The sequence below is a fragment of the Marisediminicola sp. UYEF4 genome, from assembly GCF_040546025.1.
GTDB lineage: Bacteria > Actinomycetota > Actinomycetes > Actinomycetales > Microbacteriaceae > Marisediminicola.
This window is the reverse complement of the sequence record NZ_JBEPNA010000003.1, coordinates 1-54,464: the sequence shown is the minus strand read 5'-3', so window position 1 is coordinate 54,464 and position 54,464 is coordinate 1. Positions and strand designations below refer to the sequence as shown.

Sequence of the window (54,464 nt, the reverse complement as noted above, 5' to 3'; positions counted from 1 at the left end):
AAGGCTTCGGCTTCATCTCCCCCGACGACGGAAGCGCCGACGTGTTCGCGCACTTCTCCGCCATCGCGGGCAACGGCTACAAGTCGCTCGACGAGAACCAGAAGGTCGAGTTCGATGTCGCCCAGGGCCCCAAGGGTCTTCAGGCTGAGAACATCCGCGCTCTCTAAATCTCACACTCGCAGCCCGGCTGCGATGTAACGCGAAAGACCCGCTCCCTCGTTGAGCGGGTCTTTTGCCGTTAACGAGCGGCTGTCGTCGCCCCGCCGTTCAGGCGCGGTTGCCGGCGAGGATGTCGGCGATGGTCGGGGAGCCGGCACGGAGGTCGGTCGTGATCGAATCACCGGCGCAGACTGTTCCGGTGGAAATGACGCGGAGGTAGGCCCCCGGACGGCCTGCGACGGTGAATCGCTTGACCCAGCCTCGGGCATCCCGGCCGCCGACCCAGCGGGCGAACGTCTGGCACGGCTGCCGGGGCATCGTCACCTCGACAACGACCGGATTCGCGCGCTCACCGATCGTCCAACGATCGCCGACACGGGCGCCCGAGACGTCGATGCCCTCGGTGCGGAAATTCTCGCCGAACCAGCCGGGCGGCAGTGAGCGACCCAGCTCGCCCTCCCAGTAGTCCGCATCCTCCCGGGCGTAGGCATAGACGGCCTTGTCTAGGCCACCGTGGTGTGCGCGGTTCGCCTGCACATCGGCGAAAAGACCGAGCTTTCGCACCCCGACAGCGCCCGTGGCCGCTCGCTTGTCGATCGCCGTGATCCCCACTGACCCGTCGTCGTCGCGCAACGCGTGCACGACACACGCCGCTAGAAGCGACGCCACGGATCAGCCGTCGACGCGCTTGAGCAGGTGGTAGGGAACGGCAACGCCGAGCGAGATGGCCCCCAGACCACCGGAGAACATGATCCAGTTGAAGGTCGTGCCGTCCCAGGCGTAGCCCATCAGCACGATGCCGCCGACGAAAAGGGTGAATCCGATCACGAAGGCGACGATGTTCATTGGAGTCCTCTGTTGTTCGACTGGCGGTCGGTGCCGATGGCCAGTTTAGCCGCTGGACCGCGGTGCCGTGTCGCGTTGCGGTCGCCCCGTCACTGGGCAACGCAATCGGTGGCGCGTACGGTGGATACATGACAAGAACTGACGGCACGAGCGACGCGGATGCCGAGCTGCGCGACGTGATTCGGTCCATCGACGCGATCGGCGAGGGCGCCTCCGGGCATGAGGATCCGACGGGGGCGGCCGAGCGGAAGCGCGCCGAGCAGGCTGGCGAGGACTGACGCCGACGCCTCTGCCGCGCCGTTCACCGCGCGGCGCTGACGCGGCTAGGGTGCGAGGACCCCTGTCGCGACGAGCTCCCGGATGCGCGGGTCGAGTTCGGCGCGCAGCGCGCTCTCGTCGGTGTGGAGCAGGTCGGCGAGCGCCGCGACGATCGCGGCGACGCTGAGGTCTCCGTCGCATGCGCCGACGAACGCGGCGAGAGCCGTGCCGAGCGGCGCCGAGCGACCGAACCCGCCGCCCTGGCGCAGGGTCATCACCGTGGGGTCCTCCGCTCCCGGCCAGTAGTGCCTCTCCTCGGTGACGTCGCCGGCGACGATGAGCCGGGCGCGGCCGAGGTCGTCGACAGTGCGGGCCGACTGCCAGTCGTGCGCCGCGAGGCTGTCGGCGAGGTGCGCGCCGATACCCGTCGGGTTGTGCCCGAGCGGGCCGGAGAGCCGTTCGAGCCGGCGGAGGGTTGGAGCCGATGCCGGGCGGCGCAGCGTCACGTAGCCGAAGCCCACCGAGCGCACATCGCGGGTGGCGAAGTCGTCGAGCCAGGCGCCCAGGAGATCGTCGAACTGGTGGCCGGGCGTCGTTCCCCCGTCGCGGATCCACGTTTCCGCGTACAGCGCAGCATCCTGCACCTCCCGCTCGACGATCCAGGCGTCGAGCGGTTCGGCGCCACGCGGCGCCTCGAGCCACCCCGCAATGCGCTCGAACGCGTCAGCGTCGCCCCGATATTCCCAGTTGCCGAGGAACTGGGCGACTCCGCCGACCGTGAGGTGCCCTGCCGCACCGCGGATGACCGCCTCGACGAGCTCGTCGCCGACCATTCCGCCGTCGCGATAGTCGTAGGCGGGCACGTCGCCCGAGCGGGGGGTGATCACGAACGGAGGGTTTGACACGATGTGGTCAAACCGCTCGCCCGCGACAGGCTCGAAGAGGCTGCCGAGCCGGAACTCGATGTTGGTAACGCCGTTGAGCGCGGCGTTGAGGCGCGCGAGGTCGAGTGCGCGCTCGGAGATGTCGGTCGCGACAACCCGGCGGGCATGCCTGGATGCGTGCAGGGCCTGGATGCCACAGCCCGTGCCGAGGTCAAGCGCGGTGTCGACCGGGAGCTGGATCATCAGGGCGCTGAGCGTCGAGGAAGCGCCGCCCACCCCGAGCACGTGATCCTCGCGCAGCGGACCGCCGGTCGCGGTCTCGCCGAGGTCGGAGAGGATCCACCAGGCGCCGACGCCGTGGCTGTCGACGAAGCTGTGCTGGCGCAGCTCGAGCAGGGGTGCGACCAGGTGCGCCCCCGCCGCCGCCAGTCCGAGCGCGATCGCCCCTTCGGCGCCGAGTGACGGGAGCGCGGCGGCGAGATCCTGCCGCGGCACCGCATAGCCGAGCACGAGGAATCGGGCGAGGACGCTCAGCGGGTCGGCGGTGCGGAGGGCGCGAAGTGCTGGAACGCGCTGCCCGCGGCGGAGCGCCGCGGCGGCATCCGTTCCCCACAGGTCCGCGAGGGCCTCGTCGCCGAACCGGGCGGCCGTGAGGTCGGCACGCAGCCGGTCGATGAGCGCGGCGTCGATCGCTGCCCCGGTCACACGCTGTGCACGGCGATGACGTTGCCTGCCGGGTCGGTGAACCACGCGATGTCGGGACCGTGGCCGCGCATGATGCCTCTGGCGTCGGTGCGGATCTCCTCGTCGGGGTAGATCTTGGTCGCGACGCCGAGCGCGGCGAGCTCGTCGACCGCTGCGTCGACGTCGGCGACCGGGAAGTTCAGAATCGTGAACGATGCGGGGATGTGGCTCGCCTTCGCGTAGGCGAAGACTGCCGCACCGCCGGGCAGGCGGATCTCGAGGAACCCGGTCGAGCCGTCGGACACGTCGAGCCCGAGCGTCTCGCCGTAGAAGCGCCGCGCCGTCGCGAGGTCGTCGACGGAGAACGAGCTGTAGGCGGTGGTGGTGTCGAACATGGTGTGCTCCCGATTCGTTGCCGAGACTCCAGAATCTCATGCCGCGGCGGTTAGGCTTTAACCGGTCAGTCCGTCGAGGGGAGTGCAGTGAAGCCGCTCAGCGCGGATGATATCCGCCAGTGCATCGTGAATGCATCCCGCGGCGAAGCCCTGCGGATGCCGCTTCCGGGCCTGCACGAGGTGATCTGGGAGCAGCGGGAGTATCTCGGCTGGCGCGACCCGCGGGCCCCGCTCCGCGGCTATCTCGTGCACTGGGTCGGAGACCGGCCGGTCGGGATCGTGCTGCGCGCGTCGAGCGGGCGGATGTCGCCGGGCATCGCAGCAATGTGCTCGCTGTGCCGCACCACGCAGCCGTCCGACCAGGTTCGGCTGTACACGGCACCTCTCGCCGGCCAGGCTGGCCGGGACGGCAGCACGATCGGCGCCTACATCTGTGCCGACCTCGCCTGCTCGCTCATGATCCGGATCATGCCGCCGCCATCGGCGGTGCAGCCCGACCCCGCGGCCGTGGTCACCGCGCGGGCCGAGGGGTTGCTTGAGCGGGTGCGCTCGTTCACGGCCGACGTCGCGAAGACCGCAGGCTGACGGCTCCGCGCCAGCCGAGCAGGAATGCCGCGAGAACCACGGTCGTGACGGCGACGAAGCCCGGCTGAATCCCGTCGCCCGCCATCGCTCGCAGCAGCAGGCCGACGACGACCGTCGAGGCCCACACGGTCAGGCCGGGCACGAGCGCGAAGGGTCGGCGCCACGCGCGGGCGAGCGCCCACCCGGCGGCGAGGCCGGCGAGGAAGGGCCAGGCGGTGCCGAGCACGCCGGCCACCGTGATGCCTTCAGCGTGGCTACTCCGCCCGACCAGCACGAAGACGAGCACCGCAACGACATCGATCGCGGCCGCCAGAGCAACCCGCCTCGAATGAGAAATCGTCGACGGAACGACGCGGTCGCGAGAAGTGATGGGCATGGCTCCACGCTAGCCCCGCGAAGCGAGCCACAGCGATGAGCGGACCGCGCCCCGCTGAGGGATTTCTCGCGAACGCCAGATACGCTTCATTTCGGATGAACGTCTTTTTCGATTGCAGATACGTACGCTGGACGACCCACGATGGCGTGAGCCGCTACTCGGTGGGGGTCGTCAGTGCGCTCGCAAAGCTGACCGCCGTGACGATGCTGATCAACGACGAGAGGCAGCTCGCCCAGCTGCCGGATGTGCCGTGGGTGAAGGTTCCGGCGGCGGCCGACGTGCGCGAAATCGCGATGGCTAGGTACCTCAATCGTCTGCATCCCGACGTCGTCGTCTCGCCGATGCAGACCATGAGCTCGATCGGGCGCAACTTCCCGCTGGTGCTGACCGTGCACGACCTCATCTACTACCGCCACCGCACTCCCCCGCCCGAGCTGCCGCTCTGGCTTCGGCTCGTCTGGCGCGCCTACCACCTGATGTGGTGGCCGCAGAAGGTGCTCCTCAACCGCGCGGATGCCGTCGCCGTCGTCTCCGAGACGACCCGCGACCTCGTGCTGACGCACGCCCTGACCCGCCGACCCCTCATCCTGGCCCCCAACGCCAGCTCGCTGGTTCCCGAACCCGGCTTCGACCCGATCCCGCACGCCGAGCGCACCCCCGACCTCGTCTACATGGGCTCGTTCATGCCGTACAAGAATGTCGAGCTGCTCGTGCGGGCGATGGACGAGCTGCCCGGCTACCGGCTGCACCTGCTGAGCCCGATCGCCCCGGACGTGCGCGACCGGCTCGAGGACCTCGGCGTCAGCCGCACCGCCCTGATCTTCCACCAGGGAGTGTCTGACGACGAGTACGTCTCCCTGCTCACCAACGCGACCGCGCTCGTCACGGCATCCTTCGACGAGGGGTTCGGAATTCCGCTCGTCGAGGCGATGGCGCTCGGAACCCCGGTCATCGCGAGCGACATCGACATCTTCCGCGAGGTGGCAGGAAAGGCCGGGACCTATTTCGACCCGCACGACCTGGACGCCTTTGTGACGGCCGTTCGCACCCTTGAAAGCGAGAAGCGGTGGTCCGAACTCTCGGCCGAGAGCGTCGACCAGGCGGCACGCTGGAACTGGACGCGATCGGCGCGACAACTCTTCGACGGGCTGACCGAGCTGCTCGAGAAGCCGTAGCGCCGGCTAGGTGCGCTCCTCGGCGACGCTGTTGCCGCCGTCGACGACGATGACCTGCCCGGTCACGTACGAGGCGCCCGGAGTCACGAGCCACGCGATCGTCGACGCCACCTCCTCGGCGGTGCCACTGCGCCCGATCGGCACGCGCAGTCCCTCCGCCGCCTCGCTCGCCAGCTGCGAGCCCGTGGCGATCCAGCCCGGCGCGACCGCGTTCGAGGTGATCCCCGCCGCCGCCTCGTCGACCGCGAGCGCGCGGGTGAGGCCGATCATGCCGGCCTTCGCAGCCGCATAGGCGACGTCCGCCCGGGCGGCCATGACGGCGCCGGTGACGCTCGAGACGTTGACGACGCGCCCCCAGCCCGCCAAACGCATCCCCACGATGAGCTCGCGGGTCAGGAGGAACGCGCTCGTGAGGTTGACGGCGATGCCACGGTCCCAGCCGGCGACGGGCATCGTGGCGTCCCCCGACGGCATCCCCGCATCGCCGACACTCACCATGCCGGCATTGTTCACCAGGATCTCCGGGGCGATGGATGCCGCGGCGAGCCGCTCGGCGAGCGCGGCGGTGTGGGTGTCCGAGTCGAGCTGCACGACGAACCCGGTCGCATCGATCCCGAGGCTCCGAAGCTCCTCGACCCGGTCGTGCACGCGACCCGTCGTCGCGGTGATCACGACACGGGCGCCGAGCGAGCCGATCGCGCGGGCGGAGGCGAACCCGATACCGCTGGGGCTGCCCGCTCCGCTCACGAGCGCGGTTCGTCCCGCGAGGTTCCAGGCTGCCGGCAGTGTCATGGCCCCAGCGTAGCGATGAGGCTACTTCTTGATGACCTTGAGGATGCGCGCGAAGGCGTGACTGCCGACCCAGAGCACCGGGATCAGCACGGCCAGCAGGCTGATGATGTTCGGTCGGAAGGTCGGGCCGTTCTCCCCCGTCACGTAGACGCCGAGCGGGATGCTCATGCCGCCTCCGCCGCCGCCCGCGTTGTCCTTGTCGTCGCTGCCGCCGCCGAAGCCGAACTGCACCCAGGCCACCGGAACGACTTCGACACCGCCCATCATCACCGGATCGCCGTAGCTCGCCTTAACACCGAGCGAGCTCATCTTCTCGGCCAGATTTTCCACTAGATTCGCCATGCCGCCGACCCTACCTCTCCCCGCTGCGGGGCGGTCAACGGCTTGCGCAGGCGAATCCAGCACACACTCACGGCCAACAGGGCGTAAGGTTTCGGTACCGAAGCCGTCCGTGCTTCCGAGGGAGGGATGCCCTATGGCAGACAAATCACCGAAGAAGAGCAGCGGCAAGACCGTTGCTGCGAAATCCCTCAAGGAGAAGCGCGCCGACAAGAAGTCGAAGTCCAACTCCAAGAGCAACGCGGCTTAATCGGTCTTAGTCGTACAGGAGGGGCCGGGCACATGTGCCCGGCCCCTTTCTCGTGCCCACCGGCACCGAGGAAATAATCCGCGGCCCCTGCCGTGTTCCATCTGACATGCCACTTTCCGGAGTCTACGAACCGAGCACGTCCGATTGGGCCCGCAACCAGGCCGAGCTGTACGAGCGCTCGGGCGGCACCGAGGGCACGACAATGCGTGGCATGCCCGTCATCATCCTCACCACGGTCGGCGCGAAGTCGGGCAAGCTGCGCAAGACCGCGCTGATGCAGGTTGAGCACAAGGGCGAGTACGCGGTCGTCGCCTCTCTCGGCGGGGCTCCGAAGCATCCGGTCTGGTACTTCAATATCGTCGCCCACCCTCACGTCGAGCTGCAGGACGGCCCGGTCAAGCGGGACTACCTCGCGCGGAAGGTCTCCGGCGAGGAGAAGGCCCTCTGGTGGGAACGAGCCGTCGCCGCCTACCCCGACTACGCGGACTACCAGGCCGGCACGGACCGGAAGATCCCCGTCTTCGTGCTGACACCGGTCGCCGGGTAGCCCGACCCTCCCAACTCCTTTCACTATTCAGGAGCCAGTCCGGTGACCGTCAGCGTGCCGCCCGAGGAACTCCTTTCATTATTCAGGAGCTCAGCGGCGGCATTCCGCGGCTGCGCGCATCAGGACTGCGTTGGGCGCTGGAATCGTGCGGCGGATGCGGTCTGACGCGGCATCCGCAGCATCCGTCCGCCCGGCATCACGACCACTCCACCACAACTCCTGAATAATGACAGCCCCCAGCTGGCCTGCGACCAGCACGGACGAAGGACCGTCACCGGCTGCCCCACCACCACTCCTGAATAGTGACAGCGATCAGTCGAGGGGCAGCGTCGGCACGTCTGCCGGCTCGAACCGCATGACCTGGCCGTAGAACGAGAGCTCGGCCTCGGTTGCACTGACGATCGTCGAGGCGCGGCGGAAGCCGTGCGACTCCCCCTCGAAGGCGAGATAGGCGTGCGGGATGCCCTTCGCCACGAGGGCGCCGCGGAACAGCTCCGCTTGCGACGGCGGCACGATCGGGTCATCGAGGCCCTGCAGCAGCAGCACCGGGGTCGAGAGCCGGTGCACGTTGTTGAGCGGCGCCCGGGTTTCGTACAACTCGGCCGCGTCAGGGAGGGCGCCGATCAGCCCGTCGAGGTAGCGCGACTCGAAGTCGTGGGTGTCGAGCGCGAACTGGGACAGCTCAGCGACCCCGAAGTACGACGCGCCCGCCGCGAAGACCTCCGACCCGGTGAGCGCGGAGAGCACGGTCCAGCCCCCGGCCGAGCCCCCGCGGATCGCAAGCCGGGCGCGGTCGGCGAGTCCCGCATCCGCGAGGCCGAGCACCGCCGCGATGGTGTCCTCGACGTCGACGACCCCCCATTGGCTGCGGAGCCGTTCGCGGTATTCCCGCCCGTATCCGGTCGATCCGCCGTAGTTCACGTCGACGACGCCGATGCCGCGGCTCGTGAAGTAGGCGATCGTCAGCGAGACCGCCGCCGAGACGCGCGAGGTCGGGCCACCGTGCACGAAGGCGATGTAGGGCGGCAGCTCCCCCTCCGGCGCCTCGAAGTCGGGATTGCGGGGCGGGTACACGAAGGTGTGCACGTCGCGGGCGGCCGTGAAGGTGCGGCTCTCGGCGAGAGGCAGGTAGGCGGCATCCGGCAAGGCGTCGACCCCGAGCCGCACGTCCTCGAGCGCGCCGGTGCCGAGGTCGAGGACGCGGAGGCCGGTGGGGAGCACGGAGCTGCCTCCCGTGAGCAGTACGCGATCGCCGTTGCGAGCGCCGAGCGAGATTGTCGTGAGCCCGGTGTCGAGCCACTCGATCGTGCCCGAGGCGGGGTCGACCAGCACGAGGCTGTCGTCGCCGTGGGTGCGCACGGCGAGGATGCGCCCGCCCTGCAGATCGAACCAGCGCAGGCCGAGCACCCAGAGTGCGCCGGCGTATTCGGCCTGCTCGGTGAGCACGTCCGTGCGGGTGCCGTCGAGGGCGAAAGCCGCGAGGTTCCACCAGCCGTCGCGGTCGCTCACCGCGAGGAGGGACTCGTCGTCCATCCACTCCGGCTGGAGAACCGACTCGGTCGCCGACCCGGCGATCGTGCGCACGTTGCGCGCGGTGCCGTCGTCGGCAAGGTCGGCGAGGCGCAGCTCGGTGCCGTCCCACGGCATCTGCGGGTGGTCCCAGGCGACGAAGGCGAGGCGGCGCCCGTCGGGCGAGAAGCGCGGATAGGCGAGGAAGTGGGCGCCCGAGACGATGGAGCGGATGCCCCGGGCCCCCTCCGCGGCCGAGCCGTCGAGGGGAACAGCGACGATGTCCCGGGCGAGGGACTCTGCGTGGGTCTCCCTCACCGCGATGATCTCATCACCTCGGATCGCGAGCTCGCCGAAGCGGAAGCCACCCTCCGCCGGCGTCAGCGGCACCGGCACCTCACTGCCCGCGTCGAGGCGGTAGAGGCGCTGGTCGGTGAACTCGGCGAAGACGAGCGCACGGTCGGCGGTCACCGTCCAGGCGCCGCCGCCGTACTCGTGCACCCGCGTGCGCGCATTCCACGGCGCCGGCAGCACGTCGACGGGTGCGCCGTCGTCGCCCGCGGTGCGCACGGCGAGCCGTCCACCCTCGCTCGGCCGCAGTTCGAGCCACCAGACGTCGTCGCCGACCCATGCCCCTCCGCTGACCGGATGCCCGCTCGCGGCGAGGTCCTGAGCGGAGATCGGCGAGCGCCAGGACCCGTACGGAGATATCGTCATGGACCCATTCTGCCGCGCCTCGTTTCGCCGGCGCGGCAGATCGGTTCGTAAGCTGGGCGAATGCGATTCGGACTCTTCATTCCTCAGGGCTGGCGGCACGACCTCGTCGGCATCGATCCGGCCGAGCAGTGGACGGTGATGAACTCCCTCGCCCAGCACGCCGATGCCGGCTCCTGGGAGTCGATCTGGGTGTACGACCACTTCCACACCGTGCCAGTGCCCTCGGAGGAGGCCACCCACGAGGCGTGGACGCTCATGGCCGCATTCGCCGCAACCACCTCGCGAGTGCGGATCGGCCAGATGTGCACCTGCATGAGCTATCGCAACCCTGCCTATCTGGCCAAGGTCGCCGCGACCGTCGACATCGTCTCGGGCGGGCGAACCGAGATGGGCATCGGCGGCGGCTGGTACGAGCACGAGTGGAAGGCCTACGGCTACGGCTTCCCGAGCGCGGGAACCCGGCTCGGCCGCCTCCGCGAGGGCGTCGACATCATGCGCCAGGCCTGGACCACCGGATCGGCGACGCTCGACGGCACGCACTACAAGGTCGACGGCGCCATCGTCCGTCCGCTGCCGCTGCAGCCCGGCGGCATCCCGCTCTGGATCGCGGGCGGCGGCGAGAAGGTCACCCTCAAGATCGCCGCGGAGTACGCGCAGTACACGAACTTCGCCGGCACGCCGGCCGAGTTCGAGCACAAGAGCGAAATTCTGCGCCAGCACTGCGCCGACGTGGGCACCGACTTCGACGCGATCGTGCGCTCCGCCAATTACAACGTGATCATCGCCGACACCGAAGCAGAGGTCGCCGACCGCATCGCCGCGGTGCGCGCGCGGGTGCTCCCCCACCTCGGTGAGGAGCGGGCGGATGCCTTCGTGGGCGAATACGCGGCGGGCGCGATCGCCGTCGGCACGCCGGATCAGGTCGTCGAGCGCCTGCGCGACATGCAGGGGCGTGGCCTCGGCTATGGAATCTTCTACTTCCCCGAGGCCGCCTACGACCGCTCCGGCATCGAGCTGTTCGAGCGTGCCGTCATGCCGGCGCTCGCCTAGCCCCGATGTCGGCGTCCCCGCTCCCCCGCAGCACCCCCGAGGCGCAGGGTGTCCCCTCGCGCGCCGTCCGCGAGTTCCTCTCCGCCGTCGCCGACGGCAGGCAGGAGCTGCACAGCATCATGCTGCTCCGGCACGGTCATGTCATTGCCGAGGGCTGGTGGACACCCTTCGCTGCCACCCTCCGGCACGAGGTGTTCTCGGTCAGCAAGAGCTTCACCGCCACCGCGGTCGGTATCGCGATCCACGAGGGCCTGCTCGGCCTCGACGACCGCGTCGTCGACCTGCTGCCCGACGACGTCCCGGCCGCGGTGGGTGAGAACCTCCAGGCGATGCGGGTGCGGCACCTGCTCGCGATGAACGCCGGGCACGCCGAGGACACCCTCAGCGCGCTGCACTCGCCCGAGCGCAACTGGGCCCGCGCCATCCTCCGCCGGCCGGTCGAGAACCCGCCCGGTGGAGCCTTCGTCTACAACACCGGTGCAACCTACCTGCTGTCGGCGATCCTGCAGCGCCTCACCGGGCAGCGACTTCTCGACTACTTGACCCCGCGCCTGCTTCAGCCGCTCGGCATCGAGGGCGCCAGCTGGGAGGCCTGCCCGAGAGGAATCGACGTGGGCGGCTGGGGCCTCGCGATCACCACGGAGGACCTCGCGAAATTCGGCCAGCTCTACCTGCAGCGCGGTCGGTGGGGCGGCGCTCAGCTGGTGCCGGCGGAATGGGTGGATGCCGTGCACGAGCGCCAGGTGTCGAACGGCGATCCAGGCGAGGCCGACGATTGGACGCAGGGCTACGGCTACCAGTTCTGGCTCTGCCGGCACGGGGCATACCGGGCGGACGGCGCGTTCGGTCAGCTGGCGATCGTCATGCCGGAACAGGATGCCGTGCTCGCGCTGACGAGCGCGCTGAGCGACACCGCGGCCGTCGTCACCGCGGCCTGGGACCACCTGCTCGCGGGTCTCTCGACGACGGGGCCGCTTCCGGAGGACCCCGCCGGGCACGCGGAACTTAATGCGGCGCTGGCGGCACTGGCGATCGCGCATCCTGCCGGGTCCGCGGTGTCGCCGATGGCGGCATCCGTGTCCGGGCGCGACTACGACCTCGCCCCCAACGTCGCCCACCTCGAGGGTGTCCGCGTCGTGTTCGCCGCCGACCGCGCCGAGCTGACCCTGCGCGACGAAGCGGGTGAGCACCGCATCGACTGCGGCCGTGGTGCGTGGATCACGGGCACCGCTCGCGTTCCCGAGGCGGGCAGCTTCCGCCGCACACGGCGGGCCGCGGTCGCCGCGTCCGGCGCCTGGGCCGACGAGTCGACCTTCGTCGCGCGCCTGCAGGTCTACGAAACGCCCATCGCGCTGCTGGTCGAGTTGACCTTCGACGGCGACGAGGTCACGGTGCGGCTCGCCCAGAACGTCTCATTCGGGCCGACCGAGCTCGCCCGCAGCGTGGGGGTCGCGCGCGACTCGCGCCACCTGGCCGCCACCGAGGCTCGTCGAGCGGAATAGATCAATTAACTTGACCGAAGCTCTTTCGACCACCACCGCGGCCCCGTCCGGCGCGGAGGCCGTCACACGCCGCAACAACCTCGTCATCCGCCTCCTTCTCGTCTCGGCCTTCGTCGTGATCCTGAACGAGACGATCATGGGCGTCGCGCTGCCGCAGCTCATGAAAGACCTCGACATCACGGCGAACGCCGCCCAGTGGCTCACGACGGCGTTCATGCTGACCATGGCCGTGGTGATCCCTATCACCGGGTTCCTGCTCCAACGATTCGACACCCGCCCGGTGTTCATATCGGCGATGTCGCTGTTCAGCGCCGGCACCTTCATCGCCGCAATCGCGCCGGGCTTCGAGGTGCTGCTGGCCGGCCGCGTCGTGCAGGCGACGGGAACGGCCATCATGATGCCGCTGCTCATGACCACCGTCATGACGCTCGTCCCCGCGGCCTCCCGCGGCCGCACGATGGGCAACATCTCCATCGTCATCTCGGTCGCCCCCGCGATCGGCCCGACCATCTCCGGCGTCATCCTGAGCGTGCTCGACTGGCGCTGGATGTTTATCCTCGTGCTCCCGATCGCCCTCGGCGCGCTCGCCGTCGGCGCTGCCCGCGTGCGAAATGTCACCACGCCGAGGCGCACCCACTTCGACGTGGCATCCGTGATCCTCTCCGCATTCGCGTTCGGCGGTCTCGTCTACGGGCTGAGCAGCCTCGGCGGGATCGCCGCCGGCGGCAGCCCGCTCGGCGCGTGGGCGCCGCTCGGCATCGGCATCGTCGCGCTGGTCGTGTTCGTTCTGCGCCAGATAGGGCTGCAGCGGGTGGAGCAGGCGCTGCTCGACCTGCGCACCTTCCGCTCGCGCAACTTCACCTTCTCGATCGTGATGTTCTCGATGAGCATGATGGCATTCTTCGGAACGATCGTGCTGCTGCCGATCTACATGCAGGACGTGCTCGGCCTCGACCCGCTGCAGACCGGCCTCCTGCTGCTCCCCGGCGGGCTGACGATGGGCCTGCTCGCACCGCTCGTCGGGCGCACCTACGACCGGATCGGTCCGACCGCGCTGCTCGTGACGGGCGCGATGATCGTCACCAGCGTGCTGTGGATCATGACGACGTTCGGGGCGACCACGTCGCCGTTCTCGGTGCTCGCCGCCCATGCATCACTGAGCGTCGGCCTCGCCCTGCTGTTCACCCCCCTGTTCTCGGCGAGCCTCGGCTCGCTGCGCCCGCAGCTGTACTCGCACGGCAGCGCGATCGTCGGCACCGTGCAGCAGCTCGCCGGGGCGGCGGGCACCGCCCTGTTCGTGACCGTGATGGCCGCCCAGGCCGCGATCCTCCTCGCCGGTGGGGCGACGGATGTCGCGGCGACGGCCGAGGGCGTCCGCGTCGCGTTCGTCTATGGTGCGATCATCTCGACGTTCGCGATCCCCGCGGCGATGATGATCGGGCGCACCGCGGAGCCGGCGTCGGGCGACATGCCGATGGCCCGCTCGGCGCCGAACGTCCGGCGACCCAAGTCGCGAAACGGGTGGACTCGCGGGGTCTGAGGGCGCAGAATTTCTGCATGAACCCATCGGCAGGGGTCATCCGAACGCCCGACCAGCGTCTGCGGGTGTTCGTCAGCTCCACCCTCAAGGAGCTCGCCCCCGAGCGCAGGGCGGCGCGGGTCGCGGTCGAGCGCCTGCACCTCGCCCCCGTGATGTTCGAGCTCGGCGCGCGGCCGCATCCGCCCCGCGACCTTTACCGCGCCTACCTCGAACAGAGCGACGTGTTCGTGGGGCTCTACTGGGAGGCCTACGGCTGGGTGGCCCCGACCGAAACGGTCTCCGGGCTCGAGGACGAGTACAACCTCGCCACCCGGCTCCCGAAGCTGATCTACATCAAGGAGCCGAAGGGCATCCGCGAACCACGCCTGGTCGAACTGCTCGACCGCATCCGCAACGATGACGGGGCGTCATTCAAGTACTTCTCGACCCCGCAGGAGCTCCGCAGGCTGCTCGAGGACGACCTCGCGACTCTTCTCGCCGAGCGATTCGACCTGAGCCGGCGTCCACTTCCGCCCCCCGAGCGGCCGCCGGTCACCGACACCGACACCGGCGCGATCCCGGCCCCGCTCACCTCGCTCATCGGACGGGACGATGAGTTGCTCGCCGTCGAGGCCATGCTGCGTCGCGAGAGTGTGCGGCTTGTCACGCTCACCGGTCCGGGCGGCATCGGCAAGAGCAGGCTCGCGATCGGCGTCGCCAAACTGCTCAGCGAGTCCGTGCCCGGCGAGGTCGCCTTCGTCGATCTCGCGCCGGTGCAGGATGCCGCGCTCGTGCCGAACGCGATCGCGCAGGCCCTCGGGGTGCGCGATACCGGCGACCAGACCCTCGAGGAGAAGCTCACGACAGCGCTGCGGCAGCGGCGGATGCTCATCGTCGTCGACAACTTCGAGCAAGTGCTCGACGCCGCCACCACCCTCACGGCCCTGCTCACGATGGTGCCGACCCTGAAATTCCTTGTCACGAGCAGGACGCTGCTGCGGGTCACTGGCGAGCACACCTACGAGATCGGCCCGCTCGCGCTCCCCGGGCCGAGGGCACGGCTGGATCCCGCCGAGCTGCTCGACTCGGCATCCGTCGCCCTGTTCGTCGAGCGGGTGCGTGCCGTCAAGCCCGACTTCGAGCTGACGGCCGACAACGCTCACGCCGTCGCCGCGATCTGTCGCGAGCTCGACGGCGTGCCCCTCGCGCTCGAGCTTGCCGCCGCGCGCATCCGAACCCTCGCTCCGGCCGCGATGCTCGCCCGGCTCGACCGGCGACTGCCGCTGCTTTCGGCCGGTGCGAAAGACCTCCCGCCGAGGCAGCAGACCCTCCGCCGCACGATCGAGTGGAGCACGCAGCTTCTCGGACCCGACGAGAAGCGCCTGCTTGCCCTGCTCGGGGTGTTCGCCGGCGGCTTCTCGCTCGAGGCCGCCGAGTTCGTTGCCGGCGATGCGGCTCACGCCGATCCACTCACGAGTCTCGGCATCCTCGTCGACAACAGCCTCGTGCGCGAGCAGGACTGCCGGGGGCGGTCACGATTCTCGATACTCGCGACCGTTCGCGAGTATGCGCTCGAACAGCTCGAGGCGAGCGGCACATTCGAGGCCATTCGTGCCCGCCACGCGGAGTACTACGTGGAGCTCGCAGACCGCATCGAGTTCGACCTCGAGGGCGTACACCAGCGGGAATGGGTCGGCCGCCTCAACGACGATCGCGACAACCTGCGCGCGGCCGTGCGCTTTCTGCTCGACCACGACGACTGGGACACCGCTGCGCGGTTCGCCTGGGATCTGTTCATCTTCTGGTGGGTCGGCGGGCTCCTCGGAGAGGTGCGCGGCTGGATGGAGGAGGTGCTCGCGGCGAAGGGTGCCCTCACCGACCGCACGAGGGCGATCGCGCTGTACTTCACTCGGTCGATCACGCTCTGGCAGGATCCCAATGAGTGGGTCGTCCCGGGGCTGACCGAGAGCGCGGAGCTCTTCCACCGGGTGCACGACCGCTCCGGCGAAGGGCTGAGCCTCATCTCGGTGGCCCTCGCCCTGCTGGCCGATGAGAAGCCCGATCCAGTCCACGCGGATGAGGCTCTGATGAAGAGCCTGGAGCTGTTCCGCGAGCAGGGCGACGGCTGGGGCGAAGCGATGGCGCTCGTGACCCTCGGCCGGGTCGCGCTCATGGACCAGAAGATACACCGCTCGGTGCACCGCTTCCAGGAGAGCCTGTCGCTTGCCCGGGACCGGCACGAGGAGCTCGGCACCGCGATCGCGCTGCACCACCTCGGCTGGGCGAAGCTCGTGGCGGGGTCGATCGACGAGGCCCGCGACGCCTTCAACGAGAGCCTCGCCACGTCGGCGGCGCTCGGGCACGCCGAGGGTGTCGCCTACGGGCTCGAGGGACTCATCGCGATCGCTGCCGCCGAGGGGGAGATCCAGCGCGCAGGTCGGCTTCTGCGGGCGGCCGAGGCGCTGAGGAGGCAGACCGGACTGTACAACGCGACGAGCTTCTCGTTCCACCAGCACTACCTCGCCCCGATCCTCGCGGGCGACGACGCATCTGACCTCGAGGCGGCGCGCACCGAGGGACGGGACATGTCGATGGAGGATGTCGTCGCGTTCGCGCTCGCGGGGCACGCATCATGACCGGGCGGGCACGCGACGAGATAGAGCCTCTCACGAGGTGGCTCGCACTGCTGATCCTGCCCTTCCTCGCCGTCGCGAGCGTGCTTCTCTACCTCCTCCCCACCGAGACCGAGCGTCTGTTCGCGTGGACGATCCAGCCCCCGCTCACCGCGATGCTGCTCGGTTCGGCTTATCTCGGTGGCATCTGGTTCTTCGTGCACGTTGTCTGGCAGCGCCGGTGGCACCGGGTACGGCACGGGTTCCCCGCCGTCGTCGTCTTCGCGACCCTCGCGGGCGCAGCGACGCTGCTGCACATCGATCGCTTCCACGCCGGGCACGTCTCGTTCATCACCTGGCTTGTGCTGTACGTGACGACACCCTTCCTCGTACTCGGCGCCCTGCTCGCGAACCGGCGCTCCGACGACGGCCTGGCCGAGGAGGGCGACTTCCGCATCCCCTTCCGGGTGCGAGCCGCGCTCGGGTCGCTCGGCGGTCTCGCGCTGCTCGTCGGACTCGCACTGTTCCTCGTTCCCCAGGCGTTCCTGTCGACCTGGGCGTGGGATCTGACTCCCCTGACCGCGCGCATCGTCGGCGCGGTGCTCACCCTGCCTGGCATGGTGAACGTCTGGCTGTTCGTCGACCACCGTTGGAGCGCGTTCCGGTGGATCTATCAGGCGCAGCTGTTCAGCCTGTCCTTCATCGCCGTCGCACTCGTCGTCGCCCGGGGCGATCTCCAGTGGTCGAGGCCCGCCGCGCCGCTCTTCGTCGCCGGGATCGTGCTGTCGCTGCTCGGCTACTCCGCGTTCTACTGGTGGTGCGAACGCCACTCGAACCTGCGCGACGAGGGCGCGCCCGGGTCGAGGTTGCGCCGGGCAAACGCCGGCTAGACCGGCGTAATTGAGACGTCGGACGGCCCGCCGCCGCGCCGTGCCGCCTCCCTGCGGCGCGAACGGTCGAGAAGCGCCATGACCGGCGTTGCGGCGATGCCGTGGATGAGGATCGATCCGACGACGACGAGTCCGACGATCGCCCAGAGCCGCTCGGCATCGGGGAAGTCTCCGACGTCGAGTGCATACGCGATGTAGAACAGCGATCCGATGCCGCGCACACCGAAGAACGCGATCACGCCGCGCTCGCGCGGGCCCGACTTGCCCAGGCTCAGGCCTATCCAGCCGGCTATCGGGCGGATGACGAGCAGGAACGCTGCCGCGATGCCGATCTCGGCCCAGCCGATGTCAGCGAAGAGGCCGCGCGCGACGGCCCCGCCGAGGAGGATCAGCACGGTGATGGTCAGCATCCGTTCGATCTGCTCGACGAACTTGTGCAGCACGCCGTGGTACCCGTGCGTGCGCTCCGCGGCGCGAACGGTGACGGCGCAGATGAACACGGCGATGAAGCCGTAGCCCTCTGCGAGCTCGGTGACCCCGTAGGCGAGGAAGGTGGCGGAGAGGGCCACGAACCCCTCGGCCTGTTCGGCGAGCGCGAACCGTCCCGCCCTGTCTGAGAAGAATGCCTTGCTCAGCAGCCATCCGACGATGAGCCCCACGATCACCCCGACGGTGAGCCTCCAGACGACGTCGATGAGCACCCAGTCGAGCAGCCACGCAGCCGGGGCGACACCGACGAGGCTGATGGCGACCGCCGCATACGTGAAGGGGAACGCGAGTCCGTCGTTGAGGCCCGCCTCCGAGGTGAGAGCGAACCTGGCCTCGTCGTCGCCGTGGTCGGGGTCGGACTGGGGTTCGCTCACCTGAACCTCCGTCGCCAGCACCGGGTCGGTGGGGGCGAGTGCGGCGGCCAGCAGCACAGCGCTCGCGGCGCCGAGGCCGAGAGCGGCCCAGCCGAGGATGCCGACGGCGAGCATCGACAGCGGCATCGTGATCGCGAGCAGCCGCCAGGTCGACGACCAGCTCCGCCAGCCGACCGGCCGGTTGAGGGCCAGGCCGGCCCCCATCAGGGAGATGATCACGCACACCTCGGTGAGGTGCAGGGCGATCGCATTGTTGTCGATCGGGTCGGGATCGGGGAGGTCGGGCAGCAGCACGAAGACGAGCATGCCGGCGCCAAGAAACACCATCGGCATTGAGATTGGCGCCCGGCCGAGGAGGCGCGGAAGAAGCGCCGCCGCGAGGGTGGCGACGCCGATGGCCACAAAGATGGCGCTGGCGCCGTCGAACTCGATCACTCGCACAACTTTATGCTGGCAAGCTAGGGCGAGTGACCCCACGACACACTCTGCTCGCCTTGCTCGTCGTCGTCATCTGGGGACTCAACTTCGTCGTGATCGACGCTGGGCTCGCCGACGTTCCGCCGCTCGTCTTCGTCGCCATCCGGTTCTTGCTCGTCATCGTTCCCGCCATCTTCTTCATCAGGCCGCCTGCGATCGGCTGGCGCAACATCCTCGCGATCGGCGCGTTCCTGAGCCTCGGGCAGTTCGCGCTGCTCTACCTCGCTCTGGCCCTCGGGATGCCCGCCGGCCTCGCCTCGCTGCTGCTGCAGACCCAGGTCGTGCTGTCGGTGATCGTGTCGGCGATCGTGCTGCGGGAACGACCGACGCGGAGACAGCTGGTCGGAATAGTCGTCGGGATGGCCGGCCTCACCGTCGTCGTCGTCGGGCACAGCGCCGCCGCGCCGTGGCTGCCGCTCGTCGTCACGATGCTCGCGGCGTTGGCGTGGGCGATCGGCAACGTGCTCAGCCGTCGCGCGAAGGCGGCATCCGGTCTCTCGCTCGTCGTCTGGTCAGGGCTCGTCGTTCCCATTCCAAGCCTCGCGCTCGCTCTCATCGTCGACACGCCCGCCGTGGTCATCGACTCGATCGTGAACATCTCGCTCGTCGCGATCCTCAGCACCGTCTACACCGCGGTCGCGGCATCGCTGATCGGCTACGGCATCTGGAACTCGCTGCTCGCGAAGTACCCCACGAGCTCGGTCGTGCCGTTCACGCTGCTGATCCCCATTATCGGAATCCTCGCCGCGTGGGTCGTGCAGGGCGAAGAGCCCACCGCAAGCGAACTCATCGGCGGCGCCATCATGCTCGCGGGTCTCGCCGTGGCCGTGATCACCCGCAGACCGTTCACCCGAGCCGCCCCCGTGCCTGACCCGGTCTCGGCAACGCGGGGTGACTGAGCTTCAGTCGAACCCGATGGCGGTCGTCGGGGTGGCGATCTGCCAGCGTCCGATGCTCCCGTCGCTCAGGATCGTCTCGATCTCGCGCCTCTCGGGGAAGATGATCTCGCCCGCGTGGCCGAGTCGGTTGTCGATCTCCTGCGTGAGGGTCTTGAGTCGATAGACCAGGGCGGCGTAGGTCGTGACGTCGTCGAACTGCAGGGTGAAAGTGGCCATGATTGCTCGCTTATGAGGCCGGGCTGATGCAGCGACCCCCGGCCTCATCGGGGCCGCCTGATCCGTTGCGGCCCAGACTAGGCGGGCTGGCCGCCCTCGACAACTCGTCGAGGGCGGCTCGACTGCCGCACCTGTTTACGAGGTGCGGTCAACGCGAATGAGTACCTTGCCGACGACGCCGCTTTCGACCGCCGCGTGCGCCTCGTTTGTTCTCTCGAGGTCGAAGTGGTGCAGGGGCAGGCCGGCCTGCTCCCCGACAGGCAGAGCGCCGTCCATGATCGCGGCGGTGATGTCGGCAGCGGCGGCGTCGAGCGCCTCCTGGCCGACGGAGTAGAGCAGCACAAACTGGTACCGGATGTTGAGGCTGAAGTGGGGGCGCACGTCGAGGGTCATCGTGTCGCCGCCGTTGTTCGCGTAGACCGACACGGATCCCCTGTTGCGGATAACGGCGAGGTTGAGCGTCGCGTTCTGAGCCGGCGCGACCTCGACGATCTGGTCCACGCCTTTCGGTGCGATGCGGCGGATGTCCGCCACGGCATCCGAGTCCCGGTAGTTGACGGTGTGGTGGGCGCCAGCCGCCGCTGCGAGCGACGCCTTCTCGGGCGAGCTGACGGTCGTGATCACCGTCGCGCCTGCCCAGCGGGCGAGCTGGATCGCGGCATGCCCGACCGCGCCCGCGCCACCGGCGACGAGCACGACCTTGCCGTCGAGGGCGCCCGGATGCAGTCGGCGCGGGCCGTCCTCGGCCACGGTGAGCGCGCGGTGTGCCGTGATCGCCGGCACGCCCAGGCTCGCGCCGAGCTCGAAGCTCGCGGCATCCGGCAGCGGGTAGACCCGCTCGGCGGGCAGCACCGTGAACTCTTGGGCTGTGCCGCTCGCCGCCCGCTCGAAGGCGGCGAGCGCGAGCCACACGCGATCGCCGACGCGCACCCGGTCGACGCCGTCGCCGACAGCATCCACCGTTCCGGAGCCGTCCTGGTTCGGCACGACGTTCTCGAACGCGAGGGCCTCCCCCGGGCGGCTGCCTCGGCGGGACTTCCAGTCGGTGGGGTTCACCCCGGACACGGCGACGCGCACGCGCACCTCGCCCGGCCCGGGCTCGACGAGGTCGCGGTCGACAAGGCGGAGGACACCGGGGTCACCGGTTTGGCTGTACATGATGGACTTCATAATGGGGGCAACGCCACGGGGCAGCGGATGCTTCCGGTTCCGGGCCATCCGGAGCATCGCGGCGTAACATCGCCACCATGGGAAGCTCCAGGAGCACCACCATCGTCATCGTGGGCGACGACGCGCCCGACGTCATCCACGTGCTGGACGCCTTCGCGAACGTGCGCGGCGAGACCTTCGCCGATGCGCCCGATGACGAGGTGCAGCGCTGGATCGCCCGCGCCAACTCCCCCTATCTCGTGCACGACCGCGACCCTCTCGAACATGTGGCCGCGGCGTGGGTCGAGTTCTTCGACGACCTCGCCACACTCGGCACTCTCGACCTCGAGGTCGACCGGGCAGTCGGCGCACTCGAACGCGGGAGCCTCAGCATGCCCGACTACTACGTTGTGATCGACCCGGAGCAGCTCTCGCCGACCTGGAAACACTGGTGGCTCGGCGTGCTGCCCGACGTCGCTCCGTCGCGTGTGATCCCCTGGACCGTCGCCGGGCGCACCTCGCTCGCCCGCATGCTGCGCACGCTGCCGACGAGCCGCCAGTGGCCCGATCCCGGACCGTGGCTGCGCCGGGTCGCGCGGGCGGTACCGGACCGGATCGGGCTCGGCGAGCATCCGGCGCTGTGAGCGGCGCCGAGCAAATTTCTCGCTACTTGCGGTACTTTTCGTCGACGACCTTGGGAAACACCCGGCCGAAGAGCACATCAAGCACCCATGCGGCCCCGCGCCAGCCGACAAGGAAGACGCCGAGTGCGATGAAGGTGATGAAGACGAATCGCGAGTCGGTCGGCTCCCCGGTCACCAGGCGCAGCAGCATCCCGACCGCCGCCGTGGACGCCCAGACGATGATGCCCTTCCACACCACGGTGCGCGGCGCCTGCCACACCCGCCCGGCTGCCCAGCCGACGACCACGCCGATGAAGAAGGGAAGCCCCTCAACGAGCCGCTCCCCGAGACCGCTGCCGCGTGTCTCCCGGCCGGCGTAGATGAAGAGGAACACGACCACCAGGTCGAGCAAAAGGTATGCGATGACGGATGCGGCGCGGGCCCGCTTCGATTCCATGGAGCCAGCGTAAGCCTGCGTGGGCAAAAGAACCTGCGCGGGAAAACCCCGCGTGCGAGACTCTGCCGCCGAGGGTCAGTCCGGCTCCGCGCAATATTCGAACTCCGTGATATTCGGGGGCAGCCATGCCTGCCGCGGCGGAGTAAATTCGAACCATCGGAGGGCATCATGGTCAAGTTCGACGGCGATGCGCATCCTGAATCGGGTGCCTTTGAGGGAGTCTTTGCCGACGGAACGCCCGAGAGCCTGGGCCAGTTCCACGGCGGGCAGAAGCATGGCGACTGGAGGTACTACTTCCGCAACGGCCGACTAAAAGCCCTCGGCGCGTACGACGACGGAAAGCTGACCGGGCACTGGGTGTGGTGGCGGGAGAACGGCCAACGACTGCAGGAGGGCGCCTTTACGGAAAATCGGCAGGTAGGACCGTGGAAGCGCTGGTTCGACAACGGGCAACTCTGGGACGAAGGCACCTACAACGACGACGGCAAGAAGGTCGGCGAGTGGACGACCTACGACCGCGACGGTGCAGTGAAGTCGACGCGGATCCACCGGGGCCCGCGCAGCTGATCGATGCCTCGCCGCTCACGCCGGGCGGCCGCGGTCAGCCTGCCGCAACCGCAGCGGGCCGCCCGGCGCGCGGCGTTCCGGTCGCCCACCACGACAGGCGCGTGTGGCGCAGTGCGCTGCCGATCGCCCATGGGATCACCAGCATCAGGGCCGCCGAGACCAGCGGGTTCACCTCGAACGGGCGGGACGCCCACTGCACCACCGGGTGTACGAGCACGACGCACAGGGACGCGAAGGCCAGGCCGATCGTCGCGCGTTCGACGGGGCGGGGCATTTCGTCGTAGACGAGATCCGCGACGACCACCAGACCCGCACTGATCGCGACGGCAACGGCGACGGCGGCGACGGGCGTTCCCCAGTTGCCGAACTTGATGTCGAACGGCTCGACGACGCCCGCCACCACGAGAACCTCCGGCACCACTGTGAGCAGCAGTCCGAGCAGCAGTCGGGGTGCCGGATGCCGGCCTGTGAGCCATTCGATCGGCTGGCGCAACAGGAATCCGGCGAGCAGGAAGACGAGGCACGGGAGCGCCGAACCGATGCCGAGCGGGCTGAAGGCGAGCTGGGGCCCGATCAGGTACCCAGCGAGCAGTCCGGTGGCGGCGACGAGCCACACGAACGGAAGCGGCAGCGCCATCACCACTCGGAACAGCAGCACGGAGAAGAGCAATACCGACAGGAACCAGAACGTCGTGAACGGTTCGTTCGCGTTCGCCCCGCCGAGAAGCGGGCCGATCCAGTCGTCGAGGTCGCGCTCCGCCGACGTCGTGACGAGCACGATCGCGTAGGGCACGCCGATGACGGCGAGCCAGAAGAGGTACGGGCCGGCGAGCGAGCGCCAGCGAGAGCGCCACTCGTCGCGAATGCCATTCCGGTTCCGCTTCCACAGGTAGCCGCTCAGGAAGAAGAACAGCGGCACGTGCCAGCCGAACAGCGCGGTGCGGAAGCCCTCGTCGGGGATCGCATGTCCGACGACGACGGCCGCGACGCCCAGCACCCGCACCGCATCGAGCGCGGCCGATCTCTTGTGCGCCGGGGTCGGCATCCGCCCTCCTTCGTGTCAGGGCACGCTGGTGGAGTCGCCAGTCTAAAGCGGGGCTCGGGCGGAATGTGCTACGCCCAACCAGCGCGAGCTACCCCTTGGCCACGGTGACGCTCACGGGCGTCGGGTTCTGGAACAGGTCGAGCACGGGGCAGTGCGCGTCCACGGCCTCGCGAAGCTCCTGGTAACGCTCCTCCGACTCGGGGCCGGTGATCGTGATCGCGAGGCGCACATCGGTGAACCCGGCGCGCACGGTCTCATCGAGGCCGAAGAGCCGACGTGCATCCAAATCGCCCTCCGCGTCGACCGTGATCTCGTCGACCCGGATCCCGAGGGCCTGCGCATACAGGCGGTAGACGACGACCTGACAGGAGATGAGAGCGCCAAGGGCGTACTCGACAGGGCTCGCGGCCACGTCATCTCCGGCGAGCGCGGCGGGCTCGTCGACGACGAAGGCGTGCTTCCCCGCGGTGACGGCGGTAGCTACCGACCCCTCTCCGGCGGCGCGCACGCGGTAGGTGAGCCGGGCGCTCGCCGGATTCGCCGCGATGCGGTCGCCCCAGGCGGAACCCGCATCGAGAAGCCTCGTCGCGCGCACGTCGGCACTGACGGAGGGGATGGAAACGGCGGGCTGGGAGATGGTGGGGATCAGTGTCATGGCCCGACGATAGAACGGATGCCGCTGCGGGCGTCGAGCGGGACGTCACGCGGCGACACAGTGCGTAACCTGCGCTACTCGAGCAGCTCGAGGCTCACCCCCACCACGTCGCCCGGTTCCACTCGCTCGCGCGCCCGAATGGCCTTCTTGACCGGAAGCAGGAACGTGCCGGACTTCGTGTCGGGGAAGATCGACGTCAGCCACGTCGACCCTCCGAGCGTCACGCTCACCCGGATCGACCCGAAACCGGGCCTCGGCGCACGCGGAATCGCCGCGATGTCGGTCGAGTGCCCGGTCGGCACCGTCACGAATACCCAGGCCGCCTGGCCCGAGTACTCCCACAGTTCGGCGTCGAATCGATAGGTGTCAGGCATGGGTCTGCGCCGATGCTACTACTGTGAGCAGGTGTCGGAGACCCTCCCCCCGTGCCCCTCCTGTTCGAGCGAATACGCCGAGGACATGACTCGACAGAGATGAAGAGGGCGTAGCCATACTCGACGGATGGGTTTGTCTGGAGTAGTGGCCTACCATGACGTGAAAATGTCGTTTCTCCACCCAGGGAGTTGCATCATGGTCCAGGTTCGCGTTGTCGCCCTCGCTGTTGATTCCGGCTCGCAGCCCGTGGTTCTTTTGAAGCCGATTCTGGACGAACCCGGCTCGGGCAAGATACTGCCAATCTGGATCGGCGCCCAGGAGGCCACATCCATCCTCATTGCCACCGAGGGCGCTCAGGCGCCGAGGCCCCTCACACACGACCTCATGAAGAGCCTGCTCGAGGCGGTGCAGGCCGAGCTGGAACGAGTCGATGTCACACGCATCGAGGAAGGCACCTTCTACGCCGAGATGACGCTGCAGACCAGGGACGGGCGACTGGTCCTCGACGCCCGCCCGTCAGACGCCATCGCCCTTGCCGCTCGGGTCGACGCGCCCATCTGGGTCAGCGACGACCTGCTAGAGGCCGCCGGAGTCGCGGACGAGACCGAGGTGACGGGCTCCCTCGGCGAGGAGGCGCAGCTCGACGAGTTCAATCGATTTCTCGAAGAGGTCGACCCCGAGGACTTCCAAGGCTGAAGGGGGACTTCCGCCGCCAGTGCGGGCGGGGCTACCGTAGGCGCTATGTCAGCGGAACCGGATGATTATCGCGTCGCCCTCGAACACGCGCTCGCCCACTCGCTCGACTGGCTCGCATCCGTTGCCACCCGTCCCGTCGGCCCCCGGCGGACCGCCAACGAACTCGCCGCCGCGTTCGCTGCGCCGCTACCCGACGGCCCGACCGACCCGGTGACTGTCGTCGATGAGCTCGCCGCGATCGCCGACCCCGGGCTCATGGCGATGCCGTCCGGCCGCTTCTTCGGCTGGGTCATCGGCGGCGCACTTCCCGCCGCCCTCGCCGCGGACTGGATGGTGAGCGCCTGGGACCAGAATGCCGGGATGCGCTACGCGACTCCCGCAGCCGCGGCGGCAGAGGAGGCGGCAGGAGGATGGCTGCTCGACCTGCTCGGGCTTCCCGCCGGAAGCGACGTGGGATTCACGACGGGCGCGACCATGGCGAACTTCGTCGGCCTCGCCGCCGCCCGCAAGTGGACGCTCGACCGCGTCGGCTGGGACCTCGACACCCTTGGCCTCAGCGGATCGCCGCGCATCACGGTATTCGCCGGGGCCGACCGGCACGTGACGATCGACCTCGTGCTGCGCTACCTCGGGCTCGCGGCCCCCGTCGAGATCGGCGTCGACTCCGAAGGGCGCCTGGACCCGGATGCCCTCGGCCGGGCCCTTGACGGCCACGACGGCCTCGCGATCGTCTGCCTTCAAGCGGGCAACCTGCACTCGGGCGCCTTCGATCCGATCGGGGAGGCGACGACGATCGCGCACGCGCACGACGCGTGGGTGCACGTCGACGGCGCGTTCGGCCTGTGGGCCGCCGCGAGCCCGACCCTCCGGCCGCAGTTGGCCGAGCTCGAGACGGCCGACTCCTGGGCGACGGATGCCCACAAGACGCTCAATGTTCCCTACGACAGCGGATTCGCGATCGTCTCCCGGCCCGAGGTACTGCGGTCGGTGTTCGCGGTGCACACGAGCTACCTCATCGGTGCAGACTCGGGCCCGGGTGACCCGTTCGAGAAGGTGCCGGAGCTGTCCCGCCGTGCCCGCGGCATCCCGGTCTGGGCAGCACTGCGCTCGCTCGGGCGGTCGGGCACGATCGACCTCATCGACGGCCTCGCTCACAACGCGAAAGCCCTCGCGGAGGGGCTGGCCCGGATGCCCGGGGTCGAGATCCTCAACGACGTGGTTTTCACCCAGGTCTGCATCAGCTTCGGGAACGACGAGCGCACCCGCCGTGTCACCGCCGCGCTCATCGCGGACGGCACCGCGTGGATGTCGGGCTCCCGCTGGCACGACCGCGACATCCTGCGCATCTCGGTGAGCAACTGGTCGACCGACGCCGACGATGTGGCCGCGTCTCTCGCGGCGGTGGAGCGGGCGATCGCAGCGGTGGAAGCCACCGTCTGACTCGCGTGTGTGCGGAGCTCATCAACGCGCGGACGCGGCACCCGGGCGCCACATCAGTCCGAGGCCCTCTCGGCGAGGTAGCAGTCGACGATGAGGTCGCCGCGGATGCGTCTCAGTTCGTCGAGCAGCCGATCGAGCAGCTTCGACGTGACCCCCGGGGCGACCAGGTCGTGCGGCCCGATGGGCTGCAGCTTGCCGCAGCGGATGCGCACCACCTCCCAGCCGGCGGCGCGCAGCATCCGGTCTTTGCGGCGGTCGACGGCCTCACGGCGCCCGACGTGTTCGAGGCCGTCCCTGCCGGTCGTGTCGTATTCGATTGCCACGCGCAGCTCAGAGATCACGATGTCGGGCCACACCTCGAGGTGGGTGAAGAACGGGCGGGCGACGCGAACGGCGTTGAGGCCGGGTTCGAAGTTCAGCCGTTCGGTGAGCTTGGCCCGCAGGTCGGCCTCGGCGGCGGATGCCGGACGCGGCGCGCAGTCGCTGCGAAACGCGTCGCCGATGGCCTGGCCCTCCGCGGTCGACGTGGCGCAGAGCGTCGACGCACCGGAGATCGCTGGGGCTTTCGGTGTACGGACCGGCGCCGCCGGGGCGTCAGCGGGGCTGTCTCGAACGCCGGCCACCAGCGCGACGGCCGCACCGCGCGGCGAGCGCGTCACGGCCAGCGCCGCGCAGTCCGGGCACCAGGTCGAGCGACGCCTCGACCGGCCGGGCCGGTGCCGCTGCTCCTCTGGGGTCGCAACGAACTCGTGCCCGACGACGCACACCCAGACGAGGTAGACCTCCGCCGCGGGAGGAATCTGACTGAGGGTGATACCACGGTTGAGGTCGGGGTGGTACTGCCGCACGAGCACCGGGTAGCTCTGCCACGCCTCACGGTACTGCCCGACGGAATAGGGCATGGTCGTGCCCTTCGACCGCTGCCGCCTGGCCCACCAGGCCTCTACCTGCTCCGGCACCTCACCCTCCGAGAACCACTTTACGAACGCGCACCGACATTCGCCGCGCGAGTCGCAATTGGCGTGCGCCGCGCGACGCGCGAGACTGGGGCTGGCAACTACTGCCCGACTGACAAGGACACCCATGGCCGAAGCATCCGACCCTCGCGTCGCCGTCTACATCGACTTCGACAACATTGTCATCTCGCGCTACGACCAGGTCTATGGTCGGGGCAAGTTCATGGCCGACAAGGCGCGCAACGGATCCGACGGCGAGCCCACCGACGCCAAGGCGAAGGAGCAGGCGCTGCGGGCGATCGTCGACGTTGGCGCAATCATCGACTACGCCACCTCGTTCGGCACCGTGGTGATCAGCCGCGCCTTCGCCGACTGGTCGGTGCCGGCCAATTCCCGCTATCGCCGGCAGCTCGTCGACCGCGCGATCGATCTGACCCAGCTGTTCCCGACGGCGCAGTACACGAAGAACGGCGCGGACATCCGCTTGTCGGTCGACGTCGTCGAGGACATGTTCCGGCTGCCCGACATCACCCATGTGGTCATCGTCGCGGGCGACTCCGACTTCATCCCTCTCGCGCAGCGGTGCAAGCGGCTCGGCCGCCACGTCGTGGGAATCGGCGTCGCCGGTGCGACGAGCAAGCAGCTGGCTGCGGCGTGCAACGAGTTCGCCTACTACGGCGAGCTGCCCGGCGTCGAGGAGGAGGACGACGAGGAGCGCGAGTCGCCCCGGGAGCGAAGGTCTCAGCGCGCGCCCGCGGTCGAGCCGGCGGCATCCGCCGAGCCGACAACAGCGGCGACGCCGGCGGCTTCGGTCGAATCGGCGGCGGATGCTGCCGGCGAGGCCGCGCAGGCGCCGAAGCGCAAGGCCCCGGCATCCAGGCGCGCGTCGTCGGTCGGTAAAAAGCCCACCGCGACCGATGCGATTTTCAGCGAGCTCGACGAGCCGACCGAGGCCGAGCGCGAGGTCGCCGAGGAGGAATCCGCCGCCGACAGCCCCGAGCGGGGCACCGATGTGACCGAACTCCTGGTGCGAGCCATGCGGCTGAGCCACGCGAAGAGCGACGACGAGTGGCTGCACAGCGGCGGCGTGAAGAGCCAGATGCAGCGCATGGACCCCTCGTTCAACGAGAAGGCGCTCGGTTTCAGGAGCTTCTCCGACTTCGTGAAGAGCCGCGATTCCGTCGTGCTCGTGGGCAAGGACGAGCTCGCCGGTCGCATCAAGCTGCGGGCACGGGCCCGCGTCAAGGGCTGATGACCGTCTACGTCGCGCTGTTGCGAGCGGTCAACGTCGGCGGCACCGGCACACTGCCGATGGCGCGGCTCGCGCAACTCTGCACCGGCCTCGGGCTCGGGAACGTGCGCACCTTCATCCAGAGCGGCAACGTCGTCTTCTCGTCACCGTGGTCGGCGGATGCTGCGCGAACGGCACTCGAGATGGCGCTCACCGACGAGCTCGGCACGCCTGCCCAGGTCATCATCCGCACAGCGGCCGAACTCGAGCGAGTGGTGCTGGCCAACCCGTTTCCTGACGCCGAGGGAGCGAAGGTGGGAGTCGCGCTCGCGCACGAACCCGTGCCCGCCTCGATCGTCGACGGAATCCCGACGCCCGGCGGTGAACAGGTTGTGGCCGGCGAGCGGGAACTCTACCTGCATTACCCAGACGGCATGGGTCGGTCGAAGCTCACGCTGCCGAAATCGCTCGGCCCGGTCACAGTGCGGAACATGAACACGATGACGAAGCTCGTCGCCCTCACTCGGGACATCCGGGCGGAGTAATCAGCTCGGTGCGTCGCGAGCGCACCGGAATCCTATGTGCGTCGTGGCCGAGTCGTCGGACTGGTGCGACCGGGCAGCGGGACGATAGCGCAAGCAGTACTCGGGGGCGCAAAGGTGCGAGCCACCCTTGAGCACCCGACCGGCGCTTGGGTCTGCTGTGGTCGGGCTGCACGAACAACTCGACGGCGCAGTGTGCCGCGCCGCCCATGGAGTTGACGTCCACTCCCACACGTTCCCGGTCATGTCGACGAGCCCGTACCCGTTGGGCGGGAAGCTGCCCACCGGCGATGTTCCCACCCAGCCAAGGGCTCCCGCGTTGCGATACGGGAACGCTCCTTGCCAGGTGTTCGCCTTGAGCCGCCCCTCGCGCTGCGGCTCCTCGCCCCACGCGAAAGTGGCGCCGTTGAGACCGCCGCGTGCCGCGAACTCCCACTCCGCCTCCGTGGGCAGCCTCTTGCCCGCCCATTCGGCATAGCGTGTCGCGTCCTCGAAATTGACCTGGACGACCGGATGCTCGTCCCGCCCGTCGATCGAGGTTCCGGGGCCACCCGGGCCCCGCCACCACGCACCGGGGGTCCAACGCCACCACTGCCGCCAGTCGCCCAAGTCGACGGGGCCGGGTGTCGGGGTGAAGACGAGGGACCCTGGTGCGGTGTCGAGATACTGCACTCCGGGAAAATTTGCAGGATCCAGTTCGCGCTCGGCGACGGTCACGTAGCCGGTCTCGTCAACGAATCGCGCGAACTTTCGGTTGGTCACTGCTGCCCGATCGATCTCGAACGGACCGACGGTGACCTCGATCACTGGGGATTCCTCGGGATAGAACGCCGTCGACCCCATGCGGAACGTGCCGCCCGCAAGCTCGACCATTCCTAGGACTATCTCCACAGCACCTCCGACCGGGACACGACGAAGACGAGGGCGGCGACCCCAACCAACAGTGCGACCAGCGTCACCGCCGCGATGGCCCCGCCCTCGCTGATGGCGGCGGTTGGGTCGTTCAACATAGCCCGCGTGGAGCGGTGGTAGCGAATCGAGGTGAGCGCATAGGCGCCTCCGGCGAGCGCGAGACCGGGCACCCCGACCAACAATGCCATCAGCGGGTCGGCGATCGCCCCGAACCGGATGGAGACGGCGACTCCAAGCCCGAGGACGAGGCAGGTGCGACGCCATGCGAGCAGCGTGCGCTCTAGCTGCAGTCCCGACTCGAAAATTCTCATCCCGCTCACACCAGCAGGCTCCCGACGATGATGCCAACGATTGCGATGGCGGCACCACTGGTGATCACGGCGCCGATCGCGAGGCCCGGCAGCGGCCGCGCCATCCGCATCGACCGCTCGGTCGCGGCCCAGGACCACCAGGCGTGCACGATCGACACCAGGCCCAGGGCGATGAAGATGAGCGCGGAGGCGAGGCGGAGCTCGGCCTGGATCGGGGCATCCAGCGCTTCCAGCGCGACGCCGGCGAGCAGCAGCGCGAGCGAAGTGCGAATCCAGGCTAGAAAGGTGCGCTCGTTCGCGAGGCTGAAGCGCGGATCGGGCTCGTCGCCCAGCTCGAATACCCCGCGCGGGAACCGTGATCTCATGTGGTCAGAGCATACCGGTGGGGCGCGGCTGGCCGGCGTGCGGGATGTCTCCCACTGCGGCCTGCGCCTGCCAGAGGGCCTGCGTCATCCGCGTTCGGACTTCCCGGTAATCGGGGGCCTCGATCACGTTGACCAGTTCTTCGGGGTCGGTGTTGAGATCGTACATCTCCCATTCCGGCGGATAGTTGAACCGGCCCGAGCCGGGCACTCCGAGGCCGTCGTTGTAGAAGTAGATGATCTTGTAGCGATCGTCGCGGTACCCGTAGTGCGCCGGCGCGCGGTGGTTGATGTCGTCGTTCTCCCAGTAGCGGTAGTAGACCCCCTCGGCGGGCGGGTTCGAGTCGACCCCGGTCATGTCCCCCCAGAAGCTCCGACCCTGCATCCGCGGATGGTGCTCGACACTCGCGGCGTCGAGGATCGTCTGGGCGAAGTCGACGTTCGTGACGATGCCGGAGTGCAGGTTGCCGCCGGAGAGCGCCCGCGGGTAGCTGAGCAGCAGCGGCATCCGCAGCGCCTCTTCGTACATGAAGCGCTTGTCGAACCAGCCGTGGTCGCCGAGGAAGAAGCCCTGGTCGCTCGAATACATCATGAGCGTGTCGTCGAACTCACCCCTCGCGCGAAGCCAGTCGGTCAGGCGTCCGACGTTGTCATCGATGGAGGCGACGCACGCCAAGTAGTCCTCAAGGTAGCGCTGATACTTCCACAGCGCCATCTGCCCATAGGTGAGACCGGCTGGTACCTCTTGCTTGAGGTCCTCGGTGGCCAGGAACTCCGCGATCCGCATGGTCGCGCGCTTCGTCGACGCCGATCGGCCCTCATGGTCGTCAAAGAAGGTCGAGGGGACCGGGATCGGTTCGGAGTACATGCCCGCGTGCTTCTCGTCGGGTTCCCACGGCCGGTGCGGTGCCTTGTGGTAGACCAGCAGGCACCACGGCGCATCGCCCTCAAGGCTCTCGACCCACGCCGTGGAGAGATCGGTGATCACGTCGGTCGCGTACCCCTCGACGATTCGCACCCCGTCCTTCGAGAGGAATCGCGGGTTGAAGTACTCACCCTGATCGATGAGCACATCCCAGTAGTCGAAGCCCTGCGGGTCATGGCCTTCGCCGTCGCCCATGTGCCACTTGCCCACGATTCCAGTGCGGTAGCCCGCATCGCGGAGCTGGCTGACGAAGGTCGGTTGGCTCGCGTCGATGTGGGTCAGCAGCGTTGTGACGCCGTTGACGTGAGAATACGTACCGGTGAGAATCGACGCCCTGCTCGGCGAGCACAGCGCGTTGGTCGCGAAGCAGTTCTCCAGCAGCCAACCGTTCTCCGCGATCTCGTCTATGCGCGGCGTGCGATTGATTACTGACCCATAGGAGCTGATGGAGTGCGACGCGTGATCATCCGTGAGGATCATTACGATGTTGGGGCGGGGTGTGGGAGCTGTCATACCGGGCTATTTCTGGTAGGTCGACTCATCGAGACCGCTAAGCGTCGGATCGTGCAGCACATCGCCGACTTCGTACATGGAGGTCATCCAGTGGTAGAAGTTGTCGCCGCGCTCGACCAGCAGGGCATAGAGCCGGCGCATCATGCTCGCCCTGATCTCTGCCATGCCCGCCTGTTCGTAGCCGTTCACCAGCTCGTCGGGGTCAATTTCGAGGTCGTACAACTCGTTGACCGAATCCGGGTTGACGACAAGCTTGTACCTGTCATTACGCAGCATCCGCTGGGGGTAGGGAAAATGGTGACCGTGGAACTCGCACACGATGTCTTCCTGCCAGTCCACCTCCTCGCCGCGCACGAGCGGCATTAGGCTGCGCGAGTCGACTGCTAGAGACGGGTCAATCCCTGCCAGCTCGAGAATCGTGGCCGTCGCATCCATCAGGCTGACGAACTCGGTGCGCACGATTCCGGCGGGGGCGCCGGGCACACGCAGGAGCCCTGGCGTGCGGTAGATGTCCTCGTACATCGCCGGTCCCTTATCGTGCAGCCGATGCGAGCCGGTGAACTCGCCGTGGTCGCACGTGAAGAAGACGGCGGTGTCACCGGTGAGACCGAGTCGCTCCATTGCCTCGATCACGCGCCCTATCTGCTTGTCGATCAGGGCCACGTAGCCCCAATAGACCGCGATCAGCTTGCGGGACACCGCGAGCGGCATTGTGTCGAACGTCCAGTGCGCGCTGTAGTTCTTCTGCACGGGAGGCTTGCCCACGAAGTCCTCGGAGATCGACTTCGGCAGCTCGATCTGTTCAGGATCGAACATGTCGAAGTATTCATTGGGAACGATGTAGGGCAGGTGCGGGCCATAGAAGCTGAGCTCAAGGAAAAACGGTGTGCCCGACTCCTCCGCATCCGCTGCGTAGCGCTCCAACAACTCGATCGCTCGGGTCGCCAGGTAATACTCGAAGGTCGCCTCGACCGGTTGGTGCAGCCGAGCGGCTAACAGGTTGCCTGGCCCGCCGTTCGGCAGCACGCCGCGAACACGGTCGCTGATCTCATACGGAGGCAGTCCGTTCTCGCTGAGATAGGCGAGGTAGTCCTCATTCTCGACCGGGTTGTGCCAGCCGGGCAGATCGGGGCCGTCGAAGCCCAAGTCGGCGGCCCGCTTGTGGTTTCCGATGTGCCATTTTCCGATCAAGCCGCAGTTGTAGCCCTTGTCCCGCAACGCCTCCGAGAAGGTGAACTGCCCGTCGGGCAGATCCTCCAGATAGCCGACGTTACGCTCATGGTTGGCTAGAACTTTGTGCCGGAAGGGAGCCTGCCCGGTGAGCAGGCTCGCCCTCGCCGGCGTGCAGATTGCTGTCGGCGTGTACCAGCGGTCGAACCGTGTTCCCGTTCTCGCCAATTCGTCCAGAACGGGAGTTGCGGCCAGCCGATTTCCGTAGGCACCGAGCGTGTCGACGCGGTGCTGGTCGGTCATTAGAAAGAGGATGTTGCTCGCCTTGCTCATTACTCCCCTGCGCTCAGGAAGAGATCGCCGGTGTAATACTCCGAGGGGTCCAGCGGGTCGGTGAGCTTTCCTGCGCCAACGAAATAGTCGTTCATCCCCGAGAGCCAGCGCTCGATCGTCCCATCTGCGGTCATCGCATCGAGCTCTTCGAGCGAGAGGACTTCGACATTGCCTGCATCGGCCGCTACCTGGTCCGCGTCGATCGCAAGGAAGTCGGCGGTCAGTTGAATGGTCTCCTCCATATTCGCGCTACGGAACTCGATGGCGTCGCGCAGCGCGCCAAGCACCCGGGTCATCATTTCCTCGTCGCCTTCGACAACGTCCGTGCCGGCCACGAACGCCGTCGGGAATGACACCTCGTCCGAGAAGTCGCTGTTCTTAGCGAGCTCGACCAGATCGGGAACCTGTTCCTTGATCGTCGCGATTGCGGGATACCAGAACCCTGCCGCATCAACGGCGTTGGAGGAGAAAGCCGACACCAGCGTTGCGGGGTCCATGGGAACGAATTCCACGTCCTGCTTGGTCATGCCCGCTCGCTCGAGGGCGAGGGTGAGGATCATGTCGCCGGAGGTACCTTCCGGAACGGCCACCTTCTTGCCGCGCAGGTCTTCGATCGAGTCGATGCCCGCGTGCGCGATGACACGGTCCGCGTTGCCGAGGGTGTTGATCGCGACGACCTTGGCCTCGCCAGAGGCGGGAAGCCACATTGCGCCCGGGCCGATATAGCCGAAGTCGAGGTCGCCGGTGCCGAGAGCCTGAATCTGCAGCGGCCCATTGGTGAACGAGGTGGTCTCGATGCTGATTCCGTGATCTTCCCAGAACCCTTCGCTCTCGGCGACGGCCAGAAGGCTCGTGCCGTTGAAGTCACCGATATAGCCGAAGCGCACATCGATCATCTCCACGGCCTCGCCGTCGACCGTCGCGTTTCCGCTCTCGGTCGCACATCCGGCCATGCCCAGCATGACGGCGACACTAGCGGCAACGGCGCCGAGCATCTTCCTCGTGTATGTCATCAGATTTCCTTTTCAGTTGGTGCCATCGCTCTTGACGGCGTTGTGTCGGCCGTGCGGCCGGGCTCTTGGTGGTAGACGGAGTGCCAGACGCGGTTTCGCAGTTCTGTGAACTCGGGGCTCAACCGCATCTCCTCAGTGCGCGGATAGGGAAGGTTGACCTCGACGATGTCGTAGATGCGGCCGGGACGGGCGGCCATAATGACCACGCGGTTGGCAAGGAATACCGCCTCGTCGACGTCGTGTGTGATGAACATCACTGTGCGCTTTTCCTTGCTCCAGGTCTCGAGGAGCTGCTCTTGGAGCTTCACTCGTGTGAGGGCGTCGAGCGCACCGAACGGCTCGTCCATGAGGAGGATCGACGGGTTCACCGCGTACGCCCTGGCAATGGCACAGCGTTGCTTCATCCCACCCGAGAGCATCTTCGGGAGGGCATCCGCGAACTGCTCCAGTCCCACCATGCGGATGAAGTAGTCGGCGCGCTCTCGGCGCTCCGCCTTCGAGACCCGTGCGGTGGCGAGCCCGAACTCCACGTTCTTTCGCACCGTGAGCCAGGGGAACAGTGCATACTGCTGGAATATCACGCCACGCTCGGGCCCGGGACCTGAGACGCGCTCGCGGTCCACCAGAGCCTCGCCGCTCGTCGGCTCCTCAAGGCCGGCAAGGATGTTCATCATCGTGCTCTTGCCACAGCCCGATGGGCCGACCACGGTGACGAACTCGTTGTCTGCGATGTCGAGGGAGACGTTGTCCAGTGCGACGAAGGTCTCTGTGCCGAGCGGGAAGACCTTGGTCACTCCTCTGACCGAGATCTTCGACTCGGTCGTGCTTGTGGCGATCATCGGCGTTCCTGCCATCCCGTGAGTTTGCGTTCGGCGAAGAGAAGGATCCGGTCCATGAGCAGCCCAAGGATCCCAATCGTGATGAGGGCGACGAAGATCGTCGCGAGGTCGTAGTAGAGCTGCGCGTTCTGCATTCGGTAGCCGAGTCCCTGCTGGGCGGCGATGAGCTCGGCGGCAACCAGGGTCGCCCAGGCCGAGCCGAGTCCCACCCGCATCCCGACGAGGATGAACGGCGTCGATGCCGGGATGACGACTCGGACGAAGATGCGGCCGTCCTTGGCTCCGAGTACCCTGGCCGCGTTGATGAGCGTCTTGTCGACGTTGACGACGCCTTGGAATGTGGAGATCACACACGCCAGGAAGGCGGCTAGGAAGATCACGAAGATCTTCGGCGCCTCGTCGATGCCCATGAGTACGATCGCGAGGGGGATGATGGCGAGCGGAGGAATCGTCCGGAAGAACTGCACCCACGGTTCGATCAGGCCCCGGGCCGTGGTGTACCAACCCATCAGGAACCCGACCGGGATCGCGACGGCCGTGCCCAATCCGAAACCGGTCAGGACGCGGCCGAGGCTCGCGACGATGTCGGCCTGGAGCGAACCGTTGGCGAGGAGCTGCCCGGCCTTCGCCACAACCTCGGGCGGGGCCGGGAAGTTGAACCCGTTGAGCGCGAGAGCCCACCAGATACCGATGCCAGCGATGACTGACACAACATTGAGCAGCAGCATCCGCCGGCGGAGGACTCCACCCGACTGGGCGCGCGCCTCGGTTGCGATTGCTGCGGTCTCGGGCGCCGCATTAAGTGTCGTCATGCGCCGCATTCCGTCGTCGCGTTGATCATGAAATGCTCCTTTGGAGATGGGGGGCGCTGGCGGGAGCTGCCGGTGCCGGGTAACTGGCGAGAAGTGGTGATTGGTGGAACAGCGCTGCGAGCGCTCCGAGCGCGCCATCGTCATCGCTCAGCCTGGTGACCCGGATGTCCGGAGTGGCTGCTTGGAATGAGAAGAGTTCGTAGGTGAGAGTGGTCGTGACCTGTTGCACAATGGCGGGCGCAATCGTCGCGATGTGGCCGCCGATGACGATGTCAGAGGGGTTGAGCGCGACCGCCAAGGCGCCGAGGACGCGACCGAGGTCGCTGCCGGCATCCATTAGCACGCCGTTGACGATCGGGTCGGCCCGAGTGACCGCTGCCTGCAACTCCTCGAGGTTGTCGAGTGGGACACCCCGGCTGCCGCACTCCCGGAGGATGGCGGGAACCGATGCGACCGTTTCGAGGCATCCCCGCTTTCCGCAGCGGCAGTCGATGCCCCCGTCGGGGCGAACGACGATGTGGCCGACCTCGCCCGCGAACCCCGCCGAGCCGGTGATGAGGCGCCCTCCGACGACTAGCCCACCGCCGATGCCGTCGGAGAGGCGCACGTAGATCAGGTCATTGATGTTGTCGGCGTTACCGCTGATCGCCTCGGCCAGTGCGGCGAAGCGGCTGTTGTTGTCGACGATGACGGGGGCGTCAAAGCGCTTCGCGAAGGCGGCCTCGACGAGCTCGCTCACCTCCCAGCGGGCATTCTGCGCTTCGGCAACGCGCCCCTTGGGAAGGGATGAGAAGGGGCCGACGACGCCGATTCCGATTCCTTGGAGGGCGCCGAAATGCACTCCCGTCTGCTCCATCAGCCCGTCGATCAGTGCGAACGCCGAGTCCATGCGGTCGGTCCAGGAGGTGTCCGCAGAATAGCGCACCAACCCTGACGCGATGATCTCGTGCGATGCATCGGCTACCGCGACGTGCACGCGACGGTGACCGAAGTCGAGTCCCAGAAACTGGCCAGACGCGGGGTCGAGCGCGAGCCGCTCCGCTGGGCGCCCGCTCCCCTCACGCGACACCGCATCCGTGTCCACGACGACGATGGCGCGGCGCTCCAGGAGGCTATTTGCGATCTCCGACAACGTAGTACGGGAAAGGCCGACTTGGTTGGCGATTTCCGCACGGCGGAGCGCGCCGCGCTCGCGCAACAGGGCGAGCACCCGCTCTTCGTGGGTTCGTCGGACGAGTGCGTGCACTCCGTTGGGCTTGGACACCCACCAACGATAAGAGGACCCCAATTTTTCCGTCAACATACCGGCAAAAAAATCTCCGAATTAGTTCGCCCGGCGACGAAATGGCCATTTCGGTGCCGTCGATGGAGGGTCCCGCAGCACTGGCAATGCCCGCCCCGCGCGCTTAATCTCGAAGCATGTGTCGAAACATCCACACCCTCCACAACTTCGAGCCCGCCGCGAACGACGATGAGGTGCACGCCGCCGCTCTGCAGTACGTGCGCAAGATCAGCGGAACCACCACGCCGTCGAAAGCCAACACCGACACGTTCACCCAGGCTGTCGAGGAAATCGCCCATGTGACCCGTCACCTGCTCGACGACCTCGTCGCCGTCGCCCCGCCGAAGGACCGCGCCGTCGAGGCCGAGAAGGCGAAGGCCCGATCCGTGGCGAGGTTCGGGTAGTGCGGTCGTCGCCAACCCCGACTCCTTGAGACCGTCGAGCGGGACTCACTCCAGCATCCACGGGAGCCTCGCGGTGGCGCCGGCGGTGTAGCGTGAATTAAGTTGTGACTGACCAGCTGCCCCTCGATCCGGAACGCGCCACCGCCCCAGAGGGCGTCCGCGGCCACTTCGTCGATCTGGCGCCACTGCGCGAAAGCCCCGCGTTCGCGCGGATGTGGGTTGGCGGTCTGATCACCGGCATCGGCAGCCAGCTCACCATCGTGGCGGTCGGGCTGCACATCTACGAACTCACTTCGTCGACCCTCGCGGTCTCGCTCGTCGCCGCCTTCGCGCTCGTGCCCATGATTCTCGCCGGCCTCTACGGTGGCGCACTCGCGGACTCGTTCGACCGCCGCAAGGTCGCCCTGCTCGCCGCCGTCGTGGCGTGGGGCTCGGTGCTCGCACTCGCGGCGGTGTCGTGGCTCGACGTGACGCAGCTGTGGCCGCTCTACGCGCTGATCACCGTGAACACCGTCGCCTCCACCATGGTCCATGTGGCCCGGCAGGCCATTGTGCCGAGGCTCATCCGCCGCGAGCTGCTGCCCGCCGCCGGAGCGCTCGGCGGCATGGCCGGCGGAATCATGCTGACCGTGGGCCCGGCCCTCGCGGGCGTTCTCGTGGCCTACGCGGGAGTCAGCTGGACGTACACGATCGACGCGGTGCTGTTCCTCGCCGCGTTCTACGGGCTCTACACGTTGCCCGGCACGCTGCCGGAGGGCGAGAAGCGCAAGCCCAACCTGCGTACCATCGTCGGCGGCATCCGCTTCCTGAAGGAGGCGCCGAACATCCGCGCCTCCTTCCTCATCGACATTTTCGCCATGACGTTCGGCAACCCGCGGGTGCTGCTGCCCGCCGTCGGGGCGCTGCTCATCGGAGGCGGCGCCGTCACCGTGGGCATCCTGACGTCGGCGGTCGCGGTCGGGGTGCTGCTGATCAGCGTGTTCTCGGGCAGGCTCGGCGGCATCCGGCGGCAGGGCATCGCGATGGCGGTCGCGGTCGCCGGGTATGGGGCGAGCATTCTGCTCTTCGGCGTCGTGCTGCTCGTGACGGCGCTGGTTCCGCACGCCGTGGGACCGGACATCGCGGATGCCAGCCTGCCGGCACTCGTCGCGGCGTGCGTGCTGCTGGCCCTCTCGGGGGCGGCCGACAACGTGAGCATGATCTTCCGCAACACGATGCTGCAGGCGGCCGTTCCGGACGAGATGCGCGGCCGGCTGCAGGGCATCTTCACCGTCGTCGTGACGGGCGGCCCGCGGGTCGGCGACCTCTATGTCGGCGTGCTGAGCCTCACCGCCCTGTTGTGGTTCCCGCCGCTGCTGGGTGGCCTGGTCATCGTGGTGGCGGCGGCCGTCATCCTGCGAGTGACGCGCTCGCTGAGGGAGTACGACGCGTTGGATCCTCAGCCGTAGGCGATTCGCTGCTCGAGCAGGTCGCGCCTCAGGCTTGGCCAGACGGGTCCCTACCCCCACAACTGGCCACAGCTAAAAACTGTCTTTCGCTCAGCAGGACCGGCAGACTGAGATCGAGGAAGGCCGAGCCTCGACCGCCGGCAATGGGGGACGCATTGTGAGCGCAGCGGGGCAGTCGGCGGGAACCGAAGCACGGCGACTGCAAGCCCAGGCGACGGAGCACGAGCGGCTCGCGATCGAGGCACGCTCGATGGCCCAACGGTGGATGATCGCCCATCATACCGAGCGCCAGGTGGCCGGCAGCCTTGCCCCGCTGACCGCCGCCGGATACACGTTTCTGCACGACCGCGGCTGGCCGGGATCGCGCAAGGCACAGGTCGATCATGTGCTGGTGGGACCGGGCGGCCTCTTCATCGTCGATACCAAGTCGTGGGCCGAGGTGCAGATCGCCGGCGGTCGGATCTTCCGCGGGCAGGCCGACGTGACCGATGACCTCGCGGGACTCGCCGACCTCGCCTGGGGCACGGAGGCGGTGATGGCGGAGCATGGCCTTGCCCCCGGTGAGGTCCACGTCGTCGTGGTGCTCGCGAATCGCAACGTGCCGCCGACCGAGGTCGGATCGCTCATCGTCGTCGGCGAGCGCCAGGCCGCCAAGCACATCAACTCCCGCGGCGTGCGGCTGACGCCGGTGCAGGCGAACACCGTGCTCGGCGTCGCCATGCGCCACTTCCCCGTGCTCGGCGAGGCGCCGACGAAACTCGACCTCAGCATTCCGCAGCCCCCTCTTGCCGAGGCCGCGCCCGAGCCGCTCGTCTCGGTCGAGGATGTCACCGAGGTGCTTCTCGCCGGTCTCCTGGCCGCGCCGATCGAGGAGTGGATGGCGTTCCTGCACCCGGAGCAGGCGAAGCTGGTGCGGCGCAATTTCGGCGGGCCGTCCCGCATCCGCGGCGCGGCCGGCACGGGCAAGACCGTCATGGGGCTGCACCGGGCGGCCTACCTCGCCAGGTCCCAGCCGGACAAGATCCTCGTGACGACCTTCGTCAGCACGCTGCCCTCCGTCCTGTCGAGCCTCCTGCGCCGCCTCGCCCCGGAGGCGGTGGATCGGGTCGAGTTCGCCGGGGTGCACTCGTTCGCCCGGCGGCTGCTGAGCCAGCGCGGCGTGCGGCTGAACCTGGCACCGAAGGAGGCCGACGCCCTCTTCACCGCGCTGTGGCAGCAGCACGGCGCGCCCGGCACCCTCGGCAGGGCCGACTCCAATAAGCAGTATTGGCGGGACGAGCTCAGCAAGGTGATCAAGGGGCGCGGGCTCAGCACGTTCGAGCAGTACGCGGACCTCGCCAGAACGGGGCGGCGGCGGCCGCTCGGGGTGGATCAGCGACGAGCCGTCTGGCAGCTCTTCACCGCCTACGAGGCGGGACTGAAACAGCGCGGCATCCACGACTTCGACGATGTGATCCTCCAGGCCGAGGCGTCCCTGCGCGAGATGCCCCTCGCCGGCTGGGGCGGCGTGATCATCGACGAGGCGCAGGATCTGTCCTGCGCGATGGTGCGGATGCTGCACATGCTGGTTGGCGATTCCCCCGACGGCCTCACCCTGATCGGTGACGGCCAGCAGTCCATCTACCCGGGCGGGTTCACCCTCGCCGAAGCGGGCGTCTCGATCGCGGGCCGCGGCGTCGTCATGACCACCAACTACCGCAACACCCGCGAGATCGCCGCGTTCGCCGCCGCCCTCGTGGCCGACGACGAGTTCACCGACATCGAGGGCCTGGTCGAGGCCGGTGACCGCATCACGAACGTCTCCCGCTCGGGCGACTCTCCCGTCTCCGACCGCTTCGCCTCACGCCAGGCGCATGACGCTGCCCTCGTGGCGCGGGTGCGGGGAGCCGGGCCGCTCGGCGACATCGGCGTTCTCTGTCTCACGACCTGGGGCGTCGCCGCAGCCCTCACGGCACTGTCCGCTGCCGGCATCCCCACGGTCGAGCTCACCAGCTATAACGGCACGCCGTCCGACGCGGTCAAGGTGGGCACGGTGAAGCGCGCGAAGGGCCTCGAGTTCAAGCAGGTGCTGCTCGCGCGGGTGCCGGCCTCGCTTCTCGATTCGCCTGCTCGCGGCGATGAAGCGAAGGAGATCCAGCGGCGCGAGCTCTATGTCGCGATGACGCGGGCCCGCGATGGGCTGTGGGTCGGCGTCTGCGGATAGCGCGCGAGTCAATCTCGGTTCGAACCATCGACAGCGGTTGTAAATTCAATGCAAAGGAGCAACAGTGACCGAAGAGCAATCCTGGAATGTGGCGCGGTTGATTCCCACCTCGGGGATCAACGGCGCGGAGGAGCAAGAGCGACGCGCAACATCAGCGCTGCTCGCGGTGATGGCGTCGGTCAAGGAGTTTGCACGCACACTCACCGGACCTCTGGGCGCCCCAGCCGGTCAGCTGGCCACTTTCATCGAAGTCCCATTCCTTCTGGGCGAGAAGAAGGTCTATCCTGATGGACTGATTCGTGCAAAGTGGGGCCAGAAGCAGTGGACTGCACTCGTCGAGGTCAAGACCGGCACGAACGTTCTCGCTGCGGAGCAGCTGGAGAACTATCTCGATGTGGCTCGGGCGCACGGCTTCGACGCGTTGATCACGATCTCGAATGAGATTCCGCCCGCCGCGGGCGTTCACCCGACAACGGTCGACAAGCGAAAGCTCAAGAAGGTGGGTCTCCATCACTGGTCGTGGTCGGAAGTACTGACGCACGCCGTGATGCAGAAGGAGTTTCGTGGGGTCGCCGATCCCGATCAGGCCTGGATTCTCGGGGAGTTGATTCGCTATCTGGAGCACCCGAAATCGGGAGCGCTGTCGTTCGACGACATGGGTCCCAGCTGGGTTCCTGTCCGCGAAGCCGTGGCTGCTGGCACCCTCCGCAAGAACGACAAGGGCGCCTTGGAGATCGCGAGCCGGTTCGACGCCCTGATCCGTTTCGCGTGTCTCAAGCTCGGGCGTCAGCTCGGCGCCGAGGTGACGCCAGTTGTCAGCCGTGCTCTCCAGAACGATCCGGCGGCCCGGATGGACGCGTTGGTTGAATCGCTCGTCGGCTCAGGCGCGCTGTCCACCTCGATTAGGATTCCCAACGCCATCGCGCCGCTTGAAATCACCGCCGATCTGCGCTCCAACAAGATCACCTGCCACTTCGACATCGATGCACCGAAGGAGGGCAAACCCACCACACGCGTGAATTGGGCGTTGCGTCAACTCAAGGATGCACCGGAGACCGTGCGAATCGAGGCCTTTGTGAAGGGCAGCCGTGCGGGAACTGCGGAGTTACTCAGAGACGTGCGAGATGCACCCCTCAAACTCGTCCATGACCCCAAGAAAGAGATCCGGATGTTCCGGATCGCGCAGACTCACCCGCTCGGATCGAAGCGAAACGGCATCCGTGGCTCCTTCATCGACTCGATGCTGCACGCGATCGATACGACCTATGGGGACGTGGGTCAGAAGCTGAAAGCATGGTCGGCGGCGCCTCCGCGCCTGCGCTCCAACTCGGAGGTGGACATCGAACCGAACATCGATGGCGCGCTCGCGTCCAATGCGCTGTCGTCCCAGGACAACGATTTGATGTGATTCCAGGCCCCGCCGCGGTGCGTGCCAATGGACTGCTCCCCGGCTTCGCGACGGGCGCGCTCCTCGGCAGGGCCGAACAACTGCGGTGCACCGGCGGACGCCCGGGATGGCGATGCCTGGTGCTTGCTCGCATGCTGCCGGCAACCTCGATCTGCCGACCCGGCTGACGACCGGCATCGGCGGCGGCGCCCTCGGCGTCGCACTGATCCCTCGCCAGCGCGATCCCGCGTCGGTCGTCGTGGATCCGTCACGGACGACGGCCGACGAGGCGGCTACATCCCACCTCGCATGACCCGGCCGTCGGCGAGCGATTACTCGGCGAGGATCCGGTACAGCGCCTTGCGCGTCTCGTCGAGCTGCTTCGCGGCGGCCGTCTTCTGTTCGTCAGTCGCTGCGCTGCGGAACTGGTGCACGACGCCCATGAGGTTGCCAACGCTCTCGAAGAACGTTTTCGACGCCTCCGAGGGCACCGGCGTCGCGTCCCAGGCCGACTTGAGCTCGGCGGCCCGCTCGGCGACGTGCGCGCGGCCGGCGTCAGTGAGGTCGAACTCCGTCTTGCGACCATCGCCGGTCGAGACGATGAGCTCCTCGTCGACGAGTTGCTGCAGCGTCGGGTAGACGGAGCCGGGGCTCGGTCGCCAGGCGCCGCCAGTGCGCTCGGCGATCGCCTTAATGAGGCCGTAGCCGTTCGACGGGCCGTCGGCCAGGAGCGACAGGATGACGGAGCGGATGTCGCCCTTGTTCGCCCGCCGGGGGCCGCGCGGCCCGAAGCCACCGCCGAAGCCGCGCCCGAAGCCGGGGCCGGGGAAACCGGCGGAGAAGTCGGGGCCGAAGCCGCGTGGGCCGCCGTGGCCCGAGCCGTCGTGGTGGAAGCGCACGGGAAAGTTGCCGCCGTGCATGGGAGGTGTGAAGTGATTGCGTTTCATGGTCGCAGGCACCCTTTCGTTCTGCTCGGGTTGCGAGCATCGCAGAAGTTCTACGATGCGTTAACGATATATCGTTAAATGAATCGACACAAGACTGCTTCACAGCGGATAGGGTCATGAGCATTCGCCACATCCAGGCGTTGTGATCGGCGGGGCGCATGAGCGAGAGCACTGTAACGGACACCTTCCCGTTTGGGATCGAGGTGGTCTACGCCCGGCTCACGAGCACGGTGGCAACCAAGGATCTGACCGCGGCGCTTCTCGAAATGCACCAGCCCGCGGTAGTGACGGTCGACGACTGGGGCGACCAGCAGTGGGCGGAGATCCTGCTGCCCACGGACGGCCGTGCGCAGTCCCTGTCCGTGGAGGTAGATACGCCGACACTTCAGTGGCGGCCCCGACCCCTCACCGCCCTCGTTGGCGCGATCGCCCGACAGCTCGAAACCGACGTCGTCTGGGGCGAGGACGTGTACGACGGGGCCGGCTCGGCCGCGCCAGCATCCGACCCCAGGCTCCTCCCGGGACGGGCCGAATCCATTGCGTGGTTCTCGAAGCTCGACGCACCCGAACTCTTTGGAATCGTCGCGGGGGCCGTGGGACGTCCGCTTGCGTGGGCAAAGGTGCATGGCGGTTGCGTGGTGTCCGAATCCGTCGACCCCCAGTCAACCCTCGACTCGGGAGCGTGGCTCGTCGAGTCGGAGGTGATGATGTGGACTTCCGGTACCGCCCGCGGCGCCGGAATGTTCTTTCGACAAGAGCCGTACGTCCACCTGTGGCGAGGGAAGCCCCTCATCGTGGACCCATCGGAGCCGTGGCACCGCGATGCCGCCGGCCTCACTGTTGCCGAGTACTCCGTGCCGCTGCCCGCCCACGACGAGCACGAGGTCTGGGTCCAGCGGTTCGGCCTGGATGCCGACCGGGCAGAACGGCTCCGAATCCTTTTTCGCCAGCAGGAACCCACCTCCCAGTCGCTCACCCTCCTGACCGAGATCCTCGGCATCGGCCCGACCGTGGCGGAGGTGGCCGAGGGAGTGACTCACATCTCGGAACTCGACGAGTTCATGATTGTGGAACCGGCGACGAAGTGGCAGGCATTCAGGAAATCGATGAGGTCCGGACGGGGGAAGCCCGCGGGCACAAGGTGGAGGCGATTCCGCACGACGTATCCGCGCTGGTCGATGGCAGTCGTCGTCTCGGTGATGATTTTCGCTGTCGGTTTCGTCACCGCAAATGCGATCGCGGGCGATTATTGGGGGATGCTGCTTCCCTCCCTGGTCGTGGCCGTGTGGTCTCGAGAGCTGTTCACACACAGAGCGGGCACGTAGCCCCCGGTATCCCCTGCCGCGCACCGTCGACGGCGACGCCCGCGTCCGACCCACACAGCCGCGAACGCTCGCGCGTTCGCGACTGTCGGTCGCGCACTACTTCGCGAGGAAGCGGAGCAACACTTCGTTGATCTCGGCGGCGTGGGTCCAGAGCATCCCGTGCGGGGCGCCCTCGATCTCGACGTACTCGGCCTCGGGCAGCAGCTTGGTGAACTCGCGTCCGGTGGAGTCGATCGGCAGGATGCGGTCGGCCGTGCCGTGCACGATGAGCGTGGGAACGTCGATCTTCGGGATGTCGCCGCGGAAATCGGTCAGCCATGTGGGAACGACCGCAGAGGAGGCGAACCAGGATGCGCCAGCCGCCACATTCCAGCTGCCGCGGACGGCGGCCTCCGAGATCCTGTTGCCGAGGTTCTCGTCGAGGTTGTAAAAGTTCTCATAGAAACCGTCGAACCAGGAGTAGCGGTCAGTCGTCGAGGATTGCAGGATGCCGTCGAAGACGGACTGCGGAACCCCGGCCGGGTTATCGTCGGTCTGCAGCAGGAACGGCTCGAGGGAGGCGAGGAACGCGGCCTTCGCCACCCGCGTCGATCCGTAGGTCCCGAGGTAGCGCCCGACCTCCCCAGTGCCCATCGAGAAGCCGACGAGCACCGCATCGGTGAGGTCGAGTGTCTCGAGCACGGTGTTGAGGTCGGCGGCGAAGGTGTCGTAGTCATAGCCAACCGTGGGCTGGCTTGACTGACCGAAGCCGCGGCGGTCGTAGGTGATTACCCGGTACCCGGCTGTCAGAAGCGCTTCGGACTGCTTCTCCCACGAGTGACCGTCGAGCGGGTAACCGTGGATGAGCACGACGGGCTGGCCACTGCCGTGGTCCTCGTAGTAGAGGTCGATATTGGTGCTGTTCTCGCGACCGACAGTGATGAATGCCATGTGCCTGCTCCTCTGCTCAAGTGAGAAAACGATCGTTTTCTTCGTTGTGGGCTACTATAGAGAACGAACGTTTTCGATGTCAAGTGAACGGTGAGAGCCGAGAAACCAATGAACCCCGCACCAGCCGTTGCCGCAAAGACCCGGGCCTCCGTCATCGACGACGCCAGTGCCCGCGCGAAGGCGATCGCCGCCGCGGGCGACCTCTTCTACGCTCGCGGCATCCAATCGGTCGGGATGGACACCCTGAGCCGGGATGCGGGCATCGGGCTCAAGCGTCTCTATCAGCTATTCCCCTCCAAGGAGGCCATCGTCGAGCAGGTGCTCGCGGCGCGGCACGAGAAGTGGACGACTGGTCTCGACACCGCAGCCCGGCGCGCACCCACGCCACGGGACAAGCTGCTGGCAATCTTCGACTTCCTCGGGGAGTGGTTTGCGAGCGACGGCTTTCGTGGGTGCGTGTTCATCAACTCATTCGGGGAACTCGGCGGCAAGAGCCCCCGCATCGCGGAGATCGCCCGCGCTCATAAGCAGCAGTTCCAGCACTACCTCGCCGAGCTCGCAGCGGATGCCGGAGCCCCGGCCTTCCTCGCCCCGCAACTCGCACTTCTCGCCGAAGGCGCACAGACAACCGCGGCAATCTCGGGAGCAGACAGCGCGGCTGACGCCCGGGCAGCGGCAGTGACGCTGATCGACGCGGCGCTCGGAACGCAGGCGCGATAGCGCGCCTGTCGAGGGGGTGCAGCCTCGGGTTGGAGGCCCGGTAGGAGGCGGCGCACCCATCTCCCCCACGCGAGTCGCCCACATGTGTCGCCTCGCAGGCCGCAGAGTCGACCATTTTGGGCAGTTCGAGGATCGGTGGCCCAAGCGAGCCCGCGCCCGGCGACTCGCGGGGCGGGCCGGGCCGGAGCAGCCTACGCCGGCGACTCGCGCAGGCGGGCCGGGGCCAACTCGGCCAATCCGGTGAGCAGCAGGGTGATGCCGAAGTCGAAGGCCTCGCGGCCGCGTGCTGGGTTCGCGAAATCCGCCGGGTCTGCCGACTGCCCGGCGTCCACGACGCCCAGACTGTCGGCCTGGAGCCGCTGCTGCTCGTGCGACACGTGCCCGAGAACGAAGTGGAGCACTGCCGCCGCGGCGATCTCGCTCGTGCGCCGGTCAAACGCCCCGCCGTCGATCGCTCCGGTGAGCCGCGTCATCGCCTCGCCAGCGCCGAGGCCGAGCGCGAGGGTGCTCGAGACGACTTCGGCGCCGTCCCGGAACGCGAGCAGAGCGTCCCGCAGGGTATCCGCCTCGGCCCGTGTCGCATCGGCCCAGCCGCCGTCGGTGCCGGCGGGACGCGCCCTGGCGACGATCTGGTCGGCGACCGAGGCCAGCAGAGTCTGCTTGTTCGCGAAGTGCCAGTAGAGCGCGCTCGGCTGCACATCGAGGGTGGCCGCGAGGCGGCGCATGGTCAGATCGGGCAGGCCGTGCTGGTCGAGGATGGCGAGCGCCGCAGCGACGACGTCGCCACGCGAGTGGCGCGTGTACCGCGACCCGGAGCTGTCATTGTTCGTCATCGCCTTGAACATACCACTAGCATGAACGGTGTTCAGGTGAACGCCGTTCAGGTGGCAGATGAGGATGGAAGCACAGTGACTAGTAGGGTTCGCATCGATATCCGCGACATCACCAGAATCGCGATCTTCGCCGCGATCATCGCGGTGCTGGGAATTCCGGGCGCGATTCCGGCATTCGGGGGCGCGGTGCCCATCACCGCCCAGACCCTCGGGGTGATGCTCGCCGGCGCCGTGCTCGGCTCGTGGCGTGGCGCGGCGGCGGTGCTGACCTTTCTCGCGCTCGTGTTCGTGGGGTTGCCGCTGTTATCGGGTGGCCGCGGCGGCGTCGGGGTGTTCGTCGGCCCGTCGGTCGGCTACCTCATCGGCTGGGTCTTCGGGGCGTTCGTCGTGGGTGCGATCGTGCGGGCCGGCGGGCGGCGGCCGACGTGGTGGTGGACGGCCCTCGGATGCTTCGTCGGCGGCATCCTCGTCGTCTACACCTTCGGCATCCCGCTACAGTCGCTCATCACCCAGCTCCCGCTTCCGCAGACAGCTCTGACCAGCGCGGTCTTCCTGCCCGGCGACATCGTGAAGGTCGTCGTCGCGACCGTCATCACGGTGGCGCTCTGGCGCGCCTATCCACGTGCGTTCCGCCTCGAGGCGAGCGGCCGCGGTTCGACGCGGACGGGGTCGGCGGCGACATCCGACGCTCCCCCGGCACGGCAGAGCGAGACGATCGAGTGACCGCCGAGCGCGCCTCGGTGCTGTGCGGGTCGGCCTCGCTGACCGAGACGCAGCTTCGGGCGCGTGCCGCCTCATTCAGCCCGGAGGATGTGCGCGGCCGCATTGTCCCCGTTCTCGACGCGGACCGCATCGGAGCGCTTGCCTCGGCGCTCGCGGTGCGCTCGCTCGGCGGGATTCCGCTCGTCGCGGACGACCGGTGGGATTCGGAGTATCGCGCCGGGCTGCGTGCGCTGGCCGGCGACGACCCGCTCCCCGGTACCGCGTGGGCCACCTTCAGCTCGGGAAGCAGCGGCAGCCCTCGGGTGATCCTGCGGTCGGAGCAGTCATGGTCCGCGTCGTTCGCGGCCGTGACCGACCTGCTCGACCTCGGCATACGCGACGCCGTCTACCTCCCGGCGCCGCTCGCGTCATCGCTGTCCCTCTTCTCGGTCGCCCACGCCCGATGCGTCGGCGCCGCGATTCTTCTGCCGCGCACGCACTCGGTCTGCCCCGCCGACCTCGCGCACGCCACCGTGCTCCACGGCACCCCGCACGCGCTGCGCGCCGTCGTCGACACGATCGACGCGGGTGCCGGGCACCGGCTGCGGGTCGCACTCGTGGGCGGCGCCCACCTCGACCCCGCCCTGCGAGAACGAGCCGCCGCGCGAGGCATCCGGGTCGTCTCCTACTACGGAGCGGCCGAGCTCTCGTTTGTGGCCGTGGATGCCGATGGGAGCGGTTTTCGCCCGTTCCCCGGCGTCGAGGCCAGCGTGCGGGACGGGGAACTGTGGGTGCGCTCGCCCTATCTCGCGTCGGGCTACCTCGGCGGCGCCTCGGGGGCGCTGCGGCGCGACGATCGGGGCTGGGCCACGGTCGGTGACCTGGTCGAGGGCGGGGCGGCCGTTACCGGGGGCGGCCCAAAGGGTGCGCTGCGATTCCGGGGCCGCCGGGATGGCGCGATCCTGACTGCGGCCGCGACCGTGGTCCCCGAGGACGTCGAGGCCGCCCTGCGCGGGATCGACGGGATCGAGGACGCGGTGGTCTTCGGCGTCCCGAACACCGGGGTGGGGTCACTCGTCGCCGCGCTCGTGGAGATGACCCCGGGGCGGCAACGGCTGTCCGTGCACGAGTTGCGGGAGCAGGCCGGCATCCGGCTTACCCCCTCGCACGTGCCGCGGCGCTGGTTCTGGACCGACGACCTCCCCCGCACCACCGCAGGCAAGCCCGCTCGAGCCCGGGTTCGGGACGCGGCACTGAACGGGGAGGTGGAGAGGCTTGCCTGACGAACGGATGCCCGTCATCGTCGCGGCTCGGCGCACGCCGATCACGACGAAAGGGGCGCGGCTCGCCCGGATCACCGCGGAGCAGCTCGCGGCCCCCGTGCTGCGCGCGTGCGCAGAGGATGCTGGCCGCGCGATCGGGTCGAGGATTGGCGGTACCCAGAGCGACGGGGATCCATCCGCCCACCTGTCGATCGGGGACGTCGTGCTCGGCAACTGCATGGGGCCAGGCGGCAACGTCGCCCGGCTCGCGGCGCTGGCCGCCGGGATCGACGTGGCAGTGCCGGGGATGACCCTCGACCGGCAGTGCGGGAGCGGGCTGTCGGCGATCATCGCGGCGGGCGACGCGATTCGGGCTGGCGACGACCGCCTGCAGCTCGCGGGCGGCGTCGAGAGCGCCTCGACGGCGCCGACCCGACTGGCCGACGGCATCGCGTACGCGCGGGCGGCGTTCGCTCCGACCGGGTTTCCCGATCCGGAGATGGGGCCAGCGGCGCAGGCCCTCGCGCTCGTTCACGGGATCGATCGGGGAAGCCAGGATGCCTACGCTGCCCGCAGCCACCGCCTCGCTGTCGGCGCACAGAGGCTCGGACGATTCGACCGGGAGATCGTCGAGGTCGACGGGGTGCGGCGTGATGATGGACCGCGTGCGAGCATGCCGGCGATGATGGGCCGGTTCCGGGCGCTGTATCCCGCGGCATCGGGAGAGGTGGACGGTACCGTCGACGGCGGCACTGTCACGGCGGGCAACTCGTGCAGGATCAGCGATGGCGCTGCCGCGGTCGCGATCGTTCCGGCCGACGCCCGCGGCGCCGCGCCCGGGCTTGCCCTGCTCGCTCACGCGACCGTCGGATGCGACCCCGCACTGCCCGGAATCGGCCCTGTCGCCGCCGTAGCCCGGATGCTCGAGGAGAGGGCCCTGAACCTCGCCGACATCGGCGCGTTCGAGATCGTCGAGGCCTTCGCCGCGCAGACCCTCGCCGTGCTACAGCTACTCGGGCTGGTTCGCGACGGCGCCGTCGATCCGCGGGTCTGCGCCGACGGCGGTGCTCTCGCGCTCGGGCATCCGTGGGGCGCAAGCGGAGCCGTCGGGGTCGTGCGCCTGTTCTCCCGACTCGTGCGAGGCGATGCCCCGGCGGGCACCCTCGGCATCGCGACCGCGGCCATCGGCGGCGGCATGGGAGTCGCCGCGCTGTTCGAGGTCGTGCGGTGACGGGGCATCCGTCGATCGCATTCGACGCCGTCTCGGTCGAATTCGCCGAACGGACTGCGCTGCGCATGGTCTCCGTGGTGCTGACCGAGCGCCGCATCGCGGTGATCGGGTCGAACGGCTCGGGCAAGTCGACCTTCGCGCGCATGCTCAACGGCCTGGTCGCCCCGAGCAGCGGGGCGGTTCGGGTTCACGGGCTCGACACCGTTCGCGACGCGAAGCAGCTCCGCCGCCGGGTCGGCTTCATCTTCAGCAACCCGGACGCGCAGATCGTCATGCCGACCGTCGCCGAAGACGTCGCGTTCTCGCTTCGGGGGCAGGGCCTGCCCCGCTCCGAAGTCGCAGACCGGGTCGCGCTGAACCTCGCGACGTACGGCCTCGCCGCCCTCGCCGACGCGCCGGCGCACACCCTCTCCGGCGGGCAGAAGCAGCTGCTCGCGCTCGGTGCGATCCTGATCCGGGAGCCCGACCTCGTGGTCGCCGACGAGCCGACCGCGCTGCTCGACGCGGCGAACACCCGGCGCATCGGCAACCACCTGCTCGACGAACTTCCACAGCAGCTCGTGCTCGTAACCCACGACATGAGCCTGGCGGCCCGCTGCGACATCGTGCTGAGATTCGAGCAGGGGCGGATGCTGGAGTGCGGCGATCCCCGCGACGTGATCGCGCGCTACGAGCGGGAGCACGCGTGATCGCGCGCTACGAGCGGGAGCACGCGTGATCGCGCTCTACGTGCGCGGCACGAGCGTGATCCATCGGATGCCCGCTGGCCGCAAGGTGTTGACGTTCATGGCGCTGACGCTGGCGATCACCCTCGTGGCGCGAAGCGCGTGGGCCCTCCCCATCGTGTTCGCCTTCGTGGTCGGCGGGTATCTGCTCGCGGGTCTTCGCGTGCGCGACCTTCTCCGTCAGGTCGTCGTCGTGCGCTGGGTCATGCTCGTGATGCTGCTCGCGCAGCTCGTGTTCCTGCCGCCGCTCGTCGCGGTGGCGAACACCGGCCGGGTTCTCGCCGTGATCGTGCTCGCCGCGCTCATCACCCTCACCACCCGCATCCCGGAGCTGCTTGATGCGACCGAGCGCGCTCTTGCGCCGCTCCGGCGATTCGGGGTGAACCCGGCAAGCGTCGGGCTGCTCCTCGCGATGACGATCACGGCGATTCCGGTGATCGCCGGATTCGCCGCATCCATTCGTGAGGCGCAGCGCGCGCGCGGCGTGCCGCTGCGGGTCGGGACCTTCGTGGTTCCACTGCTCGTGATGTCCCTGAAGCACTCCGACGACCTTGCCGACGCGCTGATCGCGCGCGGCGTGGAGTAGCGGGGCGCGTCTTCTCCTCCACAGGTGGCGATTGAAGAACTTCTCCACAGATTCGTGACCGCTATTCACATATATGTTCTAAGCTGCGAGAATTATTTCATGTCAATAGTCGTAGATGTATTCGCTGAATCGCTCGCCGCCGCGCGCGCCGCTGCAGCGAACCTCGGCGCGTCGATCCCGACGATGGTCTCACTCGCCGACGACCAGTTGCTCGATGCACAGCGGGCCCTCGCCGAGATCCGCCGATCGGTCGACTCCTGCGCCTCGATCGTGGCCGGCGAGATCGGCGAGCGGTCACGGCGCGATCTCGGGTACAAGGGGCTCGCGCAGCGACTCGGCTTCCGCACCCCGGAGGCACTCGTCCAGCACACGACCGGATCGACCGCGCGCGAGGCATCCACCCTCGTGCGCGTCGGCACATTCGTGCACGACGCCCTCAGCAACCCGATCTCGCCCGACGGCACCCCGGCCGATGAGGCGCGGCCCGGCCCGCAGGAGCCGTGGCTCGTCGCGGTGGCCGCCGCGGTCGCCTCCGGTGCGCTCTCGCTCGATGCGGCGAACGCGATCCGCACCGGGCTCGGCGTCCCTCTGCTCGTTGAGTCGGCGGGGGCCAGCGAGGTCGGCGTCAGCGCGGACTCACTTGCCGAGGCGGCCGGTGTCCTGCTGGGCGAGTCGTCGACTCTCAACGCCGACCAGTTACTCAGGCGAGCGCGCCAGCTTCGGGACGAGCTCGACGAGGCGGGTATTGCGCTCCGGGAGCAGGCCATCCGAGATGCGCGATCGGTGCGGCGGGTGCGGCGCAGCAACGGCCTGAGCCGCTACATCATCGACCCCGATCTCGAGTCCGCAGCCTTCTGGGACGACGTCTACGACAAGCTCACGTCGCCGCGCCGGGGCGGGCCCCGATTCGTCGACGAATCCGACGTGAAGTGGGCCGAGGCGATCGCAGCCGACGAGCGCACGACGGAGCAGTACGTGCATGACGCCGTCACGCAGCTCCTCCGCATCGCGGTGGCATCCGAAAAGACCGACAGCCGCAACATCATCGGCTCCAGACAGCCCGCGGTGCGTGTTCTGGTGACCGCGAAGTCGCTCGGCGGCGCCCGCCACGGCGATCGCGAGCGTCAGCATCAGGGAAACAATTCCGGTCAGCACGATGCCCCGCGGCGGGGACCCACCAGGCAGCACGGCGACCGGCAGGCGAACGACCGGCAGGCGAGCGACCGGCAGGTGAAACCTGGCGTGGGTAGCCGTCAGGCGCTCGCCCAGGCCGACCACAGCCCCCGACTCGAATGCCCCGGGCACGGTCGAATCGAGGGCATCGACATTCCCCTGACGATCGAATCGGTCGAGCGGATCGCCTGCGAGTCCGGCTTCGTGCCGATCGAGTTCGACGACGATGGCCGGGCCCTGAACCTCGGGCGCGAACAACGCCTCTTCACGACGCGGCAGCGAATCGCTCTCGCCGCGCGCGACGGAGGATGCCGGTGGACCGACTGCGACAGACCGCCGTCCTGGTCAGAAGCTCACCATGTCGAACACTGGCTTCGCGATAACGGCGGGACCGACCTGGCCGACGGGATTCTGCTCTGCCGCTATCACCACATGCTGCTGCACAACAATCACTGGGAGATCTACCGCGACGTCGACGGATTCTGGCTTGTTCCGCCGGCATCGGTCGACCCGGACCGCACCCCGCGGCTCCTCCCGAGCAAGAGTGCGGCGCTGCTGGACCTACTCCAAGACGAGGCGAGTTGAGCGTGCCTGAGTCAGTTGAGCGTGCCTGAGTCAGTTGAGCGTGCCTGAGTCAGTTGAGCGTGCCGCCGGAGCGTACCGCGGGCGCGCTCCGACGCCGAACGGGCGACCTCGGGCCACTCGGCCTCCGAGGCCCCGCTCGGCAGCCCCGCTCGGCAACCCCGCTCGGCAACCCCGCTCGGCAACCCCGCTCGGCAACCCCGCTCGGCAACCCCGCTCGGCAACCCCGCTCGGCAACCCCGCTCGGCAACCCC

General features: G+C 68.3%; 58 protein-coding genes (1 of these 58 running past the window's edge). 30 read left to right on the top strand and 28 right to left on the bottom strand.

What is annotated here, in order from left to right; translation table 11 throughout:
- On the top strand, nucleotides 1–167 hold the 3' portion of the coding sequence (locus ABIB15_RS04625) for a cold-shock protein (protein WP_161886984.1). 37 nt of this gene lie to the left of the window's left edge; 167 of the gene's 204 nt are visible here — the last part of the coding sequence; its start codon lies off the left edge, out of view; it ends in the stop codon at nucleotides 165–167.
- 100 nt (nucleotides 168–267) lie between these two features.
- On the opposite strand, the gene ABIB15_RS04620 is transcribed toward ABIB15_RS04625, so the two are convergent.
- Together ABIB15_RS04620 and ABIB15_RS04615 are read right to left on the bottom strand one after the other, a co-directional pair.
- The gene (locus ABIB15_RS04620; protein WP_354475648.1) at nucleotides 268–828 is read right to left on the bottom strand and encodes an MOSC domain-containing protein; all 561 of its coding nucleotides are present in this window, start codon (nucleotides 826–828) and stop codon (nucleotides 268–270) included.
- Nucleotides 829–831: 3 nt separating this feature from the next.
- Complete coding sequence (locus ABIB15_RS04615) at nucleotides 832–1,005, bottom strand: hypothetical protein (RefSeq protein WP_354475646.1); 174 nt, start codon at nucleotides 1,003–1,005, stop codon at nucleotides 832–834.
- A gap of 128 nt (nucleotides 1,006–1,133) precedes the next feature.
- Here ABIB15_RS04615 and ABIB15_RS04610 point away from each other — a divergent pair, with 128 nt between their 5' ends.
- Nucleotides 1,134–1,283, top strand: a complete 150-nt coding sequence (locus ABIB15_RS04610; RefSeq protein WP_354475644.1) for a hypothetical protein — start codon at nucleotides 1,134–1,136, stop codon at nucleotides 1,281–1,283.
- A gap of 45 nt (nucleotides 1,284–1,328) precedes the next feature.
- On the opposite strand, the gene ABIB15_RS04605 is transcribed toward ABIB15_RS04610, so the two are convergent.
- Entirely contained in the window at nucleotides 1,329–2,852 is a 1,524-nt protein-coding gene (locus tag ABIB15_RS04605; RefSeq protein WP_354475642.1) for a DUF7059 domain-containing protein, read from the bottom strand.
- Nucleotides 2,849–3,226: a VOC family protein gene (locus ABIB15_RS04600; RefSeq protein ID WP_354475640.1), complete on the bottom strand. Its 378-nt coding sequence runs from the start codon at nucleotides 3,224–3,226 to the stop codon at nucleotides 2,849–2,851. The genes ABIB15_RS04605 and ABIB15_RS04600 overlap by 4 nt, the downstream gene beginning before the upstream one ends.
- Before the next feature lie 87 nt (nucleotides 3,227–3,313).
- Between ABIB15_RS04600 and ABIB15_RS04595 the strand changes: the two genes are divergently transcribed.
- Nucleotides 3,314–3,811, top strand: a complete 498-nt coding sequence (locus ABIB15_RS04595) for an FBP domain-containing protein (protein WP_354475638.1) — start codon at nucleotides 3,314–3,316, stop codon at nucleotides 3,809–3,811.
- Here ABIB15_RS04595 and ABIB15_RS04590 read toward each other — a convergent pair.
- On the bottom strand, nucleotides 3,780–4,187 hold the full coding sequence (locus ABIB15_RS04590) for a DUF3054 domain-containing protein (protein WP_354475637.1): 408 nt from the start codon (nucleotides 4,185–4,187) through the stop codon (nucleotides 3,780–3,782). The two genes, ABIB15_RS04595 and ABIB15_RS04590, sit on opposite strands and share 32 nt — an antisense overlap.
- A gap of 146 nt (nucleotides 4,188–4,333) precedes the next feature.
- Between ABIB15_RS04590 and ABIB15_RS04585 the strand changes: the two genes are divergently transcribed.
- A complete protein-coding gene (locus ABIB15_RS04585) occupies nucleotides 4,334–5,362 on the top strand; it encodes a glycosyltransferase family 4 protein (RefSeq protein ID WP_354475635.1) in 1,029 nt (342 codons plus the stop codon).
- Nucleotides 5,363–5,368: 6 nt separating this feature from the next.
- On the opposite strand, the gene ABIB15_RS04580 is transcribed toward ABIB15_RS04585, so the two are convergent.
- On the bottom strand, nucleotides 5,369–6,154 hold the full coding sequence (locus tag ABIB15_RS04580) for an SDR family NAD(P)-dependent oxidoreductase (protein ID WP_354475634.1): 786 nt from the start codon (nucleotides 6,152–6,154) through the stop codon (nucleotides 5,369–5,371).
- Between the two features lie 21 nt (nucleotides 6,155–6,175).
- Nucleotides 6,176–6,496 carry a hypothetical protein gene (locus ABIB15_RS04575; protein ID WP_354475632.1) on the bottom strand — a complete coding sequence of 107 codons (321 nt, stop codon included), beginning with the start codon at nucleotides 6,494–6,496 and terminating at the stop codon, nucleotides 6,176–6,178.
- Nucleotides 6,497–6,849: 353 nt separating this feature from the next.
- Between ABIB15_RS04575 and ABIB15_RS04570 the strand changes: the two genes are divergently transcribed.
- Nucleotides 6,850–7,290: a nitroreductase family deazaflavin-dependent oxidoreductase gene (locus tag ABIB15_RS04570; protein ID WP_354475630.1), complete on the top strand. Its 441-nt coding sequence runs from the start codon at nucleotides 6,850–6,852 to the stop codon at nucleotides 7,288–7,290.
- 312 nt (nucleotides 7,291–7,602) lie between these two features.
- On the opposite strand, the gene ABIB15_RS04565 is transcribed toward ABIB15_RS04570, so the two are convergent.
- A complete protein-coding gene (locus ABIB15_RS04565; protein ID WP_354475629.1) occupies nucleotides 7,603–9,516 on the bottom strand; it encodes a dipeptidyl-peptidase 5 in 1,914 nt (637 codons plus the stop codon).
- Nucleotides 9,517–9,576: 60 nt separating this feature from the next.
- On the opposite strand from ABIB15_RS04565, the gene ABIB15_RS04560 reads away from it, so the two are divergent.
- Genes ABIB15_RS04560 through ABIB15_RS04540 form a run of 5 tightly spaced genes read left to right on the top strand, consistent with a single transcriptional unit; the run spans nucleotide 9,577 to nucleotide 17,089 of the window.
- A complete protein-coding gene (locus tag ABIB15_RS04560; protein ID WP_354475628.1) occupies nucleotides 9,577–10,566 on the top strand; it encodes an LLM class F420-dependent oxidoreductase in 990 nt (329 codons plus the stop codon).
- A 5-nt stretch (nucleotides 10,567–10,571) separates the two neighbouring features.
- Nucleotides 10,572–12,068 (top strand): serine hydrolase domain-containing protein, encoded by a 1,497-nt coding sequence (locus ABIB15_RS04555; protein WP_354475626.1) that lies wholly within the window; start codon nucleotides 10,572–10,574, stop codon nucleotides 12,066–12,068.
- A 10-nt stretch (nucleotides 12,069–12,078) separates the two neighbouring features.
- Nucleotides 12,079–13,608, top strand: coding sequence for a DHA2 family efflux MFS transporter permease subunit (locus ABIB15_RS04550; protein WP_354475624.1), 1,530 nt, complete (start codon nucleotides 12,079–12,081; stop codon nucleotides 13,606–13,608).
- 17 nt (nucleotides 13,609–13,625) lie between these two features.
- A complete protein-coding gene (locus ABIB15_RS04545; RefSeq protein ID WP_354475623.1) occupies nucleotides 13,626–16,223 on the top strand; it encodes a DUF4062 domain-containing protein in 2,598 nt (865 codons plus the stop codon).
- Nucleotides 16,220–17,089 carry a hypothetical protein gene (locus ABIB15_RS04540; RefSeq protein WP_354475622.1) on the top strand — a complete coding sequence of 290 codons (870 nt, stop codon included), beginning with the start codon at nucleotides 16,220–16,222 and terminating at the stop codon, nucleotides 17,087–17,089. Before ABIB15_RS04545 ends, ABIB15_RS04540 begins: the two co-directional genes overlap by 4 nt.
- On the opposite strand, the gene ABIB15_RS04535 is transcribed toward ABIB15_RS04540, so the two are convergent.
- Entirely contained in the window at nucleotides 17,086–18,387 is a 1,302-nt protein-coding gene (locus ABIB15_RS04535) for a cation:proton antiporter (RefSeq protein ID WP_354475620.1), read from the bottom strand. The genes ABIB15_RS04540 and ABIB15_RS04535 overlap by 4 nt on opposite strands.
- Before the next feature lie 32 nt (nucleotides 18,388–18,419).
- On the opposite strand from ABIB15_RS04535, the gene ABIB15_RS04530 reads away from it, so the two are divergent.
- Nucleotides 18,420–19,328 carry an EamA family transporter gene (locus ABIB15_RS04530; RefSeq protein ID WP_354475618.1) on the top strand — a complete coding sequence of 303 codons (909 nt, stop codon included), beginning with the start codon at nucleotides 18,420–18,422 and terminating at the stop codon, nucleotides 19,326–19,328.
- A gap of 3 nt (nucleotides 19,329–19,331) precedes the next feature.
- Here the strand turns inward: ABIB15_RS04530 and ABIB15_RS04525 are convergent, their stop codons facing one another.
- Together ABIB15_RS04525 and ABIB15_RS04520 are read right to left on the bottom strand one after the other, a co-directional pair.
- On the bottom strand, nucleotides 19,332–19,544 hold the full coding sequence (locus ABIB15_RS04525) for a hypothetical protein (RefSeq protein ID WP_354475616.1): 213 nt from the start codon (nucleotides 19,542–19,544) through the stop codon (nucleotides 19,332–19,334).
- A gap of 135 nt (nucleotides 19,545–19,679) precedes the next feature.
- The gene (locus ABIB15_RS04520; RefSeq protein ID WP_354475987.1) at nucleotides 19,680–20,714 is read right to left on the bottom strand and encodes an NADPH:quinone reductase; all 1,035 of its coding nucleotides are present in this window, start codon (nucleotides 20,712–20,714) and stop codon (nucleotides 19,680–19,682) included.
- Between the two features lie 77 nt (nucleotides 20,715–20,791).
- On the opposite strand from ABIB15_RS04520, the gene ABIB15_RS04515 reads away from it, so the two are divergent.
- Nucleotides 20,792–21,337, top strand: coding sequence for a hypothetical protein (locus ABIB15_RS04515; RefSeq protein WP_354475614.1), 546 nt, complete (start codon nucleotides 20,792–20,794; stop codon nucleotides 21,335–21,337).
- Nucleotides 21,338–21,359: 22 nt separating this feature from the next.
- On the opposite strand, the gene ABIB15_RS04510 is transcribed toward ABIB15_RS04515, so the two are convergent.
- Complete coding sequence (locus tag ABIB15_RS04510; RefSeq protein ID WP_354475613.1) at nucleotides 21,360–21,773, bottom strand: DUF3054 domain-containing protein; 414 nt, start codon at nucleotides 21,771–21,773, stop codon at nucleotides 21,360–21,362.
- Nucleotides 21,774–21,941: 168 nt separating this feature from the next.
- Here ABIB15_RS04510 and ABIB15_RS04505 point away from each other — a divergent pair, with 168 nt between their 5' ends.
- Nucleotides 21,942–22,340: a toxin-antitoxin system YwqK family antitoxin gene (locus ABIB15_RS04505; protein ID WP_354475611.1), complete on the top strand. Its 399-nt coding sequence runs from the start codon at nucleotides 21,942–21,944 to the stop codon at nucleotides 22,338–22,340.
- Nucleotides 22,341–22,374: 34 nt separating this feature from the next.
- Here ABIB15_RS04505 and ABIB15_RS04500 read toward each other — a convergent pair whose 3' ends face one another.
- The 3 genes from ABIB15_RS04500 to ABIB15_RS04490 all read right to left on the bottom strand — a co-directional run bounded on the left by ABIB15_RS04500 (nucleotide 22,375) and on the right by ABIB15_RS04490 (nucleotide 24,414).
- Nucleotides 22,375–23,385, bottom strand: a complete 1,011-nt coding sequence (locus ABIB15_RS04500; protein WP_354475609.1) for an acyltransferase family protein — start codon at nucleotides 23,383–23,385, stop codon at nucleotides 22,375–22,377.
- An 88-nt stretch (nucleotides 23,386–23,473) separates the two neighbouring features.
- A complete protein-coding gene (locus tag ABIB15_RS04495; RefSeq protein ID WP_354475607.1) occupies nucleotides 23,474–24,040 on the bottom strand; it encodes an OsmC family protein in 567 nt (188 codons plus the stop codon).
- Between the two features lie 74 nt (nucleotides 24,041–24,114).
- Nucleotides 24,115–24,414 (bottom strand): DUF1905 domain-containing protein, encoded by a 300-nt coding sequence (locus tag ABIB15_RS04490; RefSeq protein WP_354475606.1) that lies wholly within the window; start codon nucleotides 24,412–24,414, stop codon nucleotides 24,115–24,117.
- A gap of 196 nt (nucleotides 24,415–24,610) precedes the next feature.
- Here ABIB15_RS04490 and ABIB15_RS04485 point away from each other — a divergent pair, with 196 nt between their 5' ends.
- Nucleotides 24,611–25,111 carry a bifunctional nuclease family protein gene (locus tag ABIB15_RS04485; RefSeq protein ID WP_354475604.1) on the top strand — a complete coding sequence of 167 codons (501 nt, stop codon included), beginning with the start codon at nucleotides 24,611–24,613 and terminating at the stop codon, nucleotides 25,109–25,111.
- Nucleotides 25,112–25,156: 45 nt separating this feature from the next.
- Entirely contained in the window at nucleotides 25,157–26,551 is a 1,395-nt protein-coding gene (locus ABIB15_RS04480; protein WP_354475603.1) for a pyridoxal phosphate-dependent decarboxylase family protein, read from the top strand.
- Nucleotides 26,552–26,604: 53 nt separating this feature from the next.
- Here ABIB15_RS04480 and ABIB15_RS04475 read toward each other — a convergent pair whose 3' ends face one another.
- The gene (locus ABIB15_RS04475) at nucleotides 26,605–27,510 is read right to left on the bottom strand and encodes a zinc-ribbon domain-containing protein (RefSeq protein ID WP_354475602.1); all 906 of its coding nucleotides are present in this window, start codon (nucleotides 27,508–27,510) and stop codon (nucleotides 26,605–26,607) included.
- Nucleotides 27,511–27,634: 124 nt separating this feature from the next.
- Here ABIB15_RS04475 and ABIB15_RS04470 point away from each other — a divergent pair, with 124 nt between their 5' ends.
- Nucleotides 27,635–28,759 (top strand): NYN domain-containing protein, encoded by a 1,125-nt coding sequence (locus tag ABIB15_RS04470; RefSeq protein WP_354475600.1) that lies wholly within the window; start codon nucleotides 27,635–27,637, stop codon nucleotides 28,757–28,759.
- Nucleotides 28,759–29,283: a DUF1697 domain-containing protein gene (locus ABIB15_RS04465; RefSeq protein ID WP_354475599.1), complete on the top strand. Its 525-nt coding sequence runs from the start codon at nucleotides 28,759–28,761 to the stop codon at nucleotides 29,281–29,283. Before ABIB15_RS04470 ends, ABIB15_RS04465 begins: the two co-directional genes overlap by 1 nt.
- Here the strand turns inward: ABIB15_RS04465 and ABIB15_RS04460 are convergent, their stop codons facing one another.
- From ABIB15_RS04460 to ABIB15_RS04420, 9 genes are read right to left on the bottom strand one after another with little or no spacing between them, the layout of a single operon-like run.
- Nucleotides 29,284–30,153, bottom strand: coding sequence for a formylglycine-generating enzyme family protein (locus ABIB15_RS04460; RefSeq protein ID WP_354475597.1), 870 nt, complete (start codon nucleotides 30,151–30,153; stop codon nucleotides 29,284–29,286).
- An 8-nt stretch (nucleotides 30,154–30,161) separates the two neighbouring features.
- The gene (locus ABIB15_RS04455; RefSeq protein WP_354475595.1) at nucleotides 30,162–30,503 is read right to left on the bottom strand and encodes a DUF202 domain-containing protein; all 342 of its coding nucleotides are present in this window, start codon (nucleotides 30,501–30,503) and stop codon (nucleotides 30,162–30,164) included.
- Between the two features lie 5 nt (nucleotides 30,504–30,508).
- The gene (locus tag ABIB15_RS04450) at nucleotides 30,509–30,868 is read right to left on the bottom strand and encodes a YidH family protein (RefSeq protein WP_354475593.1); all 360 of its coding nucleotides are present in this window, start codon (nucleotides 30,866–30,868) and stop codon (nucleotides 30,509–30,511) included.
- Nucleotides 30,869–30,872: 4 nt separating this feature from the next.
- A complete protein-coding gene (locus ABIB15_RS04445) occupies nucleotides 30,873–32,303 on the bottom strand; it encodes a sulfatase family protein (RefSeq protein ID WP_354475592.1) in 1,431 nt (476 codons plus the stop codon).
- Nucleotides 32,304–32,309: 6 nt separating this feature from the next.
- A complete protein-coding gene (locus ABIB15_RS04440) occupies nucleotides 32,310–33,806 on the bottom strand; it encodes a sulfatase family protein (RefSeq protein WP_354475590.1) in 1,497 nt (498 codons plus the stop codon).
- The gene (locus ABIB15_RS04435) at nucleotides 33,806–34,819 is read right to left on the bottom strand and encodes an aliphatic sulfonate ABC transporter substrate-binding protein (protein ID WP_354475588.1); all 1,014 of its coding nucleotides are present in this window, start codon (nucleotides 34,817–34,819) and stop codon (nucleotides 33,806–33,808) included. The genes ABIB15_RS04440 and ABIB15_RS04435 overlap by 1 nt, the downstream gene beginning before the upstream one ends.
- Nucleotides 34,819–35,673 carry an ABC transporter ATP-binding protein gene (locus ABIB15_RS04430; protein WP_354475587.1) on the bottom strand — a complete coding sequence of 285 codons (855 nt, stop codon included), beginning with the start codon at nucleotides 35,671–35,673 and terminating at the stop codon, nucleotides 34,819–34,821. Before ABIB15_RS04430 ends, ABIB15_RS04435 begins: the two co-directional genes overlap by 1 nt.
- Nucleotides 35,655–36,470 carry an ABC transporter permease gene (locus ABIB15_RS04425; RefSeq protein ID WP_354475585.1) on the bottom strand — a complete coding sequence of 272 codons (816 nt, stop codon included), beginning with the start codon at nucleotides 36,468–36,470 and terminating at the stop codon, nucleotides 35,655–35,657. Before ABIB15_RS04425 ends, ABIB15_RS04430 begins: the two co-directional genes overlap by 19 nt.
- Before the next feature lie 25 nt (nucleotides 36,471–36,495).
- On the bottom strand, nucleotides 36,496–37,734 hold the full coding sequence (locus ABIB15_RS04420) for an ROK family transcriptional regulator (protein ID WP_354475583.1): 1,239 nt from the start codon (nucleotides 37,732–37,734) through the stop codon (nucleotides 36,496–36,498).
- 155 nt (nucleotides 37,735–37,889) lie between these two features.
- On the opposite strand from ABIB15_RS04420, the gene ABIB15_RS04415 reads away from it, so the two are divergent.
- The 5 genes from ABIB15_RS04415 (at nucleotide 37,890) to ABIB15_RS04395 (ending at nucleotide 43,507) form a co-directional block, all read left to right on the top strand.
- Nucleotides 37,890–38,156, top strand: a complete 267-nt coding sequence (locus ABIB15_RS04415; RefSeq protein WP_354475581.1) for a DUF2277 domain-containing protein — start codon at nucleotides 37,890–37,892, stop codon at nucleotides 38,154–38,156.
- 104 nt (nucleotides 38,157–38,260) lie between these two features.
- Nucleotides 38,261–39,604 (top strand): MFS transporter, encoded by a 1,344-nt coding sequence (locus ABIB15_RS04410; RefSeq protein WP_354475579.1) that lies wholly within the window; start codon nucleotides 38,261–38,263, stop codon nucleotides 39,602–39,604.
- Nucleotides 39,605–39,761: 157 nt separating this feature from the next.
- Nucleotides 39,762–41,807 carry a nuclease-related domain-containing DEAD/DEAH box helicase gene (locus ABIB15_RS04405; RefSeq protein WP_354475578.1) on the top strand — a complete coding sequence of 682 codons (2,046 nt, stop codon included), beginning with the start codon at nucleotides 39,762–39,764 and terminating at the stop codon, nucleotides 41,805–41,807.
- 64 nt (nucleotides 41,808–41,871) lie between these two features.
- Nucleotides 41,872–43,215, top strand: coding sequence for a hypothetical protein (locus tag ABIB15_RS04400; protein WP_354475577.1), 1,344 nt, complete (start codon nucleotides 41,872–41,874; stop codon nucleotides 43,213–43,215).
- A gap of 106 nt (nucleotides 43,216–43,321) precedes the next feature.
- A complete protein-coding gene (locus ABIB15_RS04395) occupies nucleotides 43,322–43,507 on the top strand; it encodes a hypothetical protein (RefSeq protein ID WP_354475575.1) in 186 nt (61 codons plus the stop codon).
- Between the two features lie 19 nt (nucleotides 43,508–43,526).
- On the opposite strand, the gene ABIB15_RS04390 is transcribed toward ABIB15_RS04395, so the two are convergent.
- Complete coding sequence (locus ABIB15_RS04390) at nucleotides 43,527–44,114, bottom strand: PadR family transcriptional regulator (protein WP_354475985.1); 588 nt, start codon at nucleotides 44,112–44,114, stop codon at nucleotides 43,527–43,529.
- A gap of 185 nt (nucleotides 44,115–44,299) precedes the next feature.
- On the opposite strand from ABIB15_RS04390, the gene ABIB15_RS04385 reads away from it, so the two are divergent.
- Nucleotides 44,300–45,466, top strand: coding sequence for a hypothetical protein (locus ABIB15_RS04385; protein ID WP_354475574.1), 1,167 nt, complete (start codon nucleotides 44,300–44,302; stop codon nucleotides 45,464–45,466).
- Between the two features lie 96 nt (nucleotides 45,467–45,562).
- Here ABIB15_RS04385 and ABIB15_RS04380 read toward each other — a convergent pair whose 3' ends face one another.
- Nucleotides 45,563–46,396 carry an alpha/beta fold hydrolase gene (locus ABIB15_RS04380; protein WP_354475572.1) on the bottom strand — a complete coding sequence of 278 codons (834 nt, stop codon included), beginning with the start codon at nucleotides 46,394–46,396 and terminating at the stop codon, nucleotides 45,563–45,565.
- 108 nt (nucleotides 46,397–46,504) lie between these two features.
- Between ABIB15_RS04380 and ABIB15_RS04375 the strand changes: the two genes are divergently transcribed.
- A complete protein-coding gene (locus ABIB15_RS04375) occupies nucleotides 46,505–47,116 on the top strand; it encodes a TetR/AcrR family transcriptional regulator (RefSeq protein WP_354475571.1) in 612 nt (203 codons plus the stop codon).
- A gap of 191 nt (nucleotides 47,117–47,307) precedes the next feature.
- On the opposite strand, the gene ABIB15_RS04370 is transcribed toward ABIB15_RS04375, so the two are convergent.
- A complete protein-coding gene (locus tag ABIB15_RS04370) occupies nucleotides 47,308–47,949 on the bottom strand; it encodes a TetR family transcriptional regulator (RefSeq protein ID WP_354475570.1) in 642 nt (213 codons plus the stop codon).
- Nucleotides 47,950–48,024: 75 nt separating this feature from the next.
- On the opposite strand from ABIB15_RS04370, the gene ABIB15_RS04365 reads away from it, so the two are divergent.
- From ABIB15_RS04365 to ABIB15_RS04340, 6 genes are all read left to right on the top strand, one after another.
- Complete coding sequence (locus tag ABIB15_RS04365) at nucleotides 48,025–48,672, top strand: biotin transporter BioY (RefSeq protein ID WP_354475569.1); 648 nt, start codon at nucleotides 48,025–48,027, stop codon at nucleotides 48,670–48,672.
- Entirely contained in the window at nucleotides 48,669–49,934 is a 1,266-nt protein-coding gene (locus ABIB15_RS04360) for an ANL family adenylate-forming protein (protein WP_354475567.1), read from the top strand. The genes ABIB15_RS04365 and ABIB15_RS04360 overlap by 4 nt, the downstream gene beginning before the upstream one ends.
- Nucleotides 49,927–51,144 (top strand): thiolase family protein, encoded by a 1,218-nt coding sequence (locus tag ABIB15_RS04355; RefSeq protein ID WP_354475565.1) that lies wholly within the window; start codon nucleotides 49,927–49,929, stop codon nucleotides 51,142–51,144. Before ABIB15_RS04360 ends, ABIB15_RS04355 begins: the two co-directional genes overlap by 8 nt.
- Before the next feature lie 65 nt (nucleotides 51,145–51,209).
- Complete coding sequence (locus ABIB15_RS04350) at nucleotides 51,210–51,833, top strand: energy-coupling factor ABC transporter ATP-binding protein (protein WP_502908912.1); 624 nt, start codon at nucleotides 51,210–51,212, stop codon at nucleotides 51,831–51,833.
- A gap of 25 nt (nucleotides 51,834–51,858) precedes the next feature.
- Nucleotides 51,859–52,455 (top strand): energy-coupling factor transporter transmembrane component T family protein, encoded by a 597-nt coding sequence (locus ABIB15_RS04345; RefSeq protein WP_354475561.1) that lies wholly within the window; start codon nucleotides 51,859–51,861, stop codon nucleotides 52,453–52,455.
- A gap of 99 nt (nucleotides 52,456–52,554) precedes the next feature.
- Nucleotides 52,555–54,213 carry an HNH endonuclease signature motif containing protein gene (locus tag ABIB15_RS04340; RefSeq protein ID WP_354475559.1) on the top strand — a complete coding sequence of 553 codons (1,659 nt, stop codon included), beginning with the start codon at nucleotides 52,555–52,557 and terminating at the stop codon, nucleotides 54,211–54,213.
- The last annotated feature ends 251 nt before the right edge of the window (nucleotides 54,214–54,464 follow it).

Coding starts and splice junctions, on each gene's coding strand:
- ABIB15_RS04615 (WP_354475646.1), bottom strand. CDS start 1,005: ATGAACATCGTCGCCTTCGTGATCGGATTCACCCTTTTCGTCGGCGGC.
- ABIB15_RS04610 (WP_354475644.1), top strand. CDS start 1,134: ATGACAAGAACTGACGGCACGAGCGACGCGGATGCCGAGCTGCGCGAC.
- ABIB15_RS04600 (WP_354475640.1), bottom strand. CDS start 3,226: ATGTTCGACACCACCACCGCCTACAGCTCGTTCTCCGTCGACGACCTC.
- ABIB15_RS04590 (WP_354475637.1), bottom strand. CDS start 4,187: ATGCCCATCACTTCTCGCGACCGCGTCGTTCCGTCGACGATTTCTCAT.
- ABIB15_RS04580 (WP_354475634.1), bottom strand. CDS start 6,154: ATGACACTGCCGGCAGCCTGGAACCTCGCGGGACGAACCGCGCTCGTG.
- ABIB15_RS04575 (WP_354475632.1), bottom strand. CDS start 6,496: ATGGCGAATCTAGTGGAAAATCTGGCCGAGAAGATGAGCTCGCTCGGT.
- ABIB15_RS04570 (WP_354475630.1), top strand. CDS start 6,850: ATGCCACTTTCCGGAGTCTACGAACCGAGCACGTCCGATTGGGCCCGC.
- ABIB15_RS04565 (WP_354475629.1), bottom strand. CDS start 9,516: ATGACGATATCTCCGTACGGGTCCTGGCGCTCGCCGATCTCCGCTCAG.
- ABIB15_RS04560 (WP_354475628.1), top strand. CDS start 9,577: ATGCGATTCGGACTCTTCATTCCTCAGGGCTGGCGGCACGACCTCGTC.
- ABIB15_RS04555 (WP_354475626.1), top strand. CDS start 10,572: ATGTCGGCGTCCCCGCTCCCCCGCAGCACCCCCGAGGCGCAGGGTGTC.
- ABIB15_RS04545 (WP_354475623.1), top strand. CDS start 13,626: ATGAACCCATCGGCAGGGGTCATCCGAACGCCCGACCAGCGTCTGCGG.
- ABIB15_RS04540 (WP_354475622.1), top strand. CDS start 16,220: ATGACCGGGCGGGCACGCGACGAGATAGAGCCTCTCACGAGGTGGCTC.
- ABIB15_RS04525 (WP_354475616.1), bottom strand. CDS start 19,544: ATGGCCACTTTCACCCTGCAGTTCGACGACGTCACGACCTACGCCGCC.
- ABIB15_RS04520 (WP_354475987.1), bottom strand. CDS start 20,714: ATGAAGTCCATCATGTACAGCCAAACCGGTGACCCCGGTGTCCTCCGC.
- ABIB15_RS04515 (WP_354475614.1), top strand. CDS start 20,792: ATGGGAAGCTCCAGGAGCACCACCATCGTCATCGTGGGCGACGACGCG.
- ABIB15_RS04510 (WP_354475613.1), bottom strand. CDS start 21,773: ATGGAATCGAAGCGGGCCCGCGCCGCATCCGTCATCGCATACCTTTTG.
- ABIB15_RS04505 (WP_354475611.1), top strand. CDS start 21,942: ATGGTCAAGTTCGACGGCGATGCGCATCCTGAATCGGGTGCCTTTGAG.
- ABIB15_RS04500 (WP_354475609.1), bottom strand. CDS start 23,385: ATGCCGACCCCGGCGCACAAGAGATCGGCCGCGCTCGATGCGGTGCGG.
- ABIB15_RS04495 (WP_354475607.1), bottom strand. CDS start 24,040: ATGACACTGATCCCCACCATCTCCCAGCCCGCCGTTTCCATCCCCTCC.
- ABIB15_RS04490 (WP_354475606.1), bottom strand. CDS start 24,414: ATGCCTGACACCTATCGATTCGACGCCGAACTGTGGGAGTACTCGGGC.
- ABIB15_RS04485 (WP_354475604.1), top strand. CDS start 24,611: ATGGTCCAGGTTCGCGTTGTCGCCCTCGCTGTTGATTCCGGCTCGCAG.
- ABIB15_RS04480 (WP_354475603.1), top strand. CDS start 25,157: ATGTCAGCGGAACCGGATGATTATCGCGTCGCCCTCGAACACGCGCTC.
- ABIB15_RS04470 (WP_354475600.1), top strand. CDS start 27,635: ATGGCCGAAGCATCCGACCCTCGCGTCGCCGTCTACATCGACTTCGAC.
- ABIB15_RS04465 (WP_354475599.1), top strand. CDS start 28,759: ATGACCGTCTACGTCGCGCTGTTGCGAGCGGTCAACGTCGGCGGCACC.
- ABIB15_RS04460 (WP_354475597.1), bottom strand. CDS start 30,153: ATGGTCGAGCTTGCGGGCGGCACGTTCCGCATGGGGTCGACGGCGTTC.
- ABIB15_RS04455 (WP_354475595.1), bottom strand. CDS start 30,503: ATGAGAATTTTCGAGTCGGGACTGCAGCTAGAGCGCACGCTGCTCGCA.
- ABIB15_RS04450 (WP_354475593.1), bottom strand. CDS start 30,868: ATGAGATCACGGTTCCCGCGCGGGGTATTCGAGCTGGGCGACGAGCCC.
- ABIB15_RS04445 (WP_354475592.1), bottom strand. CDS start 32,303: ATGACAGCTCCCACACCCCGCCCCAACATCGTAATGATCCTCACGGAT.
- ABIB15_RS04440 (WP_354475590.1), bottom strand. CDS start 33,806: ATGAGCAAGGCGAGCAACATCCTCTTTCTAATGACCGACCAGCACCGC.
- ABIB15_RS04435 (WP_354475588.1), bottom strand. CDS start 34,819: ATGACATACACGAGGAAGATGCTCGGCGCCGTTGCCGCTAGTGTCGCC.
- ABIB15_RS04430 (WP_354475587.1), bottom strand. CDS start 35,673: ATGGCAGGAACGCCGATGATCGCCACAAGCACGACCGAGTCGAAGATC.
- ABIB15_RS04425 (WP_354475585.1), bottom strand. CDS start 36,470: ATGACGACACTTAATGCGGCGCCCGAGACCGCAGCAATCGCAACCGAG.
- ABIB15_RS04415 (WP_354475581.1), top strand. CDS start 37,890: ATGTGTCGAAACATCCACACCCTCCACAACTTCGAGCCCGCCGCGAAC.
- ABIB15_RS04395 (WP_354475575.1), top strand. CDS start 43,322: ATGGCGATGCCTGGTGCTTGCTCGCATGCTGCCGGCAACCTCGATCTG.
- ABIB15_RS04390 (WP_354475985.1), bottom strand. CDS start 44,114: ATGCACGGCGGCAACTTTCCCGTGCGCTTCCACCACGACGGCTCGGGC.
- ABIB15_RS04385 (WP_354475574.1), top strand. CDS start 44,300: ATGAGCGAGAGCACTGTAACGGACACCTTCCCGTTTGGGATCGAGGTG.
- ABIB15_RS04380 (WP_354475572.1), bottom strand. CDS start 46,396: ATGGCATTCATCACTGTCGGTCGCGAGAACAGCACCAATATCGACCTC.
- ABIB15_RS04375 (WP_354475571.1), top strand. CDS start 46,505: ATGAACCCCGCACCAGCCGTTGCCGCAAAGACCCGGGCCTCCGTCATC.
- ABIB15_RS04370 (WP_354475570.1), bottom strand. CDS start 47,949: ATGACGAACAATGACAGCTCCGGGTCGCGGTACACGCGCCACTCGCGT.
- ABIB15_RS04350 (WP_502908912.1), top strand. CDS start 51,210: ATGGTCTCCGTGGTGCTGACCGAGCGCCGCATCGCGGTGATCGGGTCG.
- ABIB15_RS04340 (WP_354475559.1), top strand. CDS start 52,555: ATGTCAATAGTCGTAGATGTATTCGCTGAATCGCTCGCCGCCGCGCGC.